This is a genomic window from Acidimangrovimonas pyrenivorans (assembly GCF_042643245.1).
GTDB lineage: Bacteria > Pseudomonadota > Alphaproteobacteria > Rhodobacterales > Rhodobacteraceae > Acidimangrovimonas > Acidimangrovimonas pyrenivorans.
In genome coordinates this window covers 1-56,173 of the sequence record NZ_JBHRSK010000005.1, presented here as the reverse complement: position 1 = coordinate 56,173, position 56,173 = coordinate 1, and the positions used below count along the sequence as shown (strand labels likewise).

Sequence of the window (56,173 nt, the reverse complement as noted above, 5' to 3'; positions counted from 1 at the left end):
CAGGGAAAGCCGCGCAGGAAATCCTCGGGCCTTTCGTTGCGGAAGTCGTCGAACAGCAGGAACGGGTCCATCTGCTCGGGGTTCTGGAAGCCGAAGGCGCGGTGCAGGTGGACGCCGGCGCCTTCCAGCGTCGGCACGGCACGGGCTTCGTGGCTCACGGGTCTGATCGACATGGGCGGTCTCCTTTGACCGCCAATATGGCGCAGGGGCGAGGGGCCCTCAACGCCGGCCGGCGCGCAATCCCTGTGCGCGAGGGCACAGCGGGCTGTGCGCCGGAGGCGGGACCGCGGCCGGCTCAGGAAGAGGAGAACTTGACGTCGGGCGCCATCCGCGGCCGGGTGACGACGAACTGGGAGAAGGTGCGCGGCGAGATGCCGACATTGAAGGCCGGGGTGTAGGTCAGCGAGGTCTCGACCACGATCTCGGTATCGCCGATGGCCAGCTTGGGCAGGCGCGAGGCATAGTTGTTGATCGTCTGGTTGGTCAGGATCGGCTGGCCGTCGGTGGCGTAGGACCAGCTGACCTTGTAGACCTTGTTGGTGTCGTCCCAATAGATGTCCGAGACCCGGATCCAGCCGCTTTCGCCGGTCGTCTTGGTCTTGTTGAGGAAGTCGTAGACCTTCTTCATCCCCTCGATATCGGCCGGCTTGAGCACATTGACCTGGCGCGAGATCAGGTCGGCGATGGTATAGGCCGACTTGAGGTTGATGGTCTGGGTCAGGAAGGCGTCGAAATAGACGAAGGTGGCGACATAGCCCCACATCAGGAAGGGTAGCACCAGGACGGCCTCGACCAGCACGGTGCCGCGCTCGTCGCGCAGGAAACGGGTGAAGGGGCGGAACAGGAAACGCATCGGTTCAGCTCGGCTCGTTGACGAAGGCGGAGGTGGCGACGAGGTGATAGGCGCCGGTGGCGTCCTTCTTCATCGCCAGCCCTAGGCTGGTCGTCGGGAAGATCGGGTCCATCACCGCGCAGGCGCGCACCAGCATCAGCTGGTCGTCGCCGCCGGCGTTGAAGTTCGGCGGCTTCTGGGTGTTGATGTCCTCGCTGCGGTCGATGCAGGAGGCGCTGGTGTCGATCCCGGTCCAGGTGGTGGTGTCGACCGGGCGCAGCTCGAGCATCACCGAGTTCAGGCAATCGGGGATCAGCGCGGCGCGCTTGCAGATCTCGGCCTTGAGCTTGTCATGGGTCGGGTTGGGGATCTGGCCCAGCCGCAGCTCGCGCACCGCGATGTCGAGCGAGCGGTCGAGCATGACATAGCGAATCTCGAGCATGCCGGCCTCGAAGGCGCCGGTGAAGATCAGCATGATCGCCGGCACCACGAGGACGAATTCCATCGTCGAGGTGCCGTTCTCGTCACGCCAGAGCCGCGTCAGCCGGCGGCCGATCCGGGACAGCAGGGAGCGCGTCATTGGGTCAGCCTCAGCTTGTTGATGGAATTGGCGATCGAGGCGAAGGCGGCGGTGATGTCCAGCCCCTGCACGCTGTAGAAGTAGCCCGGCGCCGTGGCGCAGTCCTTGAGCACCGCCTCGCCGTGGGAATTGGTCTCGAAGCCGATCGAGTAGACGGTGACGTTGTTGGCCTTGGTCGCGGCGCAGATGTCGTGCAGCTGGCTGTCCATGGTGGTCGAGGGATCGAGCCATTTCACCAGCTTGCCCTGCCAAGTGTAGTAGGCGCTGTAGCCGAAGGCGGGATAGATGATGTAGTAGTCGAACCAGTCGATCGACATCGCCTCCCAGACCTCGGGCCAGGTCATCTGCTGCGCCTTGCCCTGGACATTGACCGTGCTGCAATAGGTGCGCCAGCCGCGGCGGTAGCATTGCTGGTAGCTGGCAGTGTCGCCGTAGGGCTCGCTGTGCCACTGGTCGTCGGCGGTCCAGAAATACTCGTTGCGCGAGGAATCGTAGAACGAGTAGTTCGACGAGTCCTTCGAGTTGCTGTAGACCGGCGAGGCGCCCGAGGTGTAGGGCGGCTGCAGTTCCGCGCGCTGGGTGTTCTCGCCGTCGGTCATCACCACCACGACCTTCATCGACTGGCGGTCGGAATAGGCATAGGGCCGGCCGGCGAAGCCCGCGGGCAGGCTGCCCTTGGTGATCAGGTCGGTGACGATCGGCTGGCTGGACGGGTCGAGCAGCGCCGCGCCCCATTTCATGCCGACGTCGATCGAGGTGTTGCCGCCCGGTTGCAGCGCGTCGATCGCCGCCTTGAGCCCGCTGCGGCTGTCCGAGAACGGCACGATGTAGCGGCTGCTTTCCTTCGGGCAGACGCGCTGGCCGTGGCGGTCAATGTCATTGGTCCGGTACCACGGGTCGAAGTTGCCGGCCTGCTGCAGCGACTCGGTGGTCGTCAGAGCGGCGGTCGAGAAATCGGTGCTGTCGAAGTCGATGCAGTAGGAATAGGTGTGGTCCTTGGTGCTGTTGTAATAGTTGAACAGCGTCGGCCCGGCCGTCACCTGGGCGGCATAGGGAATGATCGAGATCGACAGCTTGCCGGGATCGACATTGTCGAACATCGTGTCGATGAATTGCTTGGCCGCCACCTTGAGGTGATCGATCTTGTGGTTCCAGCCCATCGAGCCCGAGACGTCGAGGACCAGCGAGATCTCGACATTGCCGATCGATTCCTTGGCGGTGCTGGCCGCCGGCGCGGTCAGGCTGTCGACCCCGGCCAGCTGCATGAACAGCGACGGGATCTTGGCGCTGGCCGTCGCGGTCACGGTCCGCGCGTTGAGATGCGACGTCGAGGTGACGCCGGTCAGGTACTTGCTCAGCCCGGCCTTGGAGAAATAGTCCCGCACCACGTCATCGGCGCTGAGCGTCTGGTCGAGATTGGCCGCCGCCAGGGTGGCGTTGTCGAGGGTGTTCTGCAGCCGCGAGCGCATCGCCTCGTGGCGCATCATGTCCACCGCCATGCCCGAGACCATCAGCATGAGCACGAAGATGATGAGGCCGAAGATGATCAGCGCGCCGCTCTCGTCCTTGCGGAACCGCGCCGCGCGGGCGCGCAGGCCGTTCAGGCCGCGTTTCGAAGCTGAAGCTCTTGCCTTGGACCACATCGTGCTGTCCTTTCCGGGGCAGGGCGCCCGATCGGCGCCCCGGCCCAAGCAATTCAATTCATCAATCCGGCCGCGCCTGCCGAGGACGCGGAGAGTGCCCGATGTTATCGTCCTTCAACCGGGCATTATTGAGGCGCGCGCTTCCGGGAATCGGGTGGGAATGGGGCAATTTGAAGACGGTTCTGGCCTCTCCTGCCGCATTGTTTCCTGTATGGAAACGTGTTGCCGCTCCCGAAAATGCTATTTCTTACATAGGGTTGCGCGGGGCGGAAATCCGGGGTGGCGCCCAAGAATAGGGGGAGTATACGTGCGGCACGGCGCCGCACAGGCCCGCGTGCGCCGCCAGTGACCGCCAATGACCATGGGAGGGACAGACATGGCAATCAAGGGCGAACCCAGCTTCCGCGACTCCGTCGACATGATGTTCAACCGCGCCGTGACGGCGATGGACCTGTCGCCGGGGCTCGAGCAGAAGATCCGGGTCTGCAACTCGACCTACACCGTGCGCTTCGGCGTGAGGCTGCGCGGCAAGATCGAGACCTTCACCGGCTATCGCTCGGTCCATTCCGAGCATATGGAGCCGGTCAAGGGCGGCATCCGCTTCGCGATGTCGGTCAACCAGGACGAGGTCGAGGCGCTGGCGGCGCTGATGACCTACAAATGCGCGCTGGTCGAGACGCCCTTCGGCGGCTCCAAGGGCGGGCTGTGCATCGACCCGACGCAATACGAGGAATTCGAGCTCGAGCAGATCACCCGGCGCTTCGCCTACGAACTGATCAAGCGCGACCTTATCAACCCGTCGCAGAACGTGCCGGCCCCGGACATGGGCACTTCCGAGCGCGAGATGGCCTGGATCGTCGACCAATACGCGCGGATGAACACCACCGACATCAACGCCCGCGCCTGCGTCACCGGCAAGCCGCTGAACGGCGACGGCATCCAGGGCCGGGTCGAGGCCACCGGCCGCGGCGTGCAATACGCCCTGCGCGAGTTCTTCCGCCATCCCGAGGACATGCGCATCGCCGGCCTGACCGGCGGTCTCGACGGCAAGCGGGTGATCGTCCAGGGCCTCGGCAACGTCGGCTACCATGCCGCCCAGTTCCTCCAGCGCGAGGACGGCTGCCGGGTGATCGCGATCATCGAGCGCGACGGCGGCATCTTCAGCGAGACCGGCCTCGACGTCGACGCGGTGCGCGACTGGATCGCCGGCCATGGCGGCGTCAAGGGCTTCCCCCACGCGACCTATGTCGAGGACGGGGCGACGCTGCTGGAAGAGGATTGCGACATCCTGATCCCGGCGGCGATGGAAGGCGTCATCAACCTGTCCAACGCCCACCGCATCAAGGCGCCGCTGATCGTCGAGGCCGCGAACGGCCCGGTCACCTTCGGCGCCGACGAGATCCTGCGCAAGAAGGGCACCGTGATCATCCCCGACCTCTTCGCCAATGCCGGCGGGGTGACGGTTTCCTATTTCGAATGGGTCAAGAACCTCAGCCATATCCGTTTCGGCCGGCTCCAGCGCCGGCAGGAGGAGACCCGCCACCAGCTGCTGGTCGACGAGCTCGAACGGCTGTCGGCCGATCGCGGCCTGGGCTGGTCGCTGTCGCCGGGTTTCAAGGAGAAATACCTGCGCGGCGCCGACGAGCTGGAACTGGTGCGCTCGGGCCTCGACGACACGATGCGCGGCGCCTACCAGTCGATGCGCGAGCTGTGGCATGGCCGGCCCGACATCGACGACCTGCGCGTCGCCGCCTTCGTCACCGCCATCGACCGGGTGGCGCGGGCCTACCGCTCGAAAGGGCTCTGAGGCGCGCAGCTTTCCGGAGCGCCCGGCGCAGCAAAGACCGCCCGTCCCGGCCCCCGGGGCGGGCGCAGTCATTTCGCGTCATGCGGGTGACGCGGCGGCAATTGCCGCGCAAATGCCAGATTTCAGACGAAATTACGTCCAAGCCTTGTGGCGATTTGGTGGAGTTCCGGTGTTCGGAACCGGCCAACAATACGACAGGAGTGCCTCATGAAGCGGAAGGCGTGTGTCGCGCTTGGTAATAGGTTTCGTGGGTTTCTCGAACGACAAGACGGATCGTCCACCATCGAGGTGGTGCTGTGGCTGCCGCTGTTCGTCTTCTTCATCGCCCTGATGATCGACACCGCGCTGGTCTTCGGCGCCCAGGCCCGCGTGCTGCGCGTGGTGCAGGACGCCAATCGCTCGTTCTCGGTCGGCCATGTCCGCACCACCACGGCCACCGAACAGATGATCACCTCCGGCATCGCCGATATCGCGCCGGACGCGACCGTGACCACCAGCGTCACCAACGGCGTCATCAAGAGCACCGTGAAAATCCCGCTCTACGATCTGACGGCGACCGGTTTCGTTTCGGCCTTCAACGGGATCGACCTGAGCGTCAGCGCCCAGCACATGGCGGAGAACTGACATGGCGTTTCCCAAAGCGAGACGGGCAAGCGCGCGCAGCCGCCGCCGGACAGCGGAGGGAGATAGCCTCGAAAAGCAGGGCTGGCTGCGCCGCGAGGACGGCGCGATGACCGCCTTCGGGCTGCTGGGCTTCATCGCGGTGCTGATGGTGGGCGGCTACGCGATAGATGTCGGCAACGCCGTCACCGCGAGGACCCAGCTCCAAGCGGCGACCGATTCGGCCGCCCATGCCGCCCTCATGACCCGCGAATTCCACAGCGAGGCCGATTCCAAGCAGGCCGGCGTGACGATCGCCGAGGACAACATGCCGCCCTCGGTCTTCGGTTATGTCATCGACCCGTCCGACATCACCTTCGGCAAATGGGACCTCAACAGCGAAACCTTCACCCCGGTCGCCGGCTCGACCGAGGCGGTGCGGGTGATCGCCCATCGCAACGAGACCCGCGCCAACGCGGTGCGCACCTATCTGCTGGGTCTGGTCGGGCTGAAGGACTGGAACCTCATCACCGGTTCGATCTACCGCACCTACTACCCGACCTGCCTGATGGAGGGCTTCGTCGCCGAGGGCGTGGTCGACGTGCAGAGCAACAACACCTACCAGAACGGCTTCTGCATCCACTCCAACACCTATGTCTCGATCAACAGCAACAACACCTTCGAGCCGGGCACCGTGGTCTCGATGCCCGATCTGAGCCTGCTCGACCTGCCCAATTCCGGCTTCAAGACGAATGACGGCCTGCAGGACGCTCTGCGCCAGGGCTCGTGGAACATCCGCATCCTGAGCCGGATCCAGGGCATCATCGACGGGCTCAAGAGCTTCGATCCGCATTACAGCCGCGACTACATCAGCTCGAACAGCATCGTGACGCTGACCGGCAAGAAGGTGACCCAGGCCGACCTGGTGCCCGGCCATATCCACGTCGCCACCTGCGGCAGCGGCGGCGGCCACCTGACGATCGACAACAATGTCGACATGGGCGACGTGGTGCTGCTGACCGATTGCAAGATCCAGTTCAACCAGGGCGTCGTGGTTCATGACGCGGTGATCGCCACCACCAGCACCTCGGCCAAGTCGATGGTCGCCTCCTCGGGTCTGCAGGTCGGGCTGAACGACAATTGCGCCCCCGGCGGCGGTGCCCAGCTGCTGACCCTGGGCAGCATGGATTTCCCGTCGGACCTGAAGATCTACGGCAGCCAGCTTCTGGCCCAGTACGACGTCTCCTTCTCGGCCAATGCCAACGGCATCCAGGGGGCCGCGATCGTCGCCGGTGGCGAGATCTCGGGCACCAGCAACATGGACATGGGTTTCTGCGGCACCGGGATGGAGCACAATTTCGAGGCGGCTTACTTCAAGCTCGCCCTCTGACACAGGTTTTCCCTCGAGCAGTCGTTATCGAGTACGGGGCCCGGCATCGTCCGGGCCCCTTTGCATTCGCCCGCCTTGCCCGCTGGCGACATTTTGTGTCGCCCGGGGCAAAGGTTCTGAATGCAGCCCATTGAAAATGCCCGCCGAACCCGGTTCACTCACACCGGAAACAGGGAGAGCGGTCGGATGGGCTATTCGGGCTTTCGCGTCATCAGCGAGGGGCTTTTCGGCAACAAGGGCTGGCGTCCGGCCTGGCGCGATCCGGCGCCGAAGAAGGAATACGACGTCGTCATCATCGGCGGCGGCGGCCACGGGCTTTCCACCGCCTATTACCTGGCCAAGAACCACGGCATCACCAATGTCGCGGTGCTGGAGAAGGGCTATCTCGGCGGCGGCAATGTCGGCCGCAACACCACCATCGTCCGCGCCAACTACTTCCTGCCCGGCAATTCCGAGTTCTACTCGCATTCGCTCAAGCTCTGGGAAGGGCTCGAGCAGGAGTTGAACTACAACGTGATGCATTCGCAGCGCGGGCTGATCAACCTGTTCCACTCGGACGGCCAGCGCGACGCCTTCGCAAGGCGCGGCAATTCGATGGTCAACCAGGGCGACGACGCGGTGCTGCTCGACCGCGAGGGGGCGCGCCGGATGCTGCCCTATCTCGATTTCGACAACCCGCGCTTCCCGGTCTATGGCGGGCTCTACCACCCGCGCGGCGGCACGGCGCGGCACGACGCCGTCGCCTGGGGCTATGCCCGCGGCGCCGACCGGCGCGGGGTCGACCTGATCCAGAATTGCGAGGTGACGGGGATCGACGTCGAGAACGGCCGTGTCACCGGCGTCCAGACCACGCGCGGCGCGATCAAGGCCAAGAAGGTCGGCATGATCGTCGCCGGCCGCTCGGGCCAGGTGGCGGCAATGGCCGGGATGCGGCTGCCGGTCGAGAGCCACATCCTGCAGGCCTTCGTCACCGAGGGGCTCAAGCCCTGCATCGACCACGTCGTCAGCTTCGGCATGGGCCATTTCTACATCAGCCAGTCCGACAAGGGCGGCCTCGTCTTCGGCGGCGATCTCGATTTCTACGCCTCCTACGCCCAACGCGGCAACCTGCCGATGATGGAGCACGTGATGGAGGCCGGCATGGCGCTGATGCCGATGATCGGCCGGGCCAAGGTGCTGCGCAGCTGGGGCGGGATCATGGACATGACGCCCGACGGCAGCCCGATCATCGACAAGACCCATATCGACGGGCTGTTCGTCGATTGCGGCTGGAACTACGGCGGCTTCAAGGCGGTGCCGGCCTCGGGCTGGTGCATGGCCCACCTGATGGCGACGGGCGAGAGCCACGAGGTCGCCCACCGCTTCCGCCTCGACCGCTTCGCCACCGGCCATCTTCTCGACGAAGAAGGCACCGGCAGCCAGCACAACCTGCATTGAGGGGAGACGGCGATGGGGGATTCAGCCGAAACGAAAAGGAGCTACCGCCAAGAGCTGCTTGATGCGTTTGGCATCAGTTACGATGTCACCCATGCATCCAATCCTGAAGCCACTGTCGTGTATGGCCGTTTGCTGTCACCCGATCAGCTAAAGATAGATGTCGACCAAGGAGAAGTTAAGATCTCTCTTGCTGCGTACGCCGATCATCACGGCAATGACGTTTGCTTGACCATACCCGTCGCAGGTCTCCGTCTCCTACTACATGAGTACGAGCGCGAAGAACTTCGCGCAAGTTTCCCCGATGAAGTCTGACGCGGCATTTTTCGTACGGAGTGAATGATCTAATGCGTATCACCTGCCCGCTCTGTGGCGAACGCGACCGGCGCGAGTTCTACTATTACGGCGCCGAGGATTACCTGGACCGGCCCGCCGAGGATGCCGAGCCGGAGGCCTGGGACGCCTATCTCCACCTGCGCGACAACCCCGCCGGCGTGACCCGCGACCTGTGGTATCACGAGGGCGGCTGCTCGGCCTGGCTAGTGGTCGAGCGCAATACCGTCAGCCACGAGGTGATCTCGACCAGGCTGGTCGATCCGGGCGCGCCGCCGCCGCGCCGGCGCGCCTCCCGGTCCAAGAGCGGGGAGGCCAAGGCATGAGGATCGACGGCAAGGGCCTGATCGACCGCGCGGCGCCGCTGCGCTTCAGCTTCGACGGCAAGGACTACAGCGGCTACAAGGGCGACACGCTGGCCTCGGCGCTGCTGGCCAACGGGGTCAGGCTGGTCGGCCGCAGCTTCAAGTATCACCGCCCGCGCGGGGTGATGACGGCGGGCTCGGAAGAGCCCAACGCGCTGGTCGAGGTCTTCGACGGCCATGGCCCGCAGAAGACGCCGAACGTCCGCGCCACGGTGCAGGAGCTCTATGACGGGCTGCGAGCGAAGAGCCAGAACCGCTGGCCGACGCTCGACCGCGACCTGCTGGCGATCAACGACCTGTTCTCGCCCTTCCTCGGGGCGGGGTTCTACTACAAGACCTTCATGTGGCCGCGCGCCTTCTGGGAGCGGCTCTACGAGCCGGTGATCCGCCGTGCCGCCGGGCTGGGGGCGCTGTCGGGCCTGCCGGATGCGGGCAATTCCGAGAAGGCCTATGCCTTCTGCGACCTGCTGGTGATCGGCTCGGGCCCGGCCGGGCTGATGGCGGCGCTGACCGCCGCCCATGCCGGCGCCGACGTCATCCTCGCCGAGGAGGATGCCCGGATGGGCGGCCGGCTGCTGGCCGAGAGCCACGAGGTCGGCGGCAAGGCGGCGCAGGTCTGGGCCGAGGAGGTGATCGCCGAGCTGGCCGCGCTGCCCAATGTCCGGCTGATGACCCGGACCAGCGTCACCGGTGCCTACGACCAGGGCACCTATGGCGCCTTGGAGCGGGTGTCGCTGCACCTCGCCGACCCGGCGGGGCGGCCGCGCGAATGCTTCTGGCGGATCGCCGCGAAGCAGGCGGTGCTGGCCGCCGGGGCGCTGGAACGGCCGATCGCCTTCCCCAATAACGACCGGCCCGGCATCATGCTGGCCTCGGCCGTGCGCAGCTACCTCAACCGTTGGGGCGTCGCACCCGGCCGCCGCGTCGCCGTCTTCGCCAATAACGACGACGCCCGCCGCACCGCCGAGGACCTCGCCGCCGCCGGGGTCGAGATCGCCGCGGTCATCGACCCGCGCCCGGATTCCACCGCGCTGGGCAGCGCCCCGCTCTATCGCGGGGCCGAGGTGGTGGCGACCGAGGGGCGCCACGGCGTCAGCAAGATCAGCTTCCGCCACGAGGGTACGCTGCACGAGGTCTCGGTCGACCTGCTGGCGGTGTCGGGCGGCTGGAACCCGACCGTGCACCTGACCTGCCACACCGGCAGCCGCCCGGTCTGGAACCCCGACATCGCCGCCTTCGTGCCGGCCGGGAACGCGGTGCCGGGGCTGACGCCCTGCGGCGCCGCCGCCGGGGTGCTGTCCACCGCCGGCTGCCTCGCCGATGGTCAGCGCGGCGCCGAAACGGCGCTCGCGGCGCTGGGCCGCAAGCCGAAGCCGATCGCGCTGCCCGTGGCCGAGGACGGGGCGACCGCCGTCTCGGCGCTGTGGACCGTCGAGGGCAAGGGCCGGGCCTGGCTCGACTTTGCCAACGACGTCACCACCAAGGACGTGAAGCTGGCCGCGCGCGAGAATTTCGCCAGCGTCGAGCACATGAAGCGCTACACGACGCAGGGGATGGCGCCGGACCAGGGCAAGAACTCGAATGTCGGCGCGCTGGCGGTGCTAGCCGATGCCACCGGCCGCGGCATTCCCGACACCGGCACCACCACCTTCCGGCCGCCCTACACCCCTGTCTCGATCGCCGCGATGGGCGCGGGCGGGCGCGGCAAGGGCTTCGCCCCGGAACGCTTCACCACCTCGCACGATGCCTCGGTCCAGCGCGGCGCGCCGATGATCGAGGCCGGGCTGTGGTATCGCCCGTCCTACTTCCCGCGCCCGGGCGAGGGCCACTGGCGCCAGTCCTGCGACCGCGAGGTCGGTTACGTGCGCAACACCGTCGGCATCTGCGATGTCTCGACGCTGGGCAAGATCGACATCCAGGGCAAGGATGCCGGCGCCTTCCTCGACCGCGTCTACACCAACATGTTCTCGACCCTGAAGGTCGGCCGCGTCCGCTATGGCCTGATGCTGCGCGAGGACGGGCACGTGATGGATGACGGCACCACGGCGCGGCTGGGCGAGGACCATTACCTGATGACCACCACCACCGCCGCGGCGGGGCCGGTGATGCGCCATCTCGACTTCGTCCGCCAGGCCTTCTGCCGCGACATGGACGTCCGCTTCGTCTCGGTCACCGAGCAATGGGCGCAGTTCGCGGTCGCCGGTCCGCGCTCGCGCGAGCTGCTCAACACCCTGCTCGACGCCCCGATCGACGGCGAGGCCTTCCCCTTCATGGCCTGCGGCGCGGTGTCGATCGAGGGCGTGCAAGGGCGGCTGTTCCGGATCTCCTTCTCGGGCGAGCATGCCTACGAGATCGCGGTGCCGGCGCGCTATGGCGACTCGCTGTTCCGCGACCTGGTGGCGCGGGCGGAGAGCCTCGGCGGCGGCGCCTACGGCATGGAGGCGCTGAACGTGCTGCGGATCGAGAAGGGGCTCTTGACCCATGCCGAGATCCACGGCCGGGTGACGGCGGGCGATGTCGGCATGGCGCGGATGATCAGCGCCAAGAAGGACTGCATCGGCAAGGCGGCGGCCAAGCGCCCCGGCCTCGGCGGCAACTTCCGCGAGGAGCTGGTCGGGCTCAAGCCGGTCGAGCCGAAGCGCGAGATCGGCGCCGGCGCCCACCTGTTCACCCCGGGCGAGGAGGTCACGCGCCAGAACGACGAGGGCTACGTCACCTCGGCCTGCTGGTCGCCGACGCTCGACACCCATCTCGGCCTCGCCTTCCTGCGCAACGGTCGCAACCGGCATGGCGAGATGGTGCGCATGGTCGACCACATGCGCGGCACCGACATCCTGTGCGAAGTGACCGACCCGGTCTTCCTCGATCCCCATGGAGAACGCGCCCGTGCCTAGCTTGATCGCGAAACCGGCCCTCGAGGGGCTCGTGCCCGTCAGCCATGGCGGGCTGACCCTGTCCGACGCCGCGCCGTCCCGCATCACCTCCGTCGCGCCCTTCTCCGGGCAGGAAAAGGCGGTGACGGCGGCGCTGAAGAAAGCCTGCAAGCTGGGTTTCCCGGCGCCGAACCAGGTGCTGGGCGCGGGCGGTGCCCGGATCGTCTGGACCGGGCAGGGCCAGGCCTTCCTGCTCGACACCGACCCGACCCCGCTCGAGGGGCTGGCGGCGCTGACCGATCAGAGCGACGGCTGGGCGACGCTGCGGCTGGAGGGCCGCGGCGCCGAGGAGGTGCTGGCCCGGCTGGTGCCGATCGACCTGCGGCCGACAGTCTTCGCCAAGGGCCACGCGGCGCGGACCCTGCTGGGGCACATGATGGCCGTGATCCTGCGCGCCGATGACGGGGCGCTGGAGGTGATGGTGTTCCGCTCGATGGCGCGGACCGCGGTGCACGAGATCGAGGTCGCGATGAAGGCGGTCGCGGCGCGGGGGTAGGGGGGCGCTACCGCGCTCTTGCTGTGCCGAGGCTTGAGCAAGGGCGCGCGCCAACCATCCGTCTCGCCCGGCGTCTTCGCCGGGCGGCGCCCGAGCCGCCCCCGTCACGCCGAAGGCGTGCCCTCAGCAAAACCGCGGGCGCTGGTGGCGATGAAACTGCGGAATGCCCGCGGCTGAGGCTTTGGGGGCGGCGCACTCCGTGCAAGCCCCCCCCGGACAGGCCGGGCGGTGCCCCCTATCCATGAGACTATCGTCGCCGCCCGCTTCGGCGGAGAAGCTCACTCCCGCCCGCTCACCCGCTCCAGCGTCACTGCCAGGTCGCCATAGCCGGTGAAGCGCCGCTCGTAGCTCAGCCCGAGCCGCCCGGCCGCCTCGCGCGCCTTGGCGTCCAGCGCCGGGTCGTCGGTCTGGGCCTGGTAGATCAGCCGCTCGTAATTGCCGAACAGCATGTCGCGCAGCTCGGGGTGGCGGTCCAGCCCCATCGGCCGCCAGACGAAGGCGTCGAACTGGCGGACCAGGAAATCGGTCAGGTAGAAGGCGGTGATCTCGTCCCCGGCACGCTCGGCAAAGGCGGTATTGCCTTCGAAAAACGAATAGCAATGCGGGCCCTCGACCATCTCGACACCCAGTTCCTTGCACTTTTCCAACAAAAGCCCGCCGGTGCCGCAATCGGCGTAGACGACGAAGATCGTCTCGTACTCGCCCCGATGCTCGACCACCGCCGCTTCCACCGCGGCCGGGATCCGGTCGGGCCAGAGATGCAGGTTGGCCGGCAGGCATTGCAGGTCCATGTGGTCCCAGCCATTCGCCCGCTTGAGTGCCAGGATCTCATGCGCCAGCGCCCCGCAGGCGATCAGCAGGATGCGGCCCTGCTGCGCCGGCGCGAGGCCGGTTTCGGTCAATGTCCGGTCGTCGGGGATCATGAGCGTCTCCACAAGGCCAGCCGCAGCGACACCGCGATCACCGCGCCAGCAGGGCGAGCCCGCCGGGCAGGCCGAGGACACCGCGCAGCCCGTAGGCCACGCCGATGGTCGCCGCGGCGGCGGCGATGACCAGCAGGATCAGGGTCGAGAACCGGGCAGGGGGCATGGGCATCTCCTTCCCTTCCGATCTGGGCCCGGCGCGGCGGATTCCAAGTCCCTGAAGGCAAAAGTCCCTGAAGGCAAAAGGCCCGGAACTTGAAGGACCCAGAAAGCAAAAGGCCCCGGACGCGCGCGCCGGGGCCTTCGCGAAACCTGCCGGGCCTCAGGCGCTCAGCTGGTTGTGCTTGCGGGCGACGAAGGTCTTGGCGGTCTCGACCGCCACCGCGGCGTCGCGGCAATAGGCGTCGGCGCCGATGGCCTTGCCGAATTCCTCGTTCAGCGGCGCGCCGCCGACCAGCACGATGTAATCCTCGCGCAGGCCCTTCTCCTTCATCGTGTCGATGACGACCTTCATGTAGGGCATCGTCGTCGTCAGCAGCGCCGACATGCCAAGGATGTCCGGCTGCTCGGTTTCCAGCGCCTCGAGGTATTTCTCGACCGCGTTGTTGATGCCGAGGTCGACAACCTCGAAGCCGGCGCCTTCCATCATCATCGCGACCAGGTTCTTGCCGATGTCGTGGATGTCGCCCTTGACCGTCCCGATCACCATCTTGCCCATGCGCGGCGCGCCGGTCTCGGCCAGCAGCGGCTTGAGGATCGCCATCCCGGCCTTCATCGCGTTGGCGGCCAGCAGGACCTCCGGCACGAACAGGATGCCGTCGCGGAAATCGTCGCCGACGATCTTCATGCCGCCGACCAGCGCCTTGGTCAGCACGTCGTAAGGCACCCAGCCGCGTTCGAGCAGGATGTTCACGCCCTCCTCGATCTCTTCCTTGAGACCGTCATAGAGGTCGTCATGCATCTGCAGCACGAGCTCGTCGTCGGACAGCTCGGAAAGGATGATCTCTTCTTCGTCGGCCATGGCCAAACTCCTGCGCGTCGTTTCGGTCTAAATGCGTCCAATCCCCGCAGGGGACTGTCCGGATTGCGACATTGCCGGTTCCGTCACCGACTTGCGGCGGGCCCGCCGGGGGCCCCGCGGTGGGGGCTGGCAAATGTTCTTGCTCTGTTCTATTCTGGCGCGATGACCCAGGCGCCCACCGTTCCGCCCCAGCTGCGCCGCCCCGGCCGCGCCGCCACCGGCAATGCGTCGGGGCGCTACGAATGCCATGCGCGCGAGGCTTTCGACGACGGCTGGGCGCTGGTCGAGGAGGACCGCGTGCTGCGCACCGAGCTGCGGCTGGAGCAGCCGCGCAGCGCCATTACCCGCAACAGCTCGCCCGACGTGCCCTTCGACCGCTCGGTCAACCCCTATCGCGGCTGCGAGCATGGCTGCATCTACTGCTTCGCCCGGCCGAGCCACGCCTACCTCGGCCTGTCGCCGGGGCTGGATTTCGAAACCCGGCTGACCGCCAAGCCCGAGCTGCCCGAGGTCCTGGCGCGCGAGCTGTCGCGGAAAAGCTACCGCCCGGCCACGCTGGCGATCGGCACCAATACCGATCCCTACCAGCCGGTCGAGGCCGAACAGGGGATCATGCGCGGCGTGCTGGAGGTTCTGCGCGACTTCAACCATCCCGTCGGCATCGTCACCAAGGGCACCCTGATCGAGCGCGACCTCGACATCCTGGCGCCGATGGCGGCGCAGGGGCTGGTCTCGGTCGGTCTCTCGGTCACCACGCTCGACCCGCAATTGTCGCGCCGGATGGAGCCGCGCGCGCCGCGCCCGGCCCGCCGGCTGGAAACGATCCGCCACCTGTCCGAGGCCGGCATTCCGACCCGCGTCATGGTCGCCCCGGTCGTCCCCGGCCTCACCGACCACGAGACCGAGGCGATCCTCGGTGCGGCGAAACAGGCCGGCGCCCGCGCCGCGAGCTGGATCATGCTGCGCCTGCCGCTGGAGGTCGCGCCGCTGTTCCGCGACTGGCTGGCCGAGCACTATCCCGACCGCGCCGCCCGGATCCTGGGCCGGGTGCGCGAGCTGCATGGCGGGCGCGACTACGATCCGCACTGGGGCCGGCGGATGCGCGGCCAGGGGCCGTGGGCCGATCTGGCGCGCCAGCGCTTCGACCGCGCCGCCCGCCGCCTCGGCCTCGACGCGCCGTTGCCGCGGCTGCGGACCGATCTCTTCGCGGTCCCGCCCAAGCCCGGCGATCAGCTGACCCTTGCGTTGTGACATGCCATTCCGCCCGGTGCCCAGGGCCCCGGCTTCCCTTTCATCTTCATACAAGTATCCCGGGGGTGCAGGGGGCAGAGCCCCCGCCCTCGCTCCGGTCTCAGCCGCGCCGCCGCCGCCGTTCCCGCGGCGCCGCACCGGCCGCGTCGCCGGTCCCGTCCGAGGCCGAGGAGAACGGCCCCAGCGTCTCGGCGATCTGCTCCAGCGTCGGCCGCGGTCCGCGCGGCCGGTTGACCAGCGCCTCGTGCATGGCGCGTAGGTGCTCGGGCATGGTGCCGCAGCAGCCGCCGATGATCTTGGCGCCGGCGTCGCGGGCCAGCACGGCGTATTCCGCCATCAGCTCGGGCGTGCCGTCGTAATGGATATGGCCATCGTGGTATTTCGGGATGCCGGCATTGCCCTTGGCGATGATCGGCCGCTCGGTGCCCTGGGCGGCGAAGCCGAGGATGGTGCGCATCAGGTCCGAGGCGCCGACGCCGCAATTGGCGCCGAAGGCCAGCGGCGGGTTGGGCAGCTTCTCGACCAGCGCCGCCAGCGCCGCCGAGGTGATGCCCATCATCGTCCGCCCGGCGGTGTCGAAGCTCATCGTGCCGCACCACGGCATGTCGGCCAGCCGCGCTGCCTCGGCCGCGGCCTGGAATTCCTCGGCCGCCGAGATCGTCTCGACCCAGAGCACGTCGACGCCGCCGGCCTTCAGGCCCTCGGCCTGCTCGTGGAACATCTCGACCGCCAGCTCGTGGGTCAGGTTGCCCATCGGCGCCATGATCTCGCCGGTCGGGCCCATCGAGCCCGCCACCACCACCGGCCGGCCGGCGGCATCGGCGATCTCGCGGCCGAGCTCGGCAGCGGCGCGGTTGAGCTCGGCCACCCGGCCTTGCGCGTCATGCAGCTTGAGCCGGGCGGCATTGCCGCCGAAGGAGTTGGTCAGGAAGATGTCGCTGCCGGCCGAGACCGCGCCCTGGTAGAGCTTGCGGATATTGTCCGGCTTGTCGGCATTCCACAGCTCCGGCGCCTCGCCGGCTTCCAGTCCCATGTTGAACAGGTTGGTCCCGGTCGCGCCATCGGCCATCAGCCAGTCGCGGGTGGAAAGCAGCTTGGACAGCGCGTCGCTCATTGGGTGCCTCGTCTTCTCGTCATGTCGGGGGCGGAGGCCGCGGCGCCGTCCCGGCGGCCGGGGCGCGGCAATGCAAAGCGGGCGGCGCAAGGCCGCCCGTCGCCCTTGGTTTGCCCCGATGTGCCACGACGGGCGCCGCGAGGCAAATCCATTCTGGTCATGAAGATCATGAGCGCGATGCGGGTTTGGCCCGCGCCGCCGGCCCCGCGCGATCCGCTCAGGCCTCGTCGAGCAGCTGCGCCTTGGCGACCTTGAGCAGCTCGGCCATCTTCATCCGGATCTCGGCCGCGTCGGCCTTGCCGTCGAGATCGGCGGCGACCTTGCGCACGACATCCTCGTGCCCCGGCTCGGTGAAATCGGCCTTGACCACGGTCAGGGCGTAGTCGCCGGCTTCCTTGCCGGTCAGCCCCATCATCTCGGCCGCCCACAGGCCGAGAAGCTTGTTGCGCCGCGCTTCCGCCCGGAACTGCATTTCCGCGTCATGGGCGAATTTGTTCTCGAATGCGTTCTCGCGCTCGTCAAAGGTGGTCATTTCGGCCTCTCGGTCGTGGCAATGTGTTCGCTTCCATATGCCCTGCGGCAGCCCGTGTCGCAACCCCTGCCTTTGCCTTGCGACATTGCGGCCATTGGCCTATAGGCAGGGCAAAGCGCGGGCCCGCGGGGCGGCCGCGCAGTGGAGATATCATGGCACGTCGCAAGAAAATCTACGAGGGCAAGGCGAAGATCCTTTACGAAGGTCCCGAGCCCGGCACCCTCGTGCAGTATTTCAAGGACGACGGCGGCGCCTTCGACGACGAGCACCGCGAGGTGGTCGAGGGGCGGGGCGTGCTCAACAATCGGCTGTCGGAATTCTTCATGACCGGGTTGAACGGGATCGGCGTTCCGACCCATTTCATCCGCCGCATCAACATGCGCGAGCAGCTGATCCGCGCCGTCGAGATCATCCCGCTGGCGGTGGTGGTGCGCAACTTCGCCGCCGGCTCGATGTCGGACCGGCTGGGCATCCCCGAGGGCACGGCGCTGCCGCGGCCGATCGTCGAGTTCTACTTCAAGGACGAGGAGCTGGGCGACCCGCTGGTGACCGAAGAGCATATCATCGCCTTCGGCTGGGCCAGCCAGCAGGATCTCGACGACATGGTCGCGCTGGCGCTGCGGGTCAACGACTTCCTGTCCGGCGTGATGATGGGCGTCGGCATAAGGCTGGTCGATTTCCGGATCGAGGTCGGCCGGGTCTGGGACGGCGACTTCCAGCGCCTGATCGTCGCCGACGAGATCAGCCCCGACAGCTGCCGGCTGTGGGACCTGCGCTCGGGCGCGCGCTACGGCAAGGATGCCGACGGCTCGGACCCGCACAAGCTGTCCGAAGCCCATACCGAGGTGGCGCGGCGGCTGGGCGTGCTGCCCACCAATGTCACCCACGCCACCAAACCGACACTGATCAACTGAGAGGCCCGCGATGAAGGCTCGTGTGCATGTGATGCTGAAGGACGGGGTTCTGGACCCCCAGGGCGAGGCCGTGCGCCACGCGCTGGGCACGCTGGGCTTCGACGGGGTCGAGGGCGTCCGCCAGGGCAAGGTGATCGAGCTCGACCTCGCCACCGAGGATGCCGCCGCCGCCGAGGCCGAGGTGCGCGAGATGTGCGAGAAGCTGCTCGCCAACACGGTGATCGAGAAATACGACATCGAGATCGGCTGAGATGCGTGCCGCCCTGCTGACCGGCTGGCGCGCGCCGCTCGAAATCGCCGATATCCCCGATCCGGGCTGCCCTGCGGACGGCGTCGTGCTGCGGGTGCTGGCCTGCGGCATCTGCCGCTCGGACTGGCATGTCTGGACCGGCAACGATCCCGTCGCGCTGCCCCATGTCCCGGGCCATGAATATTGCGGCGTGGTCGAGGAGGTCGGGCCGCAGGTGACCGGCTGGAAATCCGGCGACCGCGTCATCGCCCCCTTCATCCTCGCCTGCGGCTCCTGTCCCGATTGCCGCCAGGGCCACCAGACGATCTGCGCCAACCAGGCCCTGCCGGGCTTCACCCGTCCCGGCGCCTTCGCCGAGCGCATCGCCGTGCCCCATGCCGACGCCAATATCGCTAGGCTGCCCGAGGGCATGGAGCCGGCGCTGGCCGCCGCCCTGGGCTGCCGGGTGACGACGGCGTGGCAGGCGCTGACCGACCGCGCCGCGCTGGCGCCGGGCGAGTGGCTGGCCGTCCATGGCGGCGGCGGCGTCGGGTTGTCGGCGCTGCTCCTGGCGCGGGCGCTGGGGGCGCGGGTGGTCGTCGTCGACGTGGTGCCGGAGAAGCTGGCCTATGCCCGGCAGCTCGGCGCCGACGCGGTGGTCAACGCCGCCGAGACCGACGCCGCCGAAGCGGTGCGCGAGATCACCGGCGGCGGCGCCCATGTCGCCATCGAGGCGCTGGGGATCGCGGCCACCACGGTCGCCGCCATCAACAGCCTGCGCAAGCTGGGCCGGATGGTCCAGATCGGCATGCCGGCGGGCGAGCATCTGCATATGAAACTGCCGATGGACGCGGTCTATGCCGGCCAGCTGGCGCTCTACGGCACCCGTGGCATGCCGGGCTGGCGCTATCCCAGCCTGTTCAACCTGATCGAGGGCGGCCATGTCGACCTGACGCCGCTGATCGCCCGCCGGGTCGGCCTCAGCGCCGCCACCGACGAGCTGCGCGCCTTCGACGGCCCGGCAGCGCCGGGAGTCGCGGTAATCACCGACTTCGCGGGGTGAGCGGGGCGGGGCATGTAGCCCGACAGCCGGACGTTGTTTCGGCGCTAGGCTGGCCTCCGAGGCCGGTTGCGGTGCCCTTCTGGCGCGGAATCAAGGCGTAGCTGCCGCGCAGCGCCTGCCCGTCCCGGCGGGGAGGCGCTTTGGGGGCCGCGCGCTGGCTTCCGGCGGAAGAGGTGGATGGCAGTATAAACCGCAACGTTCGGGCGTCGGAGCGCCTCCCCACGGGCAGGCGCCGCGCGGTTCGTGTTGTACTTGGATAAACCCGTGGTTTCTTCCCGGCGGGAGCCCTTGCCTGACAGCTTTTCACTGGCGGCATCGACGGCTTTGCGCTAGGAGCGGGGCATTCCAGCCCATTGGAGGTTCGCCGTGAAAGCTGCCGTCATCACCTTCCCCGGATCGAATTGCGACCGTGATCTCGCCGTGGCCTTCGAGGCCGTCGGCGCCGAGGTCACCAAGGTCTGGCACAAGGAGACCGCGCTGCCCGAGGGCATCGACATCGTCGGCCTGCCCGGCGGCTTCTCCTTCGGCGACTACCTGCGCTGCGGCGCCATCGCCGGGCGCTCGCCGATCGCCCAGGCCGTGGCCCGGCATGGCGAGCGCGGCGGCTATGTGCTGGGCATCTGCAACGGCTTCCAGGTGCTGACCGAAACCGGGCTGCTGCCGGGCGTGCTGATGCGCAATGCCGGGCTGAAATTCGTCTGCAAGACGGTCGGGCTGCGGGTCGAGACGGCGCATAGCGCCTTCACCTCGGGCTGGGAAAAGGGCGACGTCGCCCAGATCCCGGTGGCGCATCACGACGGCAACTACACCGCCGGGCCCGAGCTGGTGGCGCAGCTGCGCGACGAGGACCGGATCGCCTTCACCTATGTCGACAACCCGAACGGCTCGGTCGCCGACATCGCCGGGGTGCTGTCCTCGAACCGCCGGGTGCTGGGGATGATGCCCCATCCGGAGCGGCGGATCGACGCGGCCCAGGGCGGCAGCGACGGATTGGTGCTTTTCCGCTCGTTGATGAGCACGATGGCGCTGGCCTGACCCCGAGCCGGCGCAGGCGCGCTTGAGCGCGGGCACCGGGCCGCGTAATCTGGCGGCCATGGCGAACCCCCTGGTCACACAAGGGCCCGAGCCCGACCCGGCCGATCTGCCCCGCCGCTTCAGCTGGCGGGTGCGGCTGGTCATCGGCCTGCTGCTGACCGTCGCCGTCGCCGTGGTCTGGGTGACCAACAACTGGCTGACCCAGCGCTATACCGAGACCACGCGCAACCGCGCCGAGCTCCGCCTCGCCCTCTACAGCGGCAACGTCATGTCCGAGCTGCAGCGCAACTCGGTCGTGCCGCTGCTGCTGGGCCGCGATCCGGCGCTGATCGGGGCACTGATCAGCGGCGACTACTCGGTGACCTCGCAGCGGCTGATCATGCTGCAGGGCGAGATCGGCGCCGCCTCGATCCTGCTGCTCGACAATCACGGCCGGGTGGTGGCGGCGACCGACCGCAACCGCATCGGCCAGAACCTGCGCGCCTCGCCCGCCTTCGTCGAGGCGCAGCGCGCCAAGGACACGGTGTTCAGCTCGACCAAGCGCGATAGCGGCGGCTACGAGTTCACCTTCTCGCGCTCGGTGCTGTCGGACACCAAGCCGGTCGGCGTCATCGTCGTCGAGGTCGACCTGATGAAATACGAGCGCAGCTGGGCCGGCTTCGCCGACGCGGTGCTGGTGACCGACAGCTCGGGCCACATCATCCTGTCGACCGAGCCGAGCTGGCGCGGGCTGACGATGGAAGAGGCGCTGGCGGTGCGCGACGCGCCCTCGGCGATCGAGCGCGCGATCAAGGCCACCGCCGACTGGACCCAAGTGCCGCCCGACGCCTATCTGCGCGGCGAGGCGGTGATGCGCAACCAGGCCCGGATCCCGTTCCGCGGCTGGAAGCTGATCTCCTACACCAAATACGATTCCGTGCGCGAACGGGTGAACGCCTTCCTCGCGCTCGAGATCATGGGCTTCGCGATTCTGCTGGCGCTGGCCTTCTACCTGCTGTCGCGCAAGGCCTGGTCGCGCTCGGTCGTGTTCCAGCAGGAATCGGCGGAACTTCGCCTCCTAAACGCCCGTCTGCAGCGGGAAATCGCCGAACGCGAGAAGGCCGAGAAGAACCTCGAGGTGGCCGAGCAGACCCTGGCGCAGAGCGAGAAACTGGCCGCGCTGGGCGAGATGTCGGCGGCGGTTTCGCACGAGCTGAACCAGCCGCTGGCGGCGATGAAGACCTACCTTGCCGGCGCCCGTCTGCTGCTCCAGCGCCGGCGCCCGGACGAGGCGCTGTCGTCGTTCCAGCGCATCGACGACCTGATCGAGCGGATGGGGGCGATCACCCGCCAGCTCAAGAGCTACGCGCGCAAGGGCGGAGAGGCGTTCGAGCCCGTGGACGTTCGGCTTTGCGTGTCCTCGGCGCTGTCGATGATGGAGCCGCAGCTCAAGCGCCGGCTGGTCAAGATCAACCGCTCGCTGCCGCGTCAGCCGGTCCGGGTGATGGCCGACCGCATCCGTCTGGAGCAGGTGATCATCAACCTGCTGCGCAACGCGCTCGACGCCACCAAGGACACGCCCGAGCCGCAGATCGACCTGCTGCTCTCGGCCGGCGAGACGGCGACGCTGACGGTGCGCGACAACGGCCACGGCATCGCCGATCTCGATACCCTGTTCGAGCCGTTCTACACCACCAAGCGCCCGGGCGAGGGCGTCGGCCTGGGGCTTGCCATTTCCTCGGGGATCGTCAACGACCTGGGCGGTCGGCTCACGGCACATAACGCCGAGGGCGGGGGGGCTGTATTCGAAGTGCAACTCCCCATATTGAGCAAGGAAGTCGAGGCAGCCGAATGAGGAATGCATGACGCGCGCCATGAAAGTCGCCATCGTCGATGACGAACAGGACATGCGGCAGTCGATCAGCCAGTGGCTGGCGCTGTCGGGATTCGATACCGAGACCTTCGCCTCGGCCGAGGAGGCGCTGAAGGGCATCCCGGCCGATTTCCCCGGCGTGGTCGTGAGCGATATCAAGATGCCGGGCATGGACGGCATGGCGCTGCTGAAGCGATTGATGAGCATGGATTCGGCGCTGCCGGTGATCATGATCACCGGCCATGGCGACGTGCCGATGGCGGTCGAGGCGATGCGGCTGGGGGCCTTCGACTTCCTCGAGAAGCCGTTCAATCCCGACCGCATGATCGAGCTGGCCAAGCGCGCCACCCAGATGCGCCGGCTGACGCTGGACAACCGGGCGCTGCGGCGCGAGCTTTCCGACGGCACCGTGCTGATGAAGAAGCTGATCGGCTCGTCGCCGGTGATGGAGCGGCTGCGCGAGGACATCCTCGATCTCGGCCAGGCCGACGGTCACGTCCTGATCGACGGCGAGACCGGCACCGGCAAGACCCTGGTCGCCCATGCGCTGCACGCCGTCGGGCCGCGCGCCGGGCGCAAGTTCGTCGCCGTCTCCTGCGCCGCCTATGCCGAGGACACGCTGGGACAGAAGCTGTTCGGCCCGACCGAGGAGGGCGCCAGCCTGCCGCTGGTCGAGGAGGCCCGCGGCGGCACCCTGTGCCTCGAGGATGTCGAGGCGCTGAGCCAGGGGCTGCAGGCCCGGCTGCTGACCTTCATCAACGAGCAGGGCAGCCCGGCCGAGACCCGGATCGTCGCCATCTGCAACGATCACGCCCCCGGCCGCACCGTCGAGGACGCGCTGCGCCCCGACCTCTATTACCGGCTGGCGGCGCTGAAGATCGTGCTGCCGCCGCTGCGGACGCGGGGCGAGGACATCCTGACCCTGTTCAACCGCCTGACCGAGCAATTCGCCGAGGAATACGGTTGCGACGCGCCCGAGGTGACGGCGCAGGAGGCGGCGCAGCTGCTGCAGGCGCCGTGGCCGGGCAATGTCCGCCAGCTGGTCAACGTCGCCGAGCGCGCAGTGCTGCAGAACCGCCGCGGCACCGGCTCGATCGCCTCGCTCTTGATGCCCGAGGACGACCAGGCCAGCCCGGCGATCACCACCGAGGGCAAGCCGCTGAAGGAATATGTCGAGGCCTTCGAGCGGATGCTGATCGACAACACGATGCGGCGCCACAAGGGCTCGATCGTCAACGTGATGGAAGAGCTCTGCCTGCCGCGGCGGACGCTGAACGAGAAGATGGCGAAATACGGCCTCAGCCGTTCGGACTACGTCTGAGCCGGCCGGAGGGCGCCGAAAAGACAGCGATTCGATGGCGGGGGCGGCGTGCCCCCGTCATGCGTTTCGCCCCGTCTTTGTCCCCCGATGCGCGCGCAAAGCGAAATAGCCATTGTCTTTTACCATCGCCAGCCGCTAATGTCGGCGAACGCGGGGTCGTCTCGAAAGGACGCGCCGCGGCACCAGTTTCGCTGCTGCATTCGACGACCGGCCCGGGGCCGGGGCCCGGAATCCAGCAGACCGATTGGCCAGAATGGCCGCAAGTTTGCCCGACAAGTCACTGACAAAACGGGCTTTTCAGATGGGCGCCGCCCCCGGCGCCTAGGATAGAACCGCGATGGACTGCGCAGGACTGAACAGGCAGGGAACCGGAGGCTCGCAAGGGCGCTCCGCCGCATTCGTTCGTCTTGGTCAGGGATACTCCGTCGCCCGAACAAGTCACCCGCCGCAATCTGCCCGCCCGCCGGAACCCGTCGCAAGACCGGCGCCGGCGCCCGGGCGTTTGCGCCGGTGCAATGGAAAAGAATGGCTAAGAAGATGCTCATCGACGCCACCCACGCGGAAGAGACCCGCGTCGTGGTGGTGGACGGCAACAAGGTCGAGGAATTCGACTTTGAAACGGTAAACAAGCGGCAACTCGCCGGAAATATCTATCTCGCGAAGGTCACTCGGGTCGAACCGTCGCTGCAGGCGGCCTTCGTCGATTACGGCGGCAACCGGCACGGGTTCCTCGCCTTTTCCGAGATCCACCCCGATTATTACCAGATCCCGACTGCGGACCGCGAGGCGCTGCTGGCCGAGGAACGCGCCTATGCCGCCGCCCAGGACGAGGACGACGGCAAGGAAGGCAAGGGCGGGGGCCGCAAGCGCCGCTCGCGCCGCAAGTCCAGCTCGGCCGCCGAGGCCGTGACCAGCGCCGACGCGGTCGAGACCGCCGAGGCGACGCCGGCCGGGGACGCGCCGGCCGAGGCTGCCCCGATCGAGGGCATGGCCGTCGTCGATCTGGGCGAGGACAAGGGCGCCGACGCGCTCTACGTCGCCGAGGAGGCCAAGCCCGAGGCGGCGGAGGCCGACAGCGCCGAGGCTCCGGTCGAAGCCACCGAGGACGCCACCGAGGCGGCTGCCGAGGACACGGCCACCGAAGGCGCGGCCGCCGAAGACAAGGCCGAGGCCGAGGCCTCGGTCGAAGAGGCGCAGGGCGAAGAGCCGGCCGCCAAGGACGACAAGGCCGCCGAGAACGGCGACGACAATGGCGAGGAAGAGGACGAGACCTACCGCGCCATGGACCACGCCACCGAGCTCGACGACGAGATCGAGTCGGTCGCCGACGAGGACGTGACCGAGGAAATCCGCCAGCCGCGCAAACCGCGGCCGCGCCGCTACAAGATCCAGGAAGTCATCAAGGTCCGGCAGATCATGCTGGTCCAGGTCGTCAAGGAAGAGCGCGGCAACAAGGGCGCGGCGCTGACCACCTACCTGTCGCTTGCCGGCCGCTACTGCGTGCTGATGCCGAACACCGCCCGCGGCGGTGGCATCAGCCGCAAGATCACCCAGGCCGCCGACCGCAAGAAGCTGAAAGAGATCGCCTCGGAGATCAAGGTGCCGGAAGGCGCCGGGCTGATCATCCGCACCGCCGGCGCCAAGCGCACCAAGGCCGAGATCAAGCGCGATTACGAATACCTGATGCGGCTGTGGGAGCAGATCCGCGAATTGACGCTGAAGTCGATCGCGCCGGCCCCGATCTACGAGGAAGGCAACCTGATAAAGCGTTCGATCCGCGACCTCTACAATCGCGAGATCGACGAGGTGCTGGTCGAGGGCGCCGAGGGCTACCGCGTGGCCAAGGACTTCATGAAGATGATCATGCCGTCCCACGCCAAGAACGTGAAGCAATACACCGATCCGCTGCCGCTCTTCGCCCGCTTCCAGGTCGAAAGCTACCTGAGCGGCATGTTCAACCCGGTGGTCCAGCTCAAGTCGGGCGGCTATATCGTCATCGGCGTGACCGAGGCGCTGGTCGCCATCGACGTCAACTCCGGCCGGGCGACCAAGGAAGGCTCGATCGAGGACACCGCGACCAAGACCAACCTCGAGGCGGCCGAGGAGGTCGCCCGCCAGCTGCGCCTGCGCGACCTGGCCGGCCTGATCGTCATCGACTTCATCGACATGGAAGAGCGCAAGAACAACGCCGCCGTCGAGAAGAAGCTGAAGGACAAGCTCAAGACCGACCGTGCCCGCATCCAGGTCGGCCGGATCTCGGGCTTCGGCCTGCTCGAGATGTCGCGCCAGCGGTTGCGGCCGGGGATGCTGGAAAGCACCACCCAGCCCTGCCCGCATTGTCACGGCACCGGCCTGATCCGCTCAGATGACAGCCTGGCGCTGCAGATCCTGCGCGCGCTCGAGGAAGAGGGCACGCGGAAACGCTCGCGCGAGGTGCTGCTCAAGGCGCCGATCGCCATCGTCAACTTCCTGATGAACCAGAAGCGCGAGCATGTCGCGACGATCGAGGCGCGCTACGGCATGTCGGTGCGGGTCGAGGCCGACCCGTCGCTGGTCAGCCCCGATTTCACCATCGAGAAGTTCAAGACCGCGACCCGCGTCGTCGAGGCGACGGCGCCGGTGGTGTCGATCGACATGACGGCGATGCCCGAGCCGGTCGAGGAGGAGGAAGAGATCGAGGCCGAGGCCGAGACCCCGGCCGAGGGCGACGAGGGCCAGGCGCCGCGCAAGAAGCGGCGCCGGCGCCGGCGCCGCAAGGGCAACGGCAACGGCGAGAGCGGCGGCGAGACTGGCGGCGAGGCGGCCGAGGCGCAGGCCGGCGAGGAACAGCCCGCCGAGACGGCCGAAGCCGCAGCTGAAGCCAGTGTCGAAGCTGCCGCGGAAGCCAGCGCCGAAGCCACTGCCGAGGCTCCGGCCGAGGTGACGGAAGAGGCCGCGGAGGCCGCGCCGAAGAAGCGCCGCAGCCGCGGTGGGCGCGGACGTGGCAAGGCCAAGGCCGAGGAGGCGGCGGAAACGCCCGCCGAGGCCGCGGTCGAGGCGCCGACGGAAGCCGCGGCAGCGGCCCCGACCGAGGCACCGGCCGAGGCCCCGACAGAGACCCCGGCCGAAGCGGCCGAGGGCGCGGAAGCCCCGGCCGAAACCGCCGAGGCGGTCGCGGCCGAAGCGGTGCCCGAGAAGCCGAAGAAGCCGACCCGCCGCCGCCGGACCACGAAGAAGGCGGTCGAGCCCGCGGCCCCGGCAGAGGCCGCCGCGGAAGCCGAGGCGGCCCCCGCTCCGGTCGCGGAACCCGCTGCCGAGGCCGTGGAAGCGGCCGCCGAGGCCCCGACGGAACCCGTGGCCCCGGCGGAACCCGAGGCGGTGACCCCGGCCGAGGAGCCTGTCGCGGCGGAGGCCGCTCCTGAAGCAGCCCCGGCCGCCCCGGCGGTAGCCGAGGAGGGTCCGGCCGAGGAGAAGGTGCCCGAACCGGTGGCCGAGGCCGCCGGCGCCGCGCCGGAACCGGAGGCCAAGCCGAAGCCCAAGCGCCGCGGCTGGTGGTCGCTCGGCCGCTGAGGCTGTCGCAGGAAATCCAGGGCGCCGGGGGGCAACTCCGGCGCCCTTTTCCTTTGCCGGGGCAGGGCGCGGGTGAAGGGCGACGCCCGGCTCAGCCGCCGCGGCGGATCAGGAACGTCACCCGGCCGGCGCTTTCTTCCATCGCCAGCAGCGCGTGCCCGGCCTGGGCGCAGAAATGGGGCATGTCGACGATCGCGGCCGGGTCGCTCGCCACCAGCCGCAGCACCGCGCCCGGCGCCATCTCCAGCAGCCGCTTGCGCGCCTTCAGCACCGGCAGCGGGCACAGCAGCCCCAGCGCATCTACCTCGGCGTCGACCTTGTCATCCCGGCTATCCGTCGTCATGCCCGCGGCATAGGCGCGCGCCCCCCGCTTGTCCACGTGAATGTTATGGCCCGGGCAGGTGACGGCGGGCGCGGGATCGTCTATGCGGAGGGAAAGGGGAAACTGCATGTTCGGATTGGACCTGATCGACGCGGGCCTGCTGCCCGCCATGGTGATCGCGCTGGTGGCGGGGCTGCTGTCCTTCCTCAGCCCCTGCGTGCTGCCGATCGTGCCGCCCTACCTGGCCTATATGGGCGGGATCAGCATGTCGGAGCTCAGCAGCGGAAATCGCAGCCACCGCAGCCTGCTGCCGACCGCGGCCAGCTTCGTGCTCGGCCTCTCGACCGTGTTCCTGTTCCTCGGCTTCGCCGCCTCGGCCTTCGGCAGTTTCTTCCTGTCCAACTCGCAGCTCTTCGCCAAGATCGCCGGTGTCGTGGTGATGGTCTTCGGCGCCCATTTCATCGGCCTGTTCCGCATCCCCTTCCTCGACCGCGAGGTCCGGGTGGATGCCGGCGACCGCGGCGGCTCGGCCTTCGGCGCCTATGTCCTCGGTCTCGCCTTCGCCTTCGGCTGGACCCCCTGCATCGGCCCGCAGCTGGGCGCGATCCTGTCGCTCGCCGCCTCCGAGGCCAATGTCGCCCGCGGCACCCTGCTGCTGGCGGTCTATGCCATCGGCCTCGGCATTCCTTTCCTGCTGGTCGCCGCCTTCTTCCCGCGCCTGACCGGGCTGATGAACTGGATGAAGCGCCACATGCTGTGGATCGAGCGGATCATGGGCGGGCTGTTGCTGGCCATCGGCCTGCTGATGCTGACCGGCGGGCTGTCGAGCTTCTCCTACTGGCTGCTGGAGACCTTCCCGGGGCTGGCCCAGCTCGGCTGAGGCCGGCGCGGGCGGTGAATGCGGGGCCGGGGGCCAGCCCCCGGACCCCCGGAGTATTTGGGCAAAGAAGAAATGCAGAAGGTGCTTCTTCTTTGCCCAAATACTCCCGCCGGAGGCCGCCGCCCTTTCCGCCCCAGCTGCGTCGGAACCGGGGCAGGCTGATCTTACTTTCGCCGGAAACCCGCGCTAGGCTCGGGCCCGAGTGAGGGCAGGCGATGGGCATTGAGGACAGGGGCAGGGTGGCGCGGCGGCGGGTGTTCTACATCCCCGGCTACGACCCGTTTCATCCCCGCCGCTACCGCGAGCTCTACCGCAAGGAGGGCGCGGCGCAGGCGGCGCTCTCGGGCTACGAGATCGCGCTGCAGGGCAGATCCGGGCCGGGGCGCTATGGCTGGCATGTCTCGGGCCGCTTCGACGGCGCCGCGGTGGAGAGCGATGTCGAGGTGCTGGTCTGGTCCGACATCGTCCGGGGCTCGATGGCGCAGGGGATCGTCGCGACCTATGGCCAGCTGTTGCGGACCGCCTGGGCCTATATCGGCTCGGGCGCACTGTTCCGGCTGATGCGGCTGCGCAAGGGGCCGATCATTGCCGCGCTCTACCCGATCGTCATGCTGCTGGCGCAGCTGCTGGTCGCCGGGCTCGCGGGCTGGGCGCTGGCGGCGGGCGTCGCGCTGGCGGCGCCGGGCTGGCTGGGGGGGCTGGCCGGGCTGGCGCTGGTGCCGCTGGTGCTGCGCTGGTTCCGGTCGAAGGACGGCAAGCTCTATGCCTATTACCTGATGCATGACTACGCCTACTCGGCGCAGTCGGGCGGGGCCAACCCGCCCGAGCTGGAGGCGCGGATGGCCGCCTTCCGCCAGACCGTCGCCGAGGCCCTGCGCGCGGAGGTCGACGAGGTGCTGGTCGTCGGCCATTCCTCGGGCGCGCATCTGGGGATTTCCATCCTCGCCGACCTGATCCGGGCGGGCGAGGTGCCCAAGAACGGCCCGGCGCTGTCCTTCCTGACCCTGGGCCAGGTGGTGCCGATGGTGTCCTTCCTGCCGAAGGCCGGGCGGCTCAGGGCCGACCTGCATTACCTCTCGGCCCGCGACGAATTGAGCTGGGTCGACGTCACCGCGCCCGGCGACGGTTGCGCCTTCGCGCTCTGCGATCCGGTGGCGGTCTCGGGCGTGGCGCCGGCGAACAAGCGCTGGCCGCTGGTGTTTTCCGCCGCCTTCACCCGGACGCTGAGCCCGGAGCGCTGGAAGGAACTGCGCTGGCGCTTCTTCCGGCTGCATTTCCAGTATCTCTGCGCCTTCGACCGGCCCGGCGACTACGACTATTTCCGCATTACCGCCGGGCCGCTGACCCTGGGGGCGCGCTATGCCGGGCGCAAGCCGTCGAAAAGCCGGATCGAGGCGGCGGTGTCGCGCTACACCTCGATGGCGGCATGACGCAGCTGCCGCCGAAACCCGCGCCGCGGCCCGACAAGGTTTCGCTCTGGCGCTACTTCCGGTTGTTCCGGCAGGATATCCTCTCGGCCCAGCCGGCCCGGCTCTACCGCGCCTGGATGGCCGAGTTCCGCACCCCCTTCTTCCGCTCCTACATGTGCAACGACCCGGCCCTGGTCGACCTGGTGTTGAAAGAGCGGCCGCTGGACTTCCCCAAGTCCGACCGCATCCGCGAGGGGCTGCGGCCGCTGTTGCGCGACAGCGTCTTCGTCACCAATGGTGCGACCTGGGCCCGGCAGCGGCGGATCATCGACCCGGCCTTCGAGGGCGGGCGGCTGCGCGACACCTTCCCGGCGATGCTGGCGGCGGGCGAGGCCTGCGTCGAGCGGCTGCGGGCGAAGACCGGGGCGGGGCCGATCGAGATCGAGGCCGAGACCTCGCACGCGGCGGCGGACGTGATCTTCCGCACCCTGTTCTCGATCCCGATCGAGCACGCGGTGGCGGGGGCGGTGTTCCGGGAATTCCGCGACCACCAGCGGGCCCAGCCGATCGTCAATATCGCGGCGCTGCTGCCGCTGCCGCGCTGGCTGCCGCGGTTCCATTCGCGGCGCACCCGGCAGACGGCGCGCCGGATCCGGGCGCTGATCGAGCGGCTGACGGCCGAGCGGGCGGCGCAGATCGCGGCCGGGAGCGCGCCGGACGATCTCGCGTCCAAGATCATGACCACGCCGGATCCGCAGAGCGGGCGATGCTTCGACACGGCCGAGATGGTCGACCAGGTGGCGATCTTCTTCCTTGCCGGGCACGAGACCAGCGCCTCTGCCCTGGCCTGGGCGCTCTACCTGCTGGCGCTCGACCCGGAATGGCAGGAGCGGCTGGCAGGCGAGGCGGAGGCGGTTCTGGGCGCGGCCCCGGCGGCCTTTTCAACCCTGGGCAAGCTGAAGCTCAGCCGGGCGGTGTTCCGCGAGGCGATGCGGCTCTACCCGCCGGTGCCGATGTTCGTGCGCGAGGCGACCCGGCCGGAATGCTTCCGCGGGCGCGCGGTGGCGCCGGGGTCGCAGGTCGTGATCTCGCCCTGGCACCTGCACCGGCACGAGCGGCTGTGGGACAACCCGGACGGCTTCGATCCGGGCCGCTTCGAGACCGAGAACGGCAAGGCCTGCCTGCGCGCGGCCTATATCCCGTTCTCGACCGGGCCGCGGGTCTGCCCCGGCGCCGGCTTCGCCATGGCCGAAGGGCCGCTGATCCTGTCGCTGATCGCCCGCGCCTTCCGTATCACGGCGGTGTACGGGCGCGAACCGGTGCCGGTGGCCCATCTGACGGTGCGGGCGCGCGACGGCATCTGGCTGCGGCTGGAGGAAAGGTAGGAGGTTGCGGGGGGCTATCTGCCCCCCGCGCCCCCCGAGGATATTTCCGTGAAGATGAACGCACGCGGGAAGGTGGGGACTTGCCGAGGGCTCACTCGAGATAGGGCATCGGGTCGACGCTGTCGAAGCCCTTGCGGACCTCGAAATGGACGAAGGACGGGTTGCCCTTGCGCACCGTGGCGATGGTCTGGCCGCGCTTGATCTTGTCGCCCTTCTTGACCTTGATGTTGTCGATATTGGCGTAGACCGTCAGCAGGTTGTCCTTGTGGCGCACCACAATCACCGGCACCCGGTCGACATCCTGGGTGATTGCCGCCACCTCGCCGTCGCCGGCCGCCTTGACCGGGGATCCGGCCGCCGCGCCGATGTCGATGCCGTCGCTCTTGCCCTTGACGAAGCCACGGATGATCTTGCCGTTCAACGGCATGTCGAAGGTCGAGGACGAGGCCGCGGTCCGGGTCTTGCCCAGGTCGGGCGAGGGCGGCGTCTTGGGCGACGGCTTCGAGGCCGGGGTCGGATTGTCGGCCGGCAGCGGCTGAGCGGCGCTCGGCGGCTCGGGGGCCGGGGTCGGCCGGCCGGGCGGCGTGACCTTGGCCGGCACGGCCGGGGCGGCGCCATCCTTGGCCACCGGGATCAGCAGGTACTGGCCCTCGCGCACGCCCAGATCGGGGCCGAGCCCGTTCCAGTCGGCCAGCGCCTTGACCGGCACGTTGTAGAGCCGGGCGATGGAATAGGCGGTCTCGCCGCGCCGCACCTTGTGGCGCAGCGGCTGGTCGGCCGGCTGGGCCTTGGCCGCCGCGGTCTTGGCCGGCTGACCCTTGACGACGCCACTTTCCGCCGCGGGCGTGCCGCCGTTCGAGGCGCGGTCGATCGCGCCCTCGGCCAGCGTGGTGATGTTGACCTGGCCCGGCGCGGCGCCGGTGGCGGCCGAGGGCTCGGAGACGCGGTTGGGCAGGGCCAGCACCTCGCCGCCGCGCAGGGCGGCATCCGGGGTCAGGCCGTTGAAGCGGGCAAGCTCGCCGGAGTTCACCCCGATCCGGTCGGCGACCGCGGCGACGCTGTCGCCCTGGCGCGCGATCACGACCTGGTAGCCGGGATAGGAGATGATGCCGCGATCGTCCGGCTGCGGCCGCCTGGCCACCGCCTTCTGCACCGCCGAGGTGGTGTCGAAGCCGTCGCCGGCACTGCGCAGGTCCCAGTCATAGCCGTCGGTACAGGCCGTCAGGGCGCCGAGCGCCACGCATAGCAGGAGCGGGCGGGTAAGCGGGAAACGGGGGAATGTCATCACTGTCTGCCTCTGCTGCTGCCCGGTTTTCCCGGGTCGTCGTCGATCAGTCCTGCCCCAGCCCTTCGACCAGCGGCACGAAACGCACGGGGCGCAATTCATCGTATTCGAACCCCGTCTCGGTCCGGGTGACCCGGATCAGGCTCTGCACGGCGTCCGACTGCCCGACGGGCAGCACCATGATACCGCCGATGCGCAACTGGGCCAAGAGGGGGCCCGGCGGGTCCTCGGCCGCCGCCGTCACGAGGATGCGATCGAAGGGCGCTTGCTCGGGCAGGCCGAAGCTGCCATCAGCGGTCATCGCCGTGATGTTGGTCAGGGCCAGCGTCTCGAACACCGCCTGGGCCTCGCGCACCAGCCGGCGGTGGCGGTCGACGGTATAGACCCGGCGGGCGAGCTGGGACAGGATCGCCGCCTGGTAGCCCGAGCCGGTGCCGATCTCCATCACCTTGTCGCGCGGGCCGACCTGCAGCGCCTGGGTCATCAGCGCCACCACCGAGGGCTGGGAGATGGTCTGGCCGCAGGCGATGGGCAGCGGCATGTCCTCGTAGGCGCGTTCGGCGAACAGCCCGCGGACGAAGGCGCCGCGGTCGATCTTCTCCATCGCCGTCAGCACGCGGGCATCGGTCACGCCCTTTGAGCGGAGCGCGTAGAGGAAACGCATTTTCCGCTCGGCGGCGTCGGTCATTCCAGCTTGCTCCTGAGATCGGCGAGCAGGTCATGGGCGGTGAGGTCGGCGCGCATCGGCGTGACCGAGACGTAGCCCTCGACATTGGCGGTGACGTCGGTGCCGGGCCCGGTCGGCCCGTGCTGGGCGCCGCCCTTGATCCACAGGAAGCGGCGGCCCGAGGGCGACTTGTGCGGCTCGACCGAGAAGGTGGTGTAGTCGCGGAAGCCCTGGGCGGTGACGCGGGTGCCCTTGACCTCGGCCGCGCCGCAGGGCGGGAAGTTGACGTTGTAGAAGGTGCGGTAGGGGCCGGCATCCCAGTGACCGTTGTCGAGCAGCGCCCGCACGACCCCGGCGCCATGGACGGCGGCGGCCTCGAACGGGGTTTCCAGCCCCTCGGTGCCCGGGCCGATGAACTGCGACAGCGCGATCGCCGGCAGGCCCTGCAGCGCCGCCTCCATCGCCCCGCCGATGGTGCCGGAATAGAGCGTGTTCTCGGCGGCGTTGTTGCCGCGGTTGACGCCCGACAGCACCAGGTCGGGCCTGGTCTCGGCCAGCACGTCATGCAGCCCGGCCAGGACGCAATCGGCCGGCGAGCCCTCGGCGGCATAGCGGCGCGGGCCGAGTTCGGCGATCATCGTCGGGTGGGTATAGCTGATGCAATGGCCGACGCCGGATTGCTCGAAGGCCGGGGCGACGGTCCAGACCTCGCCGTCCGGGCCGGCGATCTCCTCGGCGATGGCGTGGAGGACGCGCAGCCCCGGCGCGTTGATGCCGTCGTCATTGGTGATGAGAATGCGCATGCGCCGCTCCGTCTGCCTCGCGCCCTGATTAGTCGAGAGCCGGGCGGGCGTAAACCCGTCACGGCAGGGCTGCGGCAGGGGGGAGCGCGGCGAGGCGAAATTCTGTGCGACCGGGCAGGGGCGCCGGCTGCCGCGAGGCGCCGGAGAGCGGCCTAGAGCAGCCCGAGGATCCGCGCCGCCTCGTCATGCGGCGAAGTCAGCGCATCGCGGTCCTCGCCGGGGAAGAAGCGGGCGCGGGTCGCCGTCGGCATCGGCGCCGGGGTCTCGATGACCACGCGCGGTTCCATCGAGGCGGTCTCGGCCTGCCAGCTCCGTGCCAGCGCGATCTGCGCCGCCTTGGTCGCGCCATAGGCGGAAAAGAACTTCTGCCCGGCGCGCGGATCGTCGAAGAACAGCGCCGTTCCGGCCGGCGCGGCGCGCAACAGCGGCTCGACCATCGGGATCAGCATGCCGGTGGCCCGGGCGTTGATCTGCAGCGACTTGTCCCAGTCCTTTTCGTCCAGGTGCCCCGCCGGGGTCAGCGGTGCGGCATGGATCGCGGCATGGACCCAGAGATCCGCCTTGCCCCAACGCTCGTAGATCGACAGGCACAGGTGCCGCATCGCATCGTCATTGGTGATGTCCATCGGCGCCAGCGTCGCCGCGCCGCCCTTGGCCTGGATGCGGTCGTCCAGCTCTTCCAGGCCGCCCACGGTGCGGGCGACGGCGACGATGTGATAGCCCCTGGCGGCCAGCGCCTCGGCCATGGCGGCGCCCAGCCCGCGCGAGGCGCCGGTGATCAGGGCGACGGGAGAGGAATTGGCTTCTGAAGTCATGGCTTCTGATCTGACACCGGCGCCGGCCCGAGGCAAGAGCAAGTTGACGGAACCGTGTGCGATGACGGTCGGGGACTACCGAGGCCACGAAGGCGTGGCCTTGCCTTCTTTCTGCTCGAAAATATCCTCGGGGAGCGCGAGGGGCAGACAGCCCCTCGCCCTTCTTTTGCGCCATTGCCCAAGCGCAATGGCCGCGGGGCAGACAGCCCCTCGCTGGCGCCGCGTCAGCCGTCCGCGCCGTGCAGCCGGGACAGGGCGGCCTCGCACAGGCCCAGCTCGAGCCACTGGCAGCCGGCGCAGAGGGTGGAGAGGTCGCCCGGCATCACGCGCCCGCGGATGCGGTCGAGCGCGTCGCCCCAGCGGATGCGGTCGCCCGGCGCCAGCCCGAGCGCGGCGCCGTGGGCGGCGTCCAGCGCGTCGATCCTGGCCTGTTTCACGCAGCCCGCGCCGCGGCGCCCGGGGCAGGGGGCGCAGATGTCGTCGGCGGCACCCACCACCTCGATCTCGACCTCCGCGCCGCCGGGGGCACGCAGCCGGCCGCTGACGATGCCGTCCATGTTGGCGGTGAAGCCGTCGGAATAGCCCTCGCCCTGAAACCCCAGCACACAGAGGAAATGATGCCTGCGAAAACGCAGGCTCACTCGGCCGCCTTCATCTCGAAGCCCTTCTCGATCATGTCCGAGGGCGCGACGGGGTATTCGCCCGAGAAGCAGGCGTCGCAATAGCGCGGCGCCTTCGGGTCGCGGCCGTTGGCCTCGCCGACGGCGCGGTAGAGCCCGTCGAGCGAGATGAACTTGAGGCTGTCGACGCCGATCCATTCGCGCATCTCGTCCTCGCTCATGGTGGCGGCGAGGAGTTTGGCGCGTTCCGGCGTGTCGACGCCGTAGAAGCAGGGCCAGGCGGTCGGCGGGCTGGCGATGCGGAAATGCACCTCGGCGGCACCGGCGTCGAGGATCATGTCCTTGATCTTGCGGCTGGTGGTGCCGCGCACCACCGAGTCGTCGACCAGGATCACCCGCTTGCCGCGCACCAGGGCGCGGTTGACGTTCAGCTTCAGCCGCACCCCCATGTTGCGGATCTGCTCGGTCGGCTCGATGAAGGTCCGGCCCATGTACTGGTTGCGGATGATGCCCATGCCGTAGGGGATGCCGCTTTCGGCCGCGAAGCCGATCGCCGCCGGGGTGCCGCTGTCGGGCACCGGGCAGACCAGATCGGCCTCGACCGGCGCCTCGCGCGCCAGCTCGACGCCGATCGCGTGCCGGGTCTCGTAGACCGAGCGACCGCCGAGGATGCTGTCGGGGCGCGAGAAATAGACGTGCTCGAAGATGCAGAAGCGCGATTTCGCCGGCTCGAACGGGTGGAAGCTCTCGACCCCGTTCGCGTCGATCACCACCATCTCGCCCGGCTCGATCTCGCGCACGAATTCGGCGCCGATGATGTCGAGGCCGCAGGTCTCGGACGACAGGCACCAGGCGCCATCGCCGAGCTTGCCCAGCACCAGCGGCCGGACGCCGAGGGCGTCGCGGACGCCGATCAGCTTGGTCCGGGTCATGGCGACGACCGAGAAGGCGCCCTCGACCCGGCGCAGCGCGTCCTTCATCCGCTCGGGGATGTTCTTCTGGATCGAGCGCGCCATCAGGTGGATGATGCATTCGCTGTCCGACGACGACTGGAAGATCGAGCCGCGCTCGATCAGCTCGCGGCGCAGGGCGGCGGCGTTGGTGATGTTGCCGTTATGGGCCAGCGCGCAGCCGCCCATCGAGAACTCGCCGAAGAAGGGCTGGACGTCGCGGATCGCGGTCGCGCCCTTGGAGCCGGCGGTCGAGTAGCGGACATGGCCGATGCCGATCTCGCCGGGCAGGGTCGCCATGACGCCGGCCTTGGTGAAGTTGTCGCGCACGTAGCCGAAGCGCCGGGCCGAGTTGAAGCCGGTCTCGGGATCGTAGGTGACGATGCCGCCGGCCTCCTGGCCGCGATGTTGCAGCGCGTGCATGCCGAGGGCGACGAAGTTGGCGGCGTCGGCAACGCCGATGACGCCGAAAACGCCACACTCCTCCTTCAGCTTGTCATCGTCGAAGGGGTGGCTGAGGAAGGGACGCATCTGGGCGAGGCTCCGAATCCGTTTGTCTGGGGTTACGCCCCCACATAGTGACTCGTCACCGAACTGTCACGTCCGCAATCAGTTCCCTGTCGTCGCAGTGCCGTCGGCCGGGGCGTTCGCGGGGGGCGTCGTGGGCGCCGCGCTGCCCGAGGCCGGAGCGCCGCAGTTGCCGACAAGATGCTCGTAACGCTGGACGATCCAGCCGGGCGCGTCGGTCGGAATGGTCTGGTCGATATTGGCCTGGAACTGCTGGAAGATCTTGGCCGAGCGGCTTTCCGAGACCATCGGGATCGCCTCGTTGGCCATGGCGCGGTCGTAGACGACGAAGGCCACCGCCACCAGCAGCAGGCCGCGGGCGACGCCGAACAGGAAGCCCAGGCCCTGGTCGATCCCGGCCAGCACCGAATGGCGCACCACCGAGGAGAACAGCGGCGTGAAGAAGGACATGATCACCAGCCCGAGGGCGAAGACGGCGGCGAAGGCGGCGACGATGGACAATTCGCAGCTGCCGGCGAGGAACTTGTCGAGGACGGGGATTTCCTTGATCAGCGGCTCGGCCTGCGGGGCGAAGATATAGGCCAGCACGGCCGCCGCGATCCAGCCCGCGATCGCCATCACCTCCCGCACGAACCCGCGCGAATAGGCCAGAATGGCCGACAGCACGATGACGACGGCGACGACCGCGTCGATGACGGTGAAACCTTCCATCCAGTCACTCCCTGCGGCGTCATCCGGCGCCGAACATGTCTCCGACAAATGCCGTCAAGTCCGGCATCTGCTTGATCCGTAGCCCGTCGCCGCCGCCGATTTTGCTGCGGGAGGGCGCGATTGCCTGTGAGAAACCAAGTTTTTGCGCTTCTTTCAACCTGTTTTCGGTCTGGCCGACCGGCCGCAGGGCGCCCGAGAGGCTGATTTCGCCGAAAACCACCATGTCGGGCGGAAGTGCCGCATCCTCGCGCGCCGACAGCAGCGCGGCGGCGACGGCGAGATCGGCGGCGGGTTCGCTGACCCGCATGCCGCCGGCGACGTTGAGGAAGACGTCGAGCCCGGCGAAGGGGATGCCGCAACGCGCCTCGAGCACGGCAAGGATGGTCGACAGCCGGCCGCCGTCGAGGCCGACGACGGTGCGCCGCGGCGTCCCCAGCGGCGAGGGCGAGACCAGCGCCTGGATTTCGGTCAGCACCGGCCTTGTGCCCTCGATGCCGGCGAAAACCGCCGAGCCGGGGCTGGCCTGGCCGCGTTCCGACAGGAACAGCGCCGAGGGGTTGGAGACCTGCGACAGGCCTTGGCCGGTCATCTCGAACACCCCGATCTCGTCGGCGGCGCCGAAGCGGTTCTTGACCGCGCGCAGGATGCGGAACTGGTGGCCGCGCTCGCCCTCGAAATAGAGCACGGTATCGACCATGTGCTCGACGACGCGGGGGCCGGCGATCTGGCCCTCCTTGGTGACGTGGCCGACGAGGATGACCGAGGTGCCGCGTTTCTTGGCGAAACTCACAAGCTCGTGACAGGCGGCGCGGACCTGGGAAACCGAGCCCGGCGCGCTTTCGACAGTGTCGGCCCACATGGTCTGGATCGAATCGATGATCGCCAGGTCGGGGCGCTCGGCATCCAGCGTCGTCAGGATGTCGCGCAGGTTGGTCTCGGCCCCGAGCGCGACCGGCGCGTCCTGCAGCCCCAGCCTTGCGGCGCGCATCCGCACCTGGGCGGCGGCTTCCTCGCCGGAAACATAAAGGCATTTCAGCCCGCTGCGGGCGAAGGCTGCGGTGGCTTGCAGCAGCAGCGTCGACTTGCCGATGCCCGGGTCGCCGCCGACCAGGATCGCCGAGGCGGCAACCAGCCCGCCGCCCAGCACCCGGTCGAGCTCGTCCAGCCCGCTCAGGGTGCGCGGCGGCGGGGTTTCCTCGGTCGACAGGTCGGTGAGCGCGATCGCCCGGCCGCGGCTGGCGCCGAGGGTCTTGGAGGACGGCCCGGCCGACAGCGGGGCCTCCTCGGCGATGGTGTTCCAGGCGCCGCAGGCCTCGCAGCGGCCGGCCCATTTGCGATAGCTGGCGCCGCAGGCGGAGCAGGTGAAGGTGGGGCTCGATTTTGCCATGCCCCTTGGTGCCCGAGCGGGGCGGCGGGATCAAGCGGTTGCGACGGCGGAAGCATGCCGAAGAGCCTGTCACGTTTCGCGTCGGGGCGCTGCCCGGCGCAGATGCCGGGCGGAACAGGGGGCCATTGCCTCGCTCAGTTCTTCCGCATCGCCCGCGCCGTCGCCATCGAGATCGCCAGCGAGGCGAGGATGCAGCCGGTGAACAGGTAGAGCCCCCAGTCGGTCCGCACCGTCGCCAGCCCGACGCCCTTGACCACGACGATGTAGAGCGCGACCAGAAACACGTCGGCCATCGCCAGCTTGCCCAGCAGGTGCAGCGCCGGCATCACCCTGGGCGACAGCAGGTCGAAATGGACCAGCGCCAGGCCGATGGTCTTCAGGTAGGGCGCGAACAGGGCGAAACCGGTGACGATCAGGGCGAGGACCACGTCGCTGCCCCAGAGCGACTGCAGCCCCGAGATCACCGAGATCTGCGACAGCCCGAACAGCGGCAGCAGCCCGGCCCGCATCAGCGGCGCGAACCAGGCGACCGGGAACAGCACCAGCAGCGACAGGTTGGCCAGCCGCAGGGCCCAGAGCAGCGCCGCCCTCATCGCGAGGCCGGATCAGTTGGCCGGTTTCGACGGCATCTGGACGACATTGGGCTGCACATCCTCGACGTCATAGCCGAGCGAGGGCAGCACGTCACGCAGGTCGCGCTCCAGCCGGGCGAGCTGGGCCTCGGCCAGCTTCGCCTCGGCCCGGACGTCCTCGAGCCAGCGCCGGATCTCGTCGCAGGCATGTTGCGCCGGCTTGATCCGGCGGGTCAGCGCCTCGGCCTCCTGCTGGCGCTGGCGCAGGAAGCCCTAGGCCCGGGCGACCTTCTCGTCGGAATAGACCCGGGCCAGATCGCGGGAAAGGTGGCTCATCTGCGCCGCCAGTTCGAGCAGCTCGGGTTCGAGCCCGCTCAGGTCGGGATGCTTGCGCAGGTGGGTGAGCCGCTCGCGCATGCTGTCGAATTCCGAGGACAGGGCGAAGACCCCCTCGCGGTCGCCGCCATGGGCCCGCGCCAGGGCCCGTGCCGCACCAGGTAGCATAATATGTCCCCCACCAATGTGATCGAGGCTTCCACCGCAGGCATGTTCTGGCAACTATCTCGCGTCGCAAACGCGTGTCTTTGGGGGCTTCCCTACCTCTGCTGCTGCCGAAAGCGTCAACAATGATGGCTGCTTATCTCTTACTGTTTCCTGTTGGCGTGCCGCTCAGTCGCAGAATCGCAGTGCCCCGGCGTCCTTCCTCAGCAGCCGTTCTGTCAATGCACGCAGTCGGGCGGCGCGCTCCTGCCAGGCAGTGTCGAGCTTGCCGTCCAGCGCGGCGCAGATGTCCGCCCGCAGGCCGTTGCGCTGGTGCTGGGCGGTCAGGATCGAGACGCCTCCGAAGACGATGGCGATCGTCAGCGCGTAGTTCAGCAGCATCAGCTTGAGGTGACCGGCCCTCCCGATCGGCCGTGTCGGGGGCGCACCGGACCGTCCGGCGGTCAGGCCGATGGCGGTCGCGAGGCCCAGGGCGAGGACCAGCAGCGCCAGAGAGCCAAGCATCGCCCAGAGCGAGAACAGCGGCGACAGCAGCAGGCTGTCACGCGCGAAGGGAAGCAGCAGGCCGAGGAAGAGATGCAGCGCGCAGAGCGCCGCCACCGCATAGGCCAGGCGCCTGGCGCCACGTTGCCGCCTTGCGAGGAGGCCGGAAACCATCGCGCCCGAAAGCAGGGCGGCAAGAAGCTGGACGTAGAGGGAGACCAGGCCCGCCAGCACATCGGCGATCGGCGCGACCACGGGCTCCAGCATCGGCTTCTACCTCACGGATTCAATCGGCCCTTCCGCTCTACCATGGATGAACTGGTCGAGATAGGGATCGCCCGAGCTGTCCATCTGCGCCACCGGCCCGGTCCAGCGGATCAGCCCGCCATGCAGCATCGCCACCTTGTCGGCGATGGCGCGGACCGAGGTCATGTCGTGGGTGATGGTCATCGCCGTCGCCCCCATCTCGACCACGATCTCGCGGATCAGCTCGTTGATGACGCCGGACATGATCGGGTCGAGGCCGGTGGTGGGTTCGTCGAAGAAGATGATCTCGGGCTCGGCGGCGATGGCGCGGGCGAGGCCGACGCGCTTCTGCATCCCGCCCGACAGTTCGGCCGGGTAGAGGTCGGCGACCTCGGGCTTCAGCCCGACGCGGCGCAGCTTCTCGATCGCGATCTCGCGCGCCTCGGCCTTGGGCCGCTTCTGGCTGCCGCGCAGCAGGCGGAAGGCGACGTTCTGCCAGACGCTGAGGCTGTCGAACAGCGCGCCGCCCTGGAACAGCATGCCGAAGCGGGCGAGGAAGGCGTCGCGGTCGCCCTTGGTGACGTCCTGGCCGTCGAGGGTGATGGTGCCGCGATCCGGCGTCACCAGCCCGAGGATGCATTTCAGCAGCACCGACTTGCCGGTGCCCGAGCCGCCGATGATCACCATCGACTCGCCGGTGCCGATCTCGAGGTCGACCCCCTGCAGGACCTTGTTGGCCCCGAAGGCCTTGTGGACGTCGGTGAGTGTGATCATTGCGAGAAGAACAGCGCGGTGAGCAGGAAGTTGGCGGCGAGGATCAGCACCGAGGCGGCCTCGACCGCGCCCTTGGTGGCGCGGCCGACGCCCTGGGCGCCGCGGGCCGAGTTCATGCCGTAATAGCAGCCCATCAGGGCGACGATGAAGCCGAAGACCGCGCCCTTTATCAGGCCCGAGGTGACGTCCCAGGGTTCGAGGTAGTCGGCGGTGTTCTTGAGGTAGGTGGCGGGGTTGAAGCCGAGCTTGTTCACGCCGACGAGGTAGCCGCCGAAGATGCCGATCGAGTCGCCCACCGCGACCAGCAGCGGCACCACCAGCGTCGCCGCCAGCAGCCGCGGCGCGGTGAGGTATTTCATCGGGTTGGTCGACAGCGTGACGAGGGCGTCGATCTGCTCGGTCACCTTCATCGTGCCGATCTCGGCGGCGATCGAGGAGGCGACGCGGGCGGCGACCATCAGCCCGCCCAGCACCGGGCCCAGCTCGCGCACCATGCCGATGGCGACGATCGAGGGCACCACCGCCTCGGCGTTGAAGCGGGCGCCGCCGGAATAGATCTGCAGCGCCAGCGCGCCGCCGGTGAACAGCGCCGTCAGGCCGACGACGGGCAGGCTGAGCCAGCCGATCGAGACCAGCGCGGAAAGGAATTCGCGGCCGTAGAAGGGCGGGCGCAGGAGATGCGACACGGCGCGGCCGGCATAGAGGGTGATCCGGCCCAGCACCGCCAGGGCGGCCAGCGTCGCCCGGCCGAGCACCGCAAGCGGAGACAGCAGGATCACGCCGCCGGCCCCCCGCTATAGCGGCGCAGGTAGCGGTGGCCGAGGTTGGTCAGCACCTCGTAGCCGATGGTGCCGACGGTGTCGGCGATGTCGTCGACACCCTGGTGCGGGCCGAGCAGGTCGAGCGTCGCCGGCACTTCGGCCAGGTGGGAGACATCGACCGTGATCAGGTCCATCGAGACCCGGCCGAGGATCGGGCAGGGGCTGTCGCCGGCCCAGAGCTGGCCGGCATTCGACAGGTGCCGGGTGATGCCGTCGGCATAGCCCGCCGCGACGGTGGCGACGACGGTGTCGCGCTCGGCGGTCCAGCTGTTGCCGTAGCCCACCGTCTCGCCCGCGTCGACGTCGCGCAGCTGGATCACCGGCAGCGTCAGGTGGACCACCGGCCGGGCCTTGGCGAAGGGCCGCGCGCCGTAAAGGCCGATGCCGGGGCGGGTGAGCTCGAAATGGTAGTCGGGGCCCAGCAGCACGCCGCCGGTCGCCGACAGCGAGCGCGGCACGCCGGTGCCGTCGGTCATCGCCCGGAACACCTCGAGCTGGCGGGGGTTCATCGGGTGGTCGGGCTCGTCGGCGCAGGCGAGGTGGCTGATCAGCATCTCGGGCCCGGCCGACAGCGCCAGCTCGGCCACCGCCTGCCATTCCAGCGGCTCGAGCCCGAGCCGGTTCATGCCGCTGTCGAGCTGGATGCCGAAGGGATGGCCGGGCAGGCTTTCGAGGTGGCGCGTCAGCTGGTCGATCGAGTTCAGCATCGGCGTCAGGTCGAGATCGCGGATCAGGCCGGTATCGCCGGCCATGTGGCCCGAGAAGACGCAGACCTGCGGCCCGGGCCCGAGCGCCCGGCGCAGCGCCACGGCCTCTTCGGCGACGGCGACGAAGAAACGCCGCGCCCCGGCTTTGGCCAGCGCCTTGGCGACGCGGTCGATGCCGAGCCCGTAGGCGTCGGCCTTGACCACCGCCCCGGTCTGGGTGGCGGGGTCGGTCATCCGGTCGAGCGCGCGCCAGTTGGCGGCGATCGCGTCGAGGTCGATGGAAAGGATACCGCTGCTCATGGCGTGGTTTTGCCAGCCCGGCGCGTCAGGTCAAGTGGAAAGGGGATCCGCGGGCGGAAAACCCCGCTCACCGCTGCGCGACAGCGGCGGCGCTGCGGGCCGGGTCCGGGGGCGCGAACCGGGGCCGCAAAGAGGCGCGAGCGGCGGTTGCGCGGGGCGGGCGCCGCTCCTATCAATGAGGGGAAGCGAAAGGAAACGACCATGCGGATTTGCAAGGACCTGGCAGCGGCGATCGGCCACACGCCGTTGATCCGTCTCAACAAGGCCAGCGAGGCCACGGGCTGCGAGATTCTCGGCAAGGCCGAGTTCATGAACCCGGGCCAGTCGGTCAAGGACCGCGCCGCGCTCTACATCATCAACGATGCGGTGGCGAAGGGGCAGCTCAAGCCCGGTGGGACGATCGTCGAGGGCACGGCGGGCAATACCGGCATCGGCCTGGCGCTGGTCGGGTCGTCGATGGGGTTCAAGACCGTCATCGTCATCCCCGAGACCCAGAGCCAGGAGAAGAAGGACATGCTGCGCCTCGCCGGCGCGCATCTGGTCGAGGTGCCGGCGGCACCCTACAAGAACCCGAACAACTACGTCCGCTATTCGGGCCGGCTGGCCGAGGAACTGGCCAGGACCGAGCCCAACGGCGCGATCTGGGCCAACCAGTTCGACAACGTCGCCAACCGCCAGGCCCATGTCGAGACCACCGGGCCCGAGATCTGGGAGCAGACCGGCGGCAAGGTCGACGGCTTCATCTGCGCCGTCGGCTCGGGCGGGACGCTGGCCGGCATCGCCGAGGCGCTGCAGCCCAAGGGCGTCAAGATCGGCCTCGCCGACCCGGACGGCGCCGCGCTCTACAGCTTCTACACCACGGGCGAGTTCAAGTCCGAGGGCAGCTCGATCACCGAGGGCATCGGCCAGGGCCGGATCACCGCCAACCTCGAAGGCTTCACCCCGGACATGTGCTACAACATCCATGACAGCGAGGCGCTGCCGGTGGTCTTCGACCTGCTCGAGGACGAGGGGCTGTGCCTGGGCGGCTCGTCCGGGGTCAACGTCGCCGGCGCCATCCGCATGGCGCAGGAGATGGGGCCGGGCCACACCATCGTCACCGTGCTGTGCGACTACGGCACCCGCTACCAGTCCAAGCTGTTCAACCCGGCCTTCCTGAAGGAGAAGGGCCTGCCGGTGCCCGGCTGGCTCGACCGCGTGCCGGCGCCGGTGCCGACGGTCTTCGCCGGATGAGGGCAGGGGCCGCCCGGCTGCGCCACCTCGCGCTGGCGCTGCTGCTGGCGCTGATGGCGCCGGCGGCCCTGCTGTTGCCGGCCGTCCCGGTCGCGGCGCAGAGCCAGGCGAGCGACCAGTCGACGGCCCCGCCCGACTACAACAGCTGGGAGGCGATCGCGAGCGTGGGCGAGAAGATCGTCTCGGCCCCCGGCACCTCGAACGTGGTGCTGGAGCAATGGCGCAGCCGCATCGCCAATTGGCGCAGCAGCTTTCAGGCGGCGGAGAACGCCAACAAGAGCCGGATCGAGACGGTCCAGGCACAGATCGCTGCGCTGGGCCCGCCGCCGGCCGAGGGTCAGACCGAGGCGCCCGAGATCGCCAGCCGGCGCAAGGAGCTGACCGACCAGCTGGCGCAATTGCAGGCGCCGGGGCTGGCCGCCGATTCCGCCTATCGCCGGGCCGACGGCATCATCCGCGAGATCGACCAGATCATGCGCGAACGCCAGGCCGACGCGCTGATGCAGCTCTGGCCGGCGCCGGTGAACCCGGCCAACTGGGCCGCCGCCCTGGCCACCGTCAGCCGCGCCGCCGGCGATCTCTGGGGCGAGATGCGCTCGGCCTGGGACAGCGCCAGCCTGCGCGCCCAGATGCGTTCGAACCTGCCGCTGATCCTGGGCTACCTGATCTTCGCCGCGGTGCTGCTCAACCGCGGCCGCGGTTGGGTCGAGCGCATCGCTCTGGCGCTGCCGGGCAATGCCTCGGCGCGCGGCCGCAAGGTCGGCGCGCTGCTGCTGTCGCTGGGCCAGATCGCGCTGCCGCTGCTGGGCCTCGTCGCGCTGATCGCGGCGATCCGGGCTACCGGCGTCGTCGGTCCGGTGGGCGAGGCGCTGACCGGCGGGCTGCTCGATTTCGGCATCGTCTTCTTTGGTGCGCGCTGGCTGGGCGGGCAGATCTTCGCCAAGACCGAGACCGAGACGGCGCTGTTCCGCCTGCCACCCGAGCGCCGGGCCGAGGGCCGGCTGCATGTCGCCACGCTGGGCCTGCTGCTGGGGCTGAACGAGATTCGCAAGGCGGTGCTGGTGCCGCCCGAGGGCATCGACGCCCAGGCCGCGAACGGGGTGCTGCTGCTGCCGCTCCTGGTGCTTACCGGGCTGGTGCTGTCACGACTGGGCCAGCTGATGCGCCGGCATTGCGCCGAGGTCGCGGTGCCGGAGGAGGCGCCGCGCTATCGCGACTGGATGATCGGCTGGCTGGGCCGGGCGCTGATCGTGCTCGGCGTCGTCGCCCCGCTCTTCGCCGCCATCGGCTACGTCCAGGCGGCGACCGGGGTGCTCTACCCGCTGGTGATCTCGCTCGGGCTGCTGGCGATCCTGGCGATCCTGCAAGAGCTGATCGGCGATATCTACGCGCTGATCTTCCGCGACACCCGCGGCGCCGAGGCGCTGGCGCCGGTGCTGATCGGCTTCGCCCTGGTGCTGTTGTCGCTGCCGCTTTTCGCGCTGATCTGGGGCGCCCGCGTCACCGACCTGGCCGAGCTCTGGGCCCGCTTCGTCCAGGGCGTCTCGATCGGCAATACCACGATATCGCCCAGCAATTTCTTCACCTTCGCGGTGATCTTCGCGATCGGCTACGGCGCGACGCGGCTGCTGCAAGGGGTGCTGAAATCCTCGGTCCTGCCCAAGACCAGGCTCGACCAGGGCGGCCGCAACGCGATGGTCTCGGGCACCGGCTACCTGGGCATCTTCCTGGCCGCAGTCATCGCCATCACCGCCGCCGGGATCAACCTTTCCGGCCTCGCCATCGTCGCCGGCGCGCTGTCGGTCGGCATCGGCTTCGGCATGCAGAACATCGTCTCGAACTTCGTCTCGGGCATCATCCTGCTGATCGAGCGCCCGGTGAGCGAGGGCGACTGGATCGAGGTCGGCAGCACGATGGGCACGGTGCGCTCGATCTCGGTGCGCTCGACAAGGATCGAGACCTTCGACCGCACCGACGTCATCGTCCCCAACTCGGACCTGATCACCGGCGTCGTCACCAACTGGACCCGGTTCAGCCTCAACGGCCGGCTGATCATCAAGGTCGGCGTCGCCTATGGCACCGATACCCGCAAGGTCGAGAAGATCCTGACCGAGATCGCCGAGAACCACCCGCTGGTCGTCGTCAACCCGCCGCCGACGGTGATCTTCTCGGGCTTCGGCGCCGACAGCCTGGATTTCGAGATCCGGGCGATCCTGCGCGACGTCAACTTCATCCTGACGGTGAAGAGCGACCTCAACCACGAGATCGCCCGCCGCTTCGGCGAGGAGGGGATCGAGATCCCCTTCGCGCAGCGCGACATCTGGCTGCGCAATCCCGAGGCCCTGCGCGGCCCGCCCGCCGTCCCCGCCCGGCCGCCCGAGGGCGGCGGCGAGGCCGGGGATGGGGCCGGGGCCGGGGATGCCGGCCCGACCTTCACCGCCTTTTCCGATACCGCCAAGCCCGACGCCGAGGATATGTCATGACCACAGAGCCGCTGTTCCGCACCGATCCCTACCTTGCCGAGGCCGAGGCCACCGTGCTGGCCCACACGCCCGAGGGCGGCATCGTGGTCGACCGCTCGATCTTCTATCCCACCGGCGGCGGCCAGCCCGGCGACAGCGGCGCGGTGAGCTGGGACGGCAACCGGCTCGCCATCGCCACCGCGGTCAAGGGCGAGGCCGGCGCGATCGTCCTGGTCCCGGCCGAGCCCGCCGCCCTGCCGCCGGTCGGCACCAAGGTCAGCCTGGCGCTGGACTGGGAGCGGCGCCACCGCCACATGCGGGTCCACACCGCGCTGCACCTGCTCTCGGTCGTGATCCCGCTGCCGGTCACCGGCGGCCAGATCGGCGCCGAGAAGGGGCGGCTGGATTTCGACATGCCCGAGCCGCCGGCCGATCCCGCCGCGCTCGAGGCCGAGCTCAACGCCCTGATCGACCGCGACCTGCCGGTGACCGAGGACTGGATCACCGATGCCGAACTCGAGGCCAATCCGGGCATGGTCAAGACGATGTCGGTCAAGCCGCCGATGGGCCAGGGCCGGGTCCGGCTGGTGCGGATCGGGCAGGGGGCGGATCAGGTCGACCTGCAGCCCTGCGGCGGCACCCATGTCGCCCGCACCGGCGAGATCGGCGCGATCCGCTTCGGCAAGGTCGAGAAGAAGGGCCGCCAGAACCGCCGCGTCAGCATCCTGCTGGCCGATTGAGGCGTCGCCGCGTCGCCCCGCCGGTGTCCAGGCAGACCCGGCGCCGGCAGTTGCGACGGCTCCACGACCGGCGTCGGCGCGCCGCAAGTCCGGGCGGCTTCCCCCTGCCGCGGGACCGGTGGGGCGGACGGCAAGAGACGATGCAGCCGGTCCCGGCACGCAGGCAGATCCCCGCGCGACGTCCCCCCTTGAACGCTGCGGGCGGCCCGCTATAAGGGGCGGGCACGGAGAGGTGGCCGAGTGGTCGAAGGCGCACGCCTGGAAAGTGTGTAGGCGGGAAACCGTCTCGCGGGTTCGAATCCCGCTCTCTCCGCCATCACGTAAATCATTGATATTAAAAGATTTTACGCCTCGCGCATTGTGGCGCGATTTCCGCAATATGCAGGGCGCGATGCCTCCTGGAAACTTGAAATCACAGGCGAAATAGCCGCCCAAAACGGCCCGAGTCTCTGTTTGGCATTTGGCGCGATACGGTTTTCGGGTGGCGCTTCCGGCGCTGGACTTGACTTCCGGCTATTTCGGAGCTGACGCGGGCCTTGTTGCTTCGCCCTACCCGACAACACGGCGAATGCGTTCTCGAAGGAATTCAGCGAGTTCCGCGGCATCGGGATCATTAGCTGCATCAAGGATGTCCACATGTTCCTCGTAGTCGACAAACGCGATCAGATTCTGAAACTCGGGCAGAAGGACTTCTTTGCAAATGGTTGCTACCTGCTGGGCGGCCATGCGCAGGGCCTGCAAAACGACGTCAGCCGCCTGGCGGCTTTGCATCGACACCCCCCGCAACTGGGCAAGCTCGTCGGCACCGTGCCCGAAATCGGACGCTCGATACGGCCAACAAGGGCAGAACCCACGCATAACTGGTCACCCTATGTGGAAAGGTCGCGCCTCCGTTAGGCTCAATCGGTCCGGCGTTCACGGCGACACCGGGAAGATCAGCACCAGCGAGGCCTCGGCCCCGGTCAGGGTGAAATCCAGGCTGCCCCCGAGCGCCCGCGCCCGCTTGCGCATGTTGATCAGCCCCATGCCACCGCTCTCGGTTGCGGGCCTCGGTACGCCGCGATTGTTGGTCACCGTCAGCCGAATCTGATCGCGCCCCTCCGACATGCCCGAGATAACGATCGTGTCGGGATTGCCATGGCGCAGGGCGTTGTTCACCGCCTCCTGCAGCACCCGCATGATGTTCAGCGCGCGCTCCTGCGACAGGTTGGCGATCTCGGGCAGCCGCGCCATCGACCAGATCACGTTGATACCGAGGTTCTCGAGCGGCTCGAGGCAGCGGTTGCGAAACAGGCTGAGGTAATAGCGCAGGCTGCCCTCACGCACCGCCATCGTGTCGATCACCATGCGCAGGTCGATCAGCGCGTTGCGGGCGCTTTGCTTGATCTCGCGGCTGACGTCCTCGGGCTGGTCCGAGAGCGCCACGATCGTCGTCAGATGCCCGGCGACACCGTCATGCAGATCGGCGGTAATGCGCGAACGCTCCTCGGCGAGCACCCGCGCCTCGTCGAGCTTCTTCTGTTGCTGGAAATAGGTGGCAAGCTGGGCCTCCTTTTCCCAGAGCTTCTGGCGCAGAACCTCTGCGGCCTGGTCGAGCGAATCCGCCTGGTCGGCCAGCCGACGCACGATGAAGATGACAATCGCCGTGACCGAGAAGAAGCGGCTGAAGACCGACAGAAACATCCCGTCCGCAATCCAGCCCAGGCGGATCGCGAAATCATGCGCAGTGCCGACCGCCAGCAGCACCAGGCTGAATAGGAACAGAATGACCTCGAGCCGGGGCTCACGCAATGACACGCTCGTTAGCACGCCGATCGACAAGGTGGTGCAGCCGAGGAAGAACGGGAAGGAAAAGAGGAAGCCGAGTGCCGGGCCGGAGAGACTGAAGACAGCGGTCAGCACGAACAGGGCAAGGGGGATGGCGATTGTCAGGGCGAGGACATGGCGCGAGGCGCGCAACCCGGTCAGCGACAGCGAGAAGCCGATCAGGCTCAGCCCCGCGGCCGGGATCAGCAGGTAGATCGAATGCGAGGCCGCCGCGACCCGCGGCAGGCCGGTCTCCATCGCCGCCAGCGCGGGCACGCTGGCTGTCGCCATCAGAAGCCCGAGCCAGCCGAAGACGACATCCTTGGGCCGCAGCGCGAAGAGCAGCAGCCCCGCCAGAGCCAGGAAGAGCTGCATGCCGAAGATGATCGGCTTGATCGTGTGGCTAAAGAACGAGCGCAGCAGATAGACCGAGCGCAGCTCGGACAGGGAGCCGGCGACCACCTGCGACAGCGATCCCAATGGCGCGGGCCCGGTCTCGACCGCCAGCCGGACCGTGTTGGCCCCCTGCTGCAGCACGTTACGCGGCAGATGCACGAGCGAGGTCGAACGGTCGAGCGGGCTCCACATGCCCTGGATCCGGCTGTCGTAAAGCTGGGTGTCGCGCACCCAGACCCGCAGCCGCGGCTCGAAGAAGGGCAGATAGAGATAGACCCCCTCCACCGGCACCTTGTCGAGCGTCAGCTCCAGCTCGAAGACCCGGGTGACGAGTTCCCGGTAGGACGAGCGCCACTGCACCGGCAGGGTCAGCGGCTGGCGGCTGCCGTCCTCGCGCACCATCACCGCGCGCGAGATCGTCACGCCGGTATGGCGCGCCATCAGATATTCCTCGACCGGCCGGCTCAGCAAGTAGGTCAGCACCACCAGCAGCCCGACCCACAGCACGCCCTTGACCAGGCGCCTTTGGGCCAGCGGGCTCATAGGTCGATCAGGCCCCGGCTATGGGCGACGAAGACCGCCTCGGTCTTGCTGGTGGTTTCGAGCTTGCGGTAGATGTTGCGCGCATGCACCGGCACCGTCTGCGCCGAAATCCCCAGCATCTCGGCCACTTCGCGGTAGGAGAACCCGCGCGAGATCATCGTCAGCACGTCGCGTTCGCGCGGGGTCAGGGAAATCTCGGCCTCCTCCGGGTCTTGCGCCGCCTGATCGTTCGCAGCGCCCTGCATGCTCTCGACGATCAGCCGCGCGATCGTCGCCGACATCGGCGACTTGCCCTCGAGCACCATCTCGACCGCCGAGAGGACGCCGATCGACTCGTCGTCCTTGACGACATAGCCGGTCGCCCCGGCGCGGATCGCGTCGAGCACCACCGGCCCGCCGTTGAGCACCGACATGACGATCGCATGGGCCTCGGGCCTCTTGGCCTTGAGCGCACGGATCGCCTCGATCCCGAGCCCGTCGGGCAGTTGCAGGTCGGCGATCAGGATGTCGACGGGCTGGCTTTCGATCGCCGCGAGCGCCTCGGCCACGGTCGTGCAGACGGGCAGCAGCCTGCCCCCCGGCCAACGCTCCAGGATGCCGCTCAGCCGCTTGGCCACGGCGCGCAGATCCTCGAGCAGAAGTATGTTGTAGATGCGATCGGTCATCCCATGCCCATGCGCTGTCCCGGCCGACGGTGCCGGGGGCTGCGCCTCACACTGTTCCACGGTCCGGGGCTTTCAGCAATGCGCCTCCTGTGTCGGGCTCAAATGGCCAGATCATCGCTGAACAGGCTGTGCCAGTCGGCGCCGCTGCCCAGATGCACGTCCTCCAGAATGATGGTCTCGTCGTTGCTCAGGTTGATATAGGTTCCTGCGAGCGTGCCCCCGGGCGGGGGCGAGCCCCAGTCCTGCACGCCGGTCACGTCGAGATGGTCGAGCAGATAGAGATGGTCGGCGCCGACGTCGAAATCGGTGACCACGCTTTGCGTCTGGCCGCTGCCGAAGACGAAGAGATCCGCCTCGCCGATCAGTCCCCCGGCGCTGGTGCTGCCGCCGGTCAGCTGGTTCGTGCCCTCGGTGGCATAGAGGATGTCGTTGCCGTCGCCGCCGATCACCGTGTCGTTGCCCGCACCATCCGACAGGATGTCCTTGCCGGCACCGCCGTCGATGACATCGTTGCCGGCATTGCCCGCGATCACGTTGTCGGCCTCGTTGCCGGTGATGTGCTCGGCCCCCGACCCGCCGGTGACGTTCTCGATCGAGTCGAGCGTGGCATAGCGGTCGCCGCCGAAGCGCACCTGCCCGGCGACGTAGTCGCCATTCGCCGTGCTGCCGGTCGACAGGGCGATGTTCCAGTTCGTGACGCTTGAGCTCATGTCGAGCACATCGGTCCCGTCACCGCCGTTGATCGTGTCGGTCCCGGCGCCGGTATGGAAGATGTCGTCGCCTGCGTCGCCGTTCAGCATGTTGCTGCCCTTGCCGCCGTCCAGCACGTCGTTGCCGTCGCCGCCATGCAGCGTGTCGGCGCCCTTGTCGCCGTTGAGCGTGTCGGCGCCCGCATCGCCGTAGAGCGCGTCGCCATCGTCACCGCCGGCAAGCAGGTCGTTGCCGGCGTCGCCATGGATCACGTCGTTGCCGGCATTGCCGATGAGCGTGTCGTAGCCGTTGCCGCCGTGGATGACATCCCCGCCTCGGCCCCCGCTGACGATGTCGTCATAGAGGGTGCCGGCGAAGCCGTTGCTGTTGACGTTGTCGACGACGTTCTGGACGTTGAGGAAGGCGTAAACGCTGTCGCTGCTGGCCGCGCCATGGCTGTCGCTGGTGCCGAATTCGAGCAGGTAATAGCCCTGCTGGGTTCCGTCGGTCGTGGCGGTGATGGTGCCGCTGCTGTCGAGACTGAAATCGGGGTGGGTCAGCGAGGTATTCGTATCAAGATCCACCAGCCCCCCGCTGGCGTTCAGCTTGTAGCTGTGCAGCAGCTCGTAACCTTGCAACGCATCGCCCTCGGGATCGGCAAAGACCGTCGAGACGTCGGAGGGCAGCGAGAGGTGGATAGCCCCCCCCTCCGCCAGCGTCTGCGTCGCGACAACGTTCTGCACGATGCCGTCGAACTCGCCGACCGCCGCACCGGTCAGCCGCGTCTCGGCCAGCGCGGTGTCGGTCGCCGCCTCCGCCGCAACGGCCGCGTCGGGGGCGAAGACCGGCCCCTGGTTCGCGCCGTCGACGGTGACGGTCAGCGTGCTGGTCACGGTCGCGCCATGGGCGTCGGTCGCTTGCAGGGTGAAGACCGTCTGCGCCGTCTCGCCCTCGGCGAGATGCAGGAAATCGCTGCCCGGGTCGAAGCTCAGCGTGCTGCCCGAGATCGTCGCGCTGCCACCGTTCGTCGGATCGCCGACCAGCGCATAGCTCAGCGTGGTCCCGCTGTCATCGCTGTCGACGTCATGGCCCAGCGTCGACACATCGAGCGTCGCCGTGGTGTTGTCGGCCCCGTCGCTCAGCGTGCCCGCGTCCAGCGTCGGCGCGTCGTTGACGCCGCCCACCGCGATCTGGGCCATGGCCGTCGCGGTGCCGCCATGGCCGTCCGAGATCGCGTAGCTGAAGCTGTCGATCGCCACCTGACCCTCCGCCAGCGCCACGTGGGCCGCGACCCCGGAGGGGTCGTAGGTCAGCGTGTCGGTGGCGGTGTCGAGCGTCAATGTCGCCCCGGCAGCGCTGAGCCAGGTCTCGTGGCCGCCCGACAGCGTGCTGCCCGTCACCGCGGCCAGCGTCAACGCATCGCTGTCGATATCGCTGTCGTTCGCGGTCAGCTCGTGCGCCGACAGCACCAGCGACGCGTCGGCATCCACCTGAGAGGTCGCCGCCGCCGCCACGTCCGAGGTCGAGACATTGAGCTGGTAGTTCTTGTTGTTGCCGATCGTCGTCGCATCGACCCGGACGTAATAGGTGCCCGCCGCGAGCGTATGCGTGATGTAGGGATCGTACTTGCCGTAGTTGGTGGTGATCGACCCCGGATCGCCGGTCTTCTCGTCATCGTTCTTGGCGATCACCGTGCCGTCCGAGGCCATCAGGGCAAGTTCCGTGTCCATGCCGTTGAGCTTGTTGTCGTAATAGCCGCCATGGTCGATATCGAGCACGACCTGGGTGCCGTCACGGGTCACGGTGAACGCGTAGAAATCATCGGTGTGGTTGTTCGGAAGAGAGCCCTTGACCGAGACATGCGCGTCGCTGTCCGAATTCGTCACCTCGTCGTCGTGGCTGAGCTTGAAAAAGCCGTCGAGCGAGACCGCCGTGGCACGCGATTGATTGCCGCTGCTGGTCAGGTCGCCTTCGCGGTAGATCGTCGGCGTCTCCAGATGCCGCACCCCGAGGTAATCCGCCTCGGCCACCGGCGCGTCGTTCGCGCCGGTCAGGGTGACGGTGACCTGCTGCGTGGCCGAACCGTCCGCCGAAACCGCGGTGAAGCTGTCGGTCGCCTGCTCGCCCTCGGCCAGTGTCTGGATCGCGGCTTGGGAATTGTCGGCGGCATAGCTCCATTGGCCGTTGGCGCCGAGGCTGAAACTGCCGTAGCCATGATCCCCCGCCACATCCGGCTGGGCCTGGAACGACGCCTGCCCGGCATCCGGATCGGTGATCGTCAGCACGCCGCTGGCGGTCAGATCGCCCTTGGTCACCGCGCTGTCCTCGGTCACCGCCCCCGTCGCCGTGCCGCCGATCTGGGCGGCATCGTCGGTTCCCTCGATGGTCACGACGACCATCTGGCTGGCCGAGCCGTCGTAGGAGAGCGCGGCAAAGCTCTCGCTCAGATGCTGGCCCGTGGTCAGCGCCTGGATCGCCGCCAGCGCATTGTCGGCGCTGTAGGTCCAGTTGCCATCCGGCGTGAGCGAGAAGCTTCCATAATTGCCCGCGACATCGGTCTGGGCCTGGAACTGCGCCTGCCCGGTGTCGGCATCGGAGATCACCAATGTGCCGCCGGTTTCGATCATGCCCTCGGCCGTGACCGCGCTATCCTCCGTCACCGCGCCACTCGCAGTGCCGCCGATCACCGCGGTGTCGTCCGTTCCGTTGATCGTGACGGTCACGACCTGTGTCGCGCTGCCATCGACGGAGGTCGCGGTGAAGCTGTCGGTCAATTGCTGGCCGGTGAGCAGTTCCTGGATCGCGGTCTGGGAATTGTCCGCTACGTAGCTCCAGCTGCCGTCCTCCGTCAGGGTGAACCTACCATAGCCGTTGTCGCCACCGACGCCCGCCTGCGCCTGGAACTGCGCCTCGCCCGCGTCCGGGTCGGAAACCATCAGCGAGCCGCTCGTCGTCAGCGCGCCCGCGACGACGCCCACATCCTCGGTCACCGCCGCGGCGCTGGTGCCGGTAATGGTCGCGGCATCGTTGATCCCCCACACGCTGAGCGTCACCTCGGCCGAGCTCGTACCGCCCTGACCGTCGGAGACCGTGTACCAGAAGCTGTCGCTCCCGACCTGCCCCGCCGCCAGCGCGTTCAGGCCGGCAGAGGCCGTGGGATCATAGACCAGACTGCCGTCGGCATTGAGTGTCACGATGGCGCCCTCGGCCGAGGTGATGCTGGTGGTCGAGGCGGCCGAGCTGTCGCTGGTCTGCAGCGACTGGATCGACAGGGTGCCGCCATCCGGGTCGCTGTCGTTCGACAAGAGCTCGCTGGCCGCGAAGACGGTGGCGTGATCCTCGTCGACGTAATGATCGAAAGCGGTCGAGACGTCGGATTGCGAGATGTGCAGGGTATAGGCGTTGTTGGTCCCGACCTGCCCGTCGATCCTGACGTAATAGGTGCCCTTGTTGAGCGTCGCCACGAGATAGGGGTCGATCGTGTAATTCGTGTAGTGGCTATAATCCGGGTTGAAATAGCCCGACGTGCCCGCCGTCGACCCGGAGTCGGAATGCCCCTTCCCCGCGTCATAGCTAACGCCGACAAGCTGCCCCTTCGCGTTCTCGAGCAGCAATTCCACATCCGCGCCATGCAGCGTGAAATTGCCCTGCTTGTAGCTGTAATGCCCGCCGCCATCGATATCGAGCACGACCTGCGTGCCATCCTCGGCCACCGTGAAGGCATAGAAATCATTGTCGGAATTGCTCGACAGCGTGCCGTTGACCGTCACATGCGGGTTGATATCCGAATCGTTGACGGAGTTGTCCGGGCTGAGCTCGAACAGCCCGTCGAGCGACATTGCCTTCGCCAGTGTGTCATTCGTCTCGACTTCGTCATAGCTGGTGGGCGTGGCATAGATCCGCGCAGCGAAGCTGTCGTCACTGGCCACCGGCGCCAGGTTGTCGTCGGTGCCGTTCACCGTCACGGTCACCGCGCTCGTGGTAAGGCCGCCATTGCCGTCCGACACGTCGATGGTGAAGCTGTCGGTGACGCTGTCGCCGCTATCCAGCGCCTGCACATTCGCCGCGTCGTTGTTCAGCACGTAGCTCCAGGCGCCCTGGCCATCGACGCTGAGCGTGCCGTAGCTGCCGGCGCCGCCGCCGTGGACCGTGTAGCTCAGGCTGTCGCCCTGATCGACGTCACTCGCCGCGACCTGACCCGCCGCGCTCAGGCTATCGTCCTCCTGGACCGCCCCGCTCGCCGTGGTCTGCACCG

The 56,173-nt window shown here is 68.5% G+C and carries 50 protein-coding genes and 1 tRNA gene (1 of these 51 cut by a window edge); 23 read left to right on the top strand and 28 right to left on the bottom strand.

Annotation, left to right across the window (positions count from 1 at the left end; translation table 11 throughout):
* The 4 genes from ACFOES_RS09740 to ACFOES_RS09725 form a co-directional block, all read right to left on the bottom strand.
* A protein-coding gene (locus tag ACFOES_RS09740) for a pirin family protein (protein ID WP_377833077.1) crosses the window boundary here: on the bottom strand, positions 1-173 show its 5' portion. Its footprint begins 739 nt before the window's first position; only the first 173 of its 912 coding nucleotides appear in the window; the start codon lies at positions 171-173; its stop codon lies off the left edge, out of view.
* 122 nt (positions 174-295) lie between these two features.
* Positions 296-853, bottom strand: a complete 558-nt coding sequence (locus ACFOES_RS09735) for a TadE/TadG family type IV pilus assembly protein (RefSeq protein ID WP_377833076.1) — start codon at positions 851-853, stop codon at positions 296-298.
* Between the two features lie 4 nt (positions 854-857).
* On the bottom strand, positions 858-1,412 hold the full coding sequence (locus ACFOES_RS09730) for a TadE/TadG family type IV pilus assembly protein (protein WP_377833075.1): 555 nt from the start codon (positions 1,410-1,412) through the stop codon (positions 858-860).
* Positions 1,409-3,055: a pilus assembly protein TadG-related protein gene (locus tag ACFOES_RS09725; protein WP_377833074.1), complete on the bottom strand. Its 1,647-nt coding sequence runs from the start codon at positions 3,053-3,055 to the stop codon at positions 1,409-1,411. The genes ACFOES_RS09730 and ACFOES_RS09725 overlap by 4 nt, the downstream gene beginning before the upstream one ends.
* Positions 3,056-3,431: 376 nt before the next feature.
* Here ACFOES_RS09725 and ACFOES_RS09720 point away from each other — a divergent pair, with 376 nt between their 5' ends.
* The 8 genes from ACFOES_RS09720 to ACFOES_RS09685 all read left to right on the top strand — a co-directional run bounded on the left by ACFOES_RS09720 (position 3,432) and on the right by ACFOES_RS09685 (position 12,413).
* Positions 3,432-4,862 (top strand): Glu/Leu/Phe/Val family dehydrogenase, encoded by a 1,431-nt coding sequence (locus ACFOES_RS09720; protein ID WP_377833073.1) that lies wholly within the window; start codon positions 3,432-3,434, stop codon positions 4,860-4,862.
* A 207-nt stretch (positions 4,863-5,069) separates the two neighbouring features.
* Positions 5,070-5,486, top strand: a complete 417-nt coding sequence (locus ACFOES_RS09715; RefSeq protein ID WP_377833072.1) for a TadE/TadG family type IV pilus assembly protein — start codon at positions 5,070-5,072, stop codon at positions 5,484-5,486.
* Between the two features lie 106 nt (positions 5,487-5,592).
* Positions 5,593-6,852 carry a pilus assembly protein TadG-related protein gene (locus tag ACFOES_RS09710; protein WP_377833071.1) on the top strand — a complete coding sequence of 420 codons (1,260 nt, stop codon included), beginning with the start codon at positions 5,593-5,595 and terminating at the stop codon, positions 6,850-6,852.
* A 186-nt stretch (positions 6,853-7,038) separates the two neighbouring features.
* Positions 7,039-8,289, top strand: coding sequence for a sarcosine oxidase subunit beta family protein (locus ACFOES_RS09705; RefSeq protein ID WP_377833070.1), 1,251 nt, complete (start codon positions 7,039-7,041; stop codon positions 8,287-8,289).
* Between the two features lie 12 nt (positions 8,290-8,301).
* A complete protein-coding gene (locus ACFOES_RS09700) occupies positions 8,302-8,601 on the top strand; it encodes a hypothetical protein (RefSeq protein ID WP_377833069.1) in 300 nt (99 codons plus the stop codon).
* A gap of 32 nt (positions 8,602-8,633) precedes the next feature.
* Positions 8,634-8,945, top strand: coding sequence for a sarcosine oxidase subunit delta (locus ACFOES_RS09695; RefSeq protein WP_377833068.1), 312 nt, complete (start codon positions 8,634-8,636; stop codon positions 8,943-8,945).
* A complete protein-coding gene (locus ACFOES_RS09690) occupies positions 8,942-11,878 on the top strand; it encodes a sarcosine oxidase subunit alpha family protein (RefSeq protein WP_377833067.1) in 2,937 nt (978 codons plus the stop codon). Before ACFOES_RS09695 ends, ACFOES_RS09690 begins: the two co-directional genes overlap by 4 nt.
* On the top strand, positions 11,871-12,413 hold the full coding sequence (locus ACFOES_RS09685; protein WP_377833066.1) for a sarcosine oxidase subunit gamma: 543 nt from the start codon (positions 11,871-11,873) through the stop codon (positions 12,411-12,413). Before ACFOES_RS09690 ends, ACFOES_RS09685 begins: the two co-directional genes overlap by 8 nt.
* A 278-nt stretch (positions 12,414-12,691) precedes the next feature.
* On the opposite strand, the gene ACFOES_RS09680 is transcribed toward ACFOES_RS09685, so the two are convergent.
* From ACFOES_RS09680 to ACFOES_RS09670, 3 genes are all read right to left on the bottom strand, one after another.
* The gene (locus tag ACFOES_RS09680) at positions 12,692-13,336 is read right to left on the bottom strand and encodes a DUF1638 domain-containing protein (RefSeq protein ID WP_377833065.1); all 645 of its coding nucleotides are present in this window, start codon (positions 13,334-13,336) and stop codon (positions 12,692-12,694) included.
* A 37-nt stretch (positions 13,337-13,373) separates the two neighbouring features.
* Positions 13,374-13,502 (bottom strand): hypothetical protein, encoded by a 129-nt coding sequence (locus ACFOES_RS09675; RefSeq protein ID WP_377833064.1) that lies wholly within the window; start codon positions 13,500-13,502, stop codon positions 13,374-13,376.
* A gap of 156 nt (positions 13,503-13,658) precedes the next feature.
* On the bottom strand, positions 13,659-14,357 hold the full coding sequence (locus ACFOES_RS09670; RefSeq protein ID WP_377833063.1) for a corrinoid protein: 699 nt from the start codon (positions 14,355-14,357) through the stop codon (positions 13,659-13,661).
* A 162-nt stretch (positions 14,358-14,519) separates the two neighbouring features.
* On the opposite strand from ACFOES_RS09670, the gene ACFOES_RS09665 reads away from it, so the two are divergent.
* Positions 14,520-15,608 (top strand): PA0069 family radical SAM protein, encoded by a 1,089-nt coding sequence (locus ACFOES_RS09665; RefSeq protein ID WP_377833062.1) that lies wholly within the window; start codon positions 14,520-14,522, stop codon positions 15,606-15,608.
* A gap of 100 nt (positions 15,609-15,708) precedes the next feature.
* Here the strand turns inward: ACFOES_RS09665 and bmt are convergent, their stop codons facing one another.
* Positions 15,709-16,722 carry a betaine--homocysteine S-methyltransferase gene (bmt, locus tag ACFOES_RS09660; RefSeq protein WP_377833061.1) on the bottom strand — a complete coding sequence of 338 codons (1,014 nt, stop codon included), beginning with the start codon at positions 16,720-16,722 and terminating at the stop codon, positions 15,709-15,711.
* Between the two features lie 217 nt (positions 16,723-16,939).
* The gene (locus tag ACFOES_RS09655; RefSeq protein ID WP_377833060.1) at positions 16,940-17,254 is read right to left on the bottom strand and encodes a DUF1476 domain-containing protein; all 315 of its coding nucleotides are present in this window, start codon (positions 17,252-17,254) and stop codon (positions 16,940-16,942) included.
* A 152-nt stretch (positions 17,255-17,406) separates the two neighbouring features.
* Between ACFOES_RS09655 and ACFOES_RS09650 the strand changes: the two genes are divergently transcribed.
* The 7 genes from ACFOES_RS09650 to ACFOES_RS09620 all read left to right on the top strand — a co-directional run bounded on the left by ACFOES_RS09650 (position 17,407) and on the right by ACFOES_RS09620 (position 27,217).
* Complete coding sequence (locus ACFOES_RS09650; protein ID WP_377833059.1) at positions 17,407-18,168, top strand: phosphoribosylaminoimidazolesuccinocarboxamide synthase; 762 nt, start codon at positions 17,407-17,409, stop codon at positions 18,166-18,168.
* A 10-nt stretch (positions 18,169-18,178) separates the two neighbouring features.
* Positions 18,179-18,418: a phosphoribosylformylglycinamidine synthase subunit PurS gene (purS, locus tag ACFOES_RS09645; RefSeq protein ID WP_377833058.1), complete on the top strand. Its 240-nt coding sequence runs from the start codon at positions 18,179-18,181 to the stop codon at positions 18,416-18,418.
* Between the two features lies 1 nt (position 18,419).
* A complete protein-coding gene (locus tag ACFOES_RS09640; RefSeq protein WP_377833057.1) occupies positions 18,420-19,460 on the top strand; it encodes an alcohol dehydrogenase catalytic domain-containing protein in 1,041 nt (346 codons plus the stop codon).
* A gap of 366 nt (positions 19,461-19,826) precedes the next feature.
* Complete coding sequence (purQ, locus tag ACFOES_RS09635; protein ID WP_377833056.1) at positions 19,827-20,495, top strand: phosphoribosylformylglycinamidine synthase subunit PurQ; 669 nt, start codon at positions 19,827-19,829, stop codon at positions 20,493-20,495.
* A gap of 58 nt (positions 20,496-20,553) precedes the next feature.
* The gene (locus ACFOES_RS09630; RefSeq protein ID WP_377833055.1) at positions 20,554-22,329 is read left to right on the top strand and encodes a sensor histidine kinase; all 1,776 of its coding nucleotides are present in this window, start codon (positions 20,554-20,556) and stop codon (positions 22,327-22,329) included.
* A 7-nt stretch (positions 22,330-22,336) separates the two neighbouring features.
* Entirely contained in the window at positions 22,337-23,668 is a 1,332-nt protein-coding gene (locus tag ACFOES_RS09625; RefSeq protein ID WP_377833054.1) for a sigma-54-dependent transcriptional regulator, read from the top strand.
* Positions 23,669-24,193: 525 nt separating this feature from the next.
* On the top strand, positions 24,194-27,217 hold the full coding sequence (locus ACFOES_RS09620) for an Rne/Rng family ribonuclease (protein WP_377833053.1): 3,024 nt from the start codon (positions 24,194-24,196) through the stop codon (positions 27,215-27,217).
* A 91-nt stretch (positions 27,218-27,308) separates the two neighbouring features.
* On the opposite strand, the gene ACFOES_RS09615 is transcribed toward ACFOES_RS09620, so the two are convergent.
* Entirely contained in the window at positions 27,309-27,560 is a 252-nt protein-coding gene (locus tag ACFOES_RS09615; protein ID WP_377833052.1) for a sulfurtransferase TusA family protein, read from the bottom strand.
* Between the two features lie 106 nt (positions 27,561-27,666).
* Here ACFOES_RS09615 and ACFOES_RS09610 point away from each other — a divergent pair, with 106 nt between their 5' ends.
* The 3 genes from ACFOES_RS09610 to ACFOES_RS09600 all read left to right on the top strand — a co-directional run bounded on the left by ACFOES_RS09610 (position 27,667) and on the right by ACFOES_RS09600 (position 31,213).
* A complete protein-coding gene (locus ACFOES_RS09610) occupies positions 27,667-28,419 on the top strand; it encodes a cytochrome c biogenesis CcdA family protein (protein WP_377833051.1) in 753 nt (250 codons plus the stop codon).
* A gap of 215 nt (positions 28,420-28,634) precedes the next feature.
* Positions 28,635-29,849, top strand: a complete 1,215-nt coding sequence (locus ACFOES_RS09605) for a hypothetical protein (RefSeq protein ID WP_377833050.1) — start codon at positions 28,635-28,637, stop codon at positions 29,847-29,849.
* Positions 29,846-31,213, top strand: coding sequence for a cytochrome P450 (locus ACFOES_RS09600; protein WP_377833049.1), 1,368 nt, complete (start codon positions 29,846-29,848; stop codon positions 31,211-31,213). The genes ACFOES_RS09605 and ACFOES_RS09600 overlap by 4 nt, the downstream gene beginning before the upstream one ends.
* Positions 31,214-31,304: 91 nt before the next feature.
* Here the strand turns inward: ACFOES_RS09600 and ACFOES_RS09595 are convergent, their stop codons facing one another.
* The 14 genes from ACFOES_RS09595 to alr form a co-directional block, all read right to left on the bottom strand.
* Entirely contained in the window at positions 31,305-32,498 is a 1,194-nt protein-coding gene (locus tag ACFOES_RS09595; RefSeq protein ID WP_377833048.1) for a peptidoglycan DD-metalloendopeptidase family protein, read from the bottom strand.
* 46 nt (positions 32,499-32,544) lie between these two features.
* On the bottom strand, positions 32,545-33,186 hold the full coding sequence (locus ACFOES_RS09590) for a protein-L-isoaspartate(D-aspartate) O-methyltransferase (protein WP_377833047.1): 642 nt from the start codon (positions 33,184-33,186) through the stop codon (positions 32,545-32,547).
* On the bottom strand, positions 33,183-33,968 hold the full coding sequence (gene surE / locus ACFOES_RS09585; protein WP_377833046.1) for a 5'/3'-nucleotidase SurE: 786 nt from the start codon (positions 33,966-33,968) through the stop codon (positions 33,183-33,185). The genes ACFOES_RS09590 and surE overlap by 4 nt, the downstream gene beginning before the upstream one ends.
* A 152-nt stretch (positions 33,969-34,120) precedes the next feature.
* Positions 34,121-34,783: an SDR family NAD(P)-dependent oxidoreductase gene (locus ACFOES_RS09580; RefSeq protein ID WP_377833045.1), complete on the bottom strand. Its 663-nt coding sequence runs from the start codon at positions 34,781-34,783 to the stop codon at positions 34,121-34,123.
* A gap of 224 nt (positions 34,784-35,007) precedes the next feature.
* A complete protein-coding gene (locus ACFOES_RS09575; protein WP_377833044.1) occupies positions 35,008-35,424 on the bottom strand; it encodes a DUF1284 domain-containing protein in 417 nt (138 codons plus the stop codon).
* Positions 35,421-36,884, bottom strand: coding sequence for an amidophosphoribosyltransferase (gene purF / locus ACFOES_RS09570; protein ID WP_377833043.1), 1,464 nt, complete (start codon positions 36,882-36,884; stop codon positions 35,421-35,423). The genes ACFOES_RS09575 and purF overlap by 4 nt, the downstream gene beginning before the upstream one ends.
* Positions 36,885-36,962: 78 nt before the next feature.
* Complete coding sequence (locus tag ACFOES_RS09565) at positions 36,963-37,592, bottom strand: CvpA family protein (protein WP_377833042.1); 630 nt, start codon at positions 37,590-37,592, stop codon at positions 36,963-36,965.
* Positions 37,593-37,611: 19 nt separating this feature from the next.
* Complete coding sequence (gene radA / locus ACFOES_RS09560; RefSeq protein ID WP_377833041.1) at positions 37,612-38,979, bottom strand: DNA repair protein RadA; 1,368 nt, start codon at positions 38,977-38,979, stop codon at positions 37,612-37,614.
* Positions 38,980-39,113: 134 nt separating this feature from the next.
* On the bottom strand, positions 39,114-39,572 hold the full coding sequence (locus tag ACFOES_RS09555; protein ID WP_377833040.1) for a paraquat-inducible protein A: 459 nt from the start codon (positions 39,570-39,572) through the stop codon (positions 39,114-39,116).
* Between the two features lie 252 nt (positions 39,573-39,824).
* On the bottom strand, positions 39,825-40,055 hold the full coding sequence (locus tag ACFOES_RS09550) for a hypothetical protein (RefSeq protein WP_377833039.1): 231 nt from the start codon (positions 40,053-40,055) through the stop codon (positions 39,825-39,827).
* 165 nt (positions 40,056-40,220) lie between these two features.
* Positions 40,221-40,802 (bottom strand): hypothetical protein, encoded by a 582-nt coding sequence (locus ACFOES_RS09545; RefSeq protein WP_377833038.1) that lies wholly within the window; start codon positions 40,800-40,802, stop codon positions 40,221-40,223.
* Positions 40,803-40,808: 6 nt separating this feature from the next.
* Positions 40,809-41,555, bottom strand: coding sequence for an ABC transporter ATP-binding protein (locus ACFOES_RS09540; RefSeq protein WP_377833036.1), 747 nt, complete (start codon positions 41,553-41,555; stop codon positions 40,809-40,811).
* Positions 41,552-42,331 (bottom strand): MlaE family ABC transporter permease, encoded by a 780-nt coding sequence (locus tag ACFOES_RS09535; protein ID WP_377833087.1) that lies wholly within the window; start codon positions 42,329-42,331, stop codon positions 41,552-41,554. Before ACFOES_RS09535 ends, ACFOES_RS09540 begins: the two co-directional genes overlap by 4 nt.
* The gene (gene alr, locus ACFOES_RS09530; RefSeq protein ID WP_377833035.1) at positions 42,331-43,383 is read right to left on the bottom strand and encodes an alanine racemase; all 1,053 of its coding nucleotides are present in this window, start codon (positions 43,381-43,383) and stop codon (positions 42,331-42,333) included. Before alr ends, ACFOES_RS09535 begins: the two co-directional genes overlap by 1 nt.
* Positions 43,384-43,584: 201 nt before the next feature.
* Between alr and ACFOES_RS09525 the strand changes: the two genes are divergently transcribed.
* The 4 genes from ACFOES_RS09525 (at position 43,585) to ACFOES_RS09510 (ending at position 48,134) form a co-directional block, all read left to right on the top strand.
* Positions 43,585-44,616: a cysteine synthase A gene (locus ACFOES_RS09525; RefSeq protein ID WP_377833034.1), complete on the top strand. Its 1,032-nt coding sequence runs from the start codon at positions 43,585-43,587 to the stop codon at positions 44,614-44,616.
* A complete protein-coding gene (locus ACFOES_RS09520) occupies positions 44,613-47,099 on the top strand; it encodes a DUF3772 domain-containing protein (RefSeq protein ID WP_377833032.1) in 2,487 nt (828 codons plus the stop codon). The genes ACFOES_RS09525 and ACFOES_RS09520 overlap by 4 nt, the downstream gene beginning before the upstream one ends.
* On the top strand, positions 47,096-47,818 hold the full coding sequence (locus ACFOES_RS09515) for an alanyl-tRNA editing protein (protein WP_377833031.1): 723 nt from the start codon (positions 47,096-47,098) through the stop codon (positions 47,816-47,818). The genes ACFOES_RS09520 and ACFOES_RS09515 overlap by 4 nt, the downstream gene beginning before the upstream one ends.
* A gap of 226 nt (positions 47,819-48,044) precedes the next feature.
* Positions 48,045-48,134: transfer RNA gene (locus ACFOES_RS09510), tRNA-Ser, on the top strand.
* 233 nt (positions 48,135-48,367) lie between these two features.
* Here the strand turns inward: ACFOES_RS09510 and ACFOES_RS09505 are convergent.
* From ACFOES_RS09505 to ACFOES_RS09490, 4 genes are all read right to left on the bottom strand, one after another.
* On the bottom strand, positions 48,368-48,589 hold the full coding sequence (locus ACFOES_RS09505; protein WP_377833030.1) for a hypothetical protein: 222 nt from the start codon (positions 48,587-48,589) through the stop codon (positions 48,368-48,370).
* 144 nt (positions 48,590-48,733) lie between these two features.
* Positions 48,734-50,563 carry a sensor histidine kinase gene (locus ACFOES_RS09500; RefSeq protein WP_377833029.1) on the bottom strand — a complete coding sequence of 610 codons (1,830 nt, stop codon included), beginning with the start codon at positions 50,561-50,563 and terminating at the stop codon, positions 48,734-48,736.
* Entirely contained in the window at positions 50,560-51,228 is a 669-nt protein-coding gene (locus tag ACFOES_RS09495; protein ID WP_377833028.1) for a LuxR C-terminal-related transcriptional regulator, read from the bottom strand. The genes ACFOES_RS09500 and ACFOES_RS09495 overlap by 4 nt, the downstream gene beginning before the upstream one ends.
* A gap of 98 nt (positions 51,229-51,326) precedes the next feature.
* A partial coding sequence (locus ACFOES_RS09490) for a VCBS domain-containing protein (protein WP_377833027.1) occupies positions 51,327-56,173 on the bottom strand: 4,847 nt, incomplete at its 5' end.

What these genes read in the sequence shown, in the direction of transcription:
- ACFOES_RS09735 (WP_377833076.1), bottom strand. Translation starts at nt 853, where the DNA reads ATGCGTTTCCTGTTCCGCCCCTTCACCCGTTTCCTGCGCGACGAGCGC.
- ACFOES_RS09730 (WP_377833075.1), bottom strand. Translation starts at nt 1,412, where the DNA reads ATGACGCGCTCCCTGCTGTCCCGGATCGGCCGCCGGCTGACGCGGCTC.
- ACFOES_RS09725 (WP_377833074.1), bottom strand. Translation starts at nt 3,055, where the DNA reads ATGTGGTCCAAGGCAAGAGCTTCAGCTTCGAAACGCGGCCTGAACGGC.
- ACFOES_RS09720 (WP_377833073.1), top strand. Translation starts at nt 3,432, where the DNA reads ATGGCAATCAAGGGCGAACCCAGCTTCCGCGACTCCGTCGACATGATG.
- ACFOES_RS09715 (WP_377833072.1), top strand. Translation starts at nt 5,070, where the DNA reads ATGAAGCGGAAGGCGTGTGTCGCGCTTGGTAATAGGTTTCGTGGGTTT.
- ACFOES_RS09710 (WP_377833071.1), top strand. Translation starts at nt 5,593, where the DNA reads ATGACCGCCTTCGGGCTGCTGGGCTTCATCGCGGTGCTGATGGTGGGC.
- ACFOES_RS09705 (WP_377833070.1), top strand. Translation starts at nt 7,039, where the DNA reads ATGGGCTATTCGGGCTTTCGCGTCATCAGCGAGGGGCTTTTCGGCAAC.
- ACFOES_RS09700 (WP_377833069.1), top strand. Translation starts at nt 8,302, where the DNA reads ATGGGGGATTCAGCCGAAACGAAAAGGAGCTACCGCCAAGAGCTGCTT.
- ACFOES_RS09695 (WP_377833068.1), top strand. Translation starts at nt 8,634, where the DNA reads ATGCGTATCACCTGCCCGCTCTGTGGCGAACGCGACCGGCGCGAGTTC.
- ACFOES_RS09690 (WP_377833067.1), top strand. Translation starts at nt 8,942, where the DNA reads ATGAGGATCGACGGCAAGGGCCTGATCGACCGCGCGGCGCCGCTGCGC.
- ACFOES_RS09680 (WP_377833065.1), bottom strand. Translation starts at nt 13,336, where the DNA reads ATGATCCCCGACGACCGGACATTGACCGAAACCGGCCTCGCGCCGGCG.
- ACFOES_RS09675 (WP_377833064.1), bottom strand. Translation starts at nt 13,502, where the DNA reads ATGCCCCCTGCCCGGTTCTCGACCCTGATCCTGCTGGTCATCGCCGCC.
- ACFOES_RS09670 (WP_377833063.1), bottom strand. Translation starts at nt 14,357, where the DNA reads ATGGCCGACGAAGAAGAGATCATCCTTTCCGAGCTGTCCGACGACGAG.
- ACFOES_RS09665 (WP_377833062.1), top strand. Translation starts at nt 14,520, where the DNA reads ATGACCCAGGCGCCCACCGTTCCGCCCCAGCTGCGCCGCCCCGGCCGC.
- bmt (WP_377833061.1), bottom strand. Translation starts at nt 16,722, where the DNA reads ATGAGCGACGCGCTGTCCAAGCTGCTTTCCACCCGCGACTGGCTGATG.
- ACFOES_RS09655 (WP_377833060.1), bottom strand. Translation starts at nt 17,254, where the DNA reads ATGACCACCTTTGACGAGCGCGAGAACGCATTCGAGAACAAATTCGCC.
- ACFOES_RS09650 (WP_377833059.1), top strand. Translation starts at nt 17,407, where the DNA reads ATGGCACGTCGCAAGAAAATCTACGAGGGCAAGGCGAAGATCCTTTAC.
- purS (WP_377833058.1), top strand. Translation starts at nt 18,179, where the DNA reads ATGAAGGCTCGTGTGCATGTGATGCTGAAGGACGGGGTTCTGGACCCC.
- ACFOES_RS09640 (WP_377833057.1), top strand. Translation starts at nt 18,420, where the DNA reads ATGCGTGCCGCCCTGCTGACCGGCTGGCGCGCGCCGCTCGAAATCGCC.
- ACFOES_RS09630 (WP_377833055.1), top strand. Translation starts at nt 20,554, where the DNA reads ATGGCGAACCCCCTGGTCACACAAGGGCCCGAGCCCGACCCGGCCGAT.
- ACFOES_RS09625 (WP_377833054.1), top strand. Translation starts at nt 22,337, where the DNA reads ATGACGCGCGCCATGAAAGTCGCCATCGTCGATGACGAACAGGACATG.
- ACFOES_RS09620 (WP_377833053.1), top strand. Translation starts at nt 24,194, where the DNA reads ATGGCTAAGAAGATGCTCATCGACGCCACCCACGCGGAAGAGACCCGC.
- ACFOES_RS09615 (WP_377833052.1), bottom strand. Translation starts at nt 27,560, where the DNA reads ATGACGACGGATAGCCGGGATGACAAGGTCGACGCCGAGGTAGATGCG.
- ACFOES_RS09610 (WP_377833051.1), top strand. Translation starts at nt 27,667, where the DNA reads ATGTTCGGATTGGACCTGATCGACGCGGGCCTGCTGCCCGCCATGGTG.
- ACFOES_RS09605 (WP_377833050.1), top strand. Translation starts at nt 28,635, where the DNA reads ATGGGCATTGAGGACAGGGGCAGGGTGGCGCGGCGGCGGGTGTTCTAC.
- ACFOES_RS09600 (WP_377833049.1), top strand. Translation starts at nt 29,846, where the DNA reads ATGACGCAGCTGCCGCCGAAACCCGCGCCGCGGCCCGACAAGGTTTCG.
- ACFOES_RS09595 (WP_377833048.1), bottom strand. Translation starts at nt 32,498, where the DNA reads ATGACATTCCCCCGTTTCCCGCTTACCCGCCCGCTCCTGCTATGCGTG.
- ACFOES_RS09590 (WP_377833047.1), bottom strand. Translation starts at nt 33,186, where the DNA reads ATGACCGACGCCGCCGAGCGGAAAATGCGTTTCCTCTACGCGCTCCGC.
- surE (WP_377833046.1), bottom strand. Translation starts at nt 33,968, where the DNA reads ATGCGCATTCTCATCACCAATGACGACGGCATCAACGCGCCGGGGCTG.
- ACFOES_RS09580 (WP_377833045.1), bottom strand. Translation starts at nt 34,783, where the DNA reads ATGACTTCAGAAGCCAATTCCTCTCCCGTCGCCCTGATCACCGGCGCC.
- purF (WP_377833043.1), bottom strand. Translation starts at nt 36,884, where the DNA reads ATGCGTCCCTTCCTCAGCCACCCCTTCGACGATGACAAGCTGAAGGAG.
- ACFOES_RS09565 (WP_377833042.1), bottom strand. Translation starts at nt 37,592, where the DNA reads ATGGAAGGTTTCACCGTCATCGACGCGGTCGTCGCCGTCGTCATCGTG.
- radA (WP_377833041.1), bottom strand. Translation starts at nt 38,979, where the DNA reads ATGGCAAAATCGAGCCCCACCTTCACCTGCTCCGCCTGCGGCGCCAGC.
- ACFOES_RS09555 (WP_377833040.1), bottom strand. Translation starts at nt 39,572, where the DNA reads ATGAGGGCGGCGCTGCTCTGGGCCCTGCGGCTGGCCAACCTGTCGCTG.
- ACFOES_RS09550 (WP_377833039.1), bottom strand. Translation starts at nt 40,055, where the DNA reads ATGCTACCTGGTGCGGCACGGGCCCTGGCGCGGGCCCATGGCGGCGAC.
- ACFOES_RS09545 (WP_377833038.1), bottom strand. Translation starts at nt 40,802, where the DNA reads ATGCTGGAGCCCGTGGTCGCGCCGATCGCCGATGTGCTGGCGGGCCTG.
- ACFOES_RS09540 (WP_377833036.1), bottom strand. Translation starts at nt 41,555, where the DNA reads ATGATCACACTCACCGACGTCCACAAGGCCTTCGGGGCCAACAAGGTC.
- alr (WP_377833035.1), bottom strand. Translation starts at nt 43,383, where the DNA reads ATGAGCAGCGGTATCCTTTCCATCGACCTCGACGCGATCGCCGCCAAC.
- ACFOES_RS09525 (WP_377833034.1), top strand. Translation starts at nt 43,585, where the DNA reads ATGCGGATTTGCAAGGACCTGGCAGCGGCGATCGGCCACACGCCGTTG.
- ACFOES_RS09520 (WP_377833032.1), top strand. Translation starts at nt 44,613, where the DNA reads ATGAGGGCAGGGGCCGCCCGGCTGCGCCACCTCGCGCTGGCGCTGCTG.
- ACFOES_RS09515 (WP_377833031.1), top strand. Translation starts at nt 47,096, where the DNA reads ATGACCACAGAGCCGCTGTTCCGCACCGATCCCTACCTTGCCGAGGCC.
- ACFOES_RS09505 (WP_377833030.1), bottom strand. Translation starts at nt 48,589, where the DNA reads ATGCAAAGCCGCCAGGCGGCTGACGTCGTTTTGCAGGCCCTGCGCATG.
- ACFOES_RS09500 (WP_377833029.1), bottom strand. Translation starts at nt 50,563, where the DNA reads ATGAGCCCGCTGGCCCAAAGGCGCCTGGTCAAGGGCGTGCTGTGGGTC.
- ACFOES_RS09495 (WP_377833028.1), bottom strand. Translation starts at nt 51,228, where the DNA reads ATGACCGATCGCATCTACAACATACTTCTGCTCGAGGATCTGCGCGCC.